The 57,671-nt window shown below is 71.9% G+C and carries 47 protein-coding genes (1 of these 47 cut by a window edge); 17 read left to right on the forward strand and 30 right to left on the reverse strand.

Annotated features, from left to right (window positions below):
• Positions 1-245: 245 nt before the first annotated feature.
• The 3 genes from ACO03V_RS10515 to ACO03V_RS10525 form a co-directional block, all read right to left on the reverse strand.
• The gene (locus ACO03V_RS10515) at positions 246-806 is read right to left on the reverse strand and encodes a YceI family protein (RefSeq protein ID WP_367730430.1); all 561 of its coding nucleotides are present in this window, start codon (positions 804-806) and stop codon (positions 246-248) included.
• A gap of 147 nt (positions 807-953) precedes the next feature.
• A complete protein-coding gene (locus ACO03V_RS10520; RefSeq protein WP_367730428.1) occupies positions 954-1,319 on the reverse strand; it encodes an FKBP-type peptidyl-prolyl cis-trans isomerase in 366 nt (121 codons plus the stop codon).
• Positions 1,320-1,486: 167 nt separating this feature from the next.
• Positions 1,487-2,647 (reverse strand): PrsW family intramembrane metalloprotease, encoded by a 1,161-nt coding sequence (locus ACO03V_RS10525; RefSeq protein ID WP_423137551.1) that lies wholly within the window; start codon positions 2,645-2,647, stop codon positions 1,487-1,489.
• Positions 2,648-2,731: 84 nt separating this feature from the next.
• On the opposite strand from ACO03V_RS10525, the gene ACO03V_RS10530 reads away from it, so the two are divergent.
• Positions 2,732-3,598 (forward strand): fumarylacetoacetate hydrolase family protein, encoded by an 867-nt coding sequence (locus ACO03V_RS10530; RefSeq protein ID WP_423137552.1) that lies wholly within the window; start codon positions 2,732-2,734, stop codon positions 3,596-3,598.
• A gap of 76 nt (positions 3,599-3,674) precedes the next feature.
• Here ACO03V_RS10530 and ACO03V_RS10535 read toward each other — a convergent pair whose 3' ends face one another.
• From ACO03V_RS10535 to ACO03V_RS10550, 4 genes are all read right to left on the reverse strand, one after another.
• Entirely contained in the window at positions 3,675-5,141 is a 1,467-nt protein-coding gene (locus ACO03V_RS10535) for an aspartate ammonia-lyase (protein ID WP_367730422.1), read from the reverse strand.
• A gap of 192 nt (positions 5,142-5,333) precedes the next feature.
• Positions 5,334-6,233 (reverse strand): phosphodiesterase, encoded by a 900-nt coding sequence (locus ACO03V_RS10540; RefSeq protein WP_423137553.1) that lies wholly within the window; start codon positions 6,231-6,233, stop codon positions 5,334-5,336.
• 31 nt (positions 6,234-6,264) lie between these two features.
• Complete coding sequence (locus ACO03V_RS10545) at positions 6,265-6,594, reverse strand: peptidase (RefSeq protein ID WP_423137554.1); 330 nt, start codon at positions 6,592-6,594, stop codon at positions 6,265-6,267.
• Positions 6,591-7,820: an inorganic phosphate transporter gene (locus ACO03V_RS10550; protein ID WP_367730416.1), complete on the reverse strand. Its 1,230-nt coding sequence runs from the start codon at positions 7,818-7,820 to the stop codon at positions 6,591-6,593. The genes ACO03V_RS10545 and ACO03V_RS10550 overlap by 4 nt, the downstream gene beginning before the upstream one ends.
• A gap of 232 nt (positions 7,821-8,052) precedes the next feature.
• Between ACO03V_RS10550 and ACO03V_RS10555 the strand changes: the two genes are divergently transcribed.
• Positions 8,053-10,167, forward strand: coding sequence for a S9 family peptidase (locus ACO03V_RS10555; protein ID WP_423137555.1), 2,115 nt, complete (start codon positions 8,053-8,055; stop codon positions 10,165-10,167).
• A gap of 278 nt (positions 10,168-10,445) precedes the next feature.
• On the forward strand, positions 10,446-11,339 hold the full coding sequence (locus ACO03V_RS10560) for a hypothetical protein (RefSeq protein ID WP_423137556.1): 894 nt from the start codon (positions 10,446-10,448) through the stop codon (positions 11,337-11,339).
• 250 nt (positions 11,340-11,589) lie between these two features.
• Here ACO03V_RS10560 and ACO03V_RS10565 read toward each other — a convergent pair whose 3' ends face one another.
• The 4 genes from ACO03V_RS10565 to ACO03V_RS10580 form a co-directional block, all read right to left on the reverse strand.
• Positions 11,590-12,618: a 6-phosphofructokinase gene (locus tag ACO03V_RS10565; protein WP_387055986.1), complete on the reverse strand. Its 1,029-nt coding sequence runs from the start codon at positions 12,616-12,618 to the stop codon at positions 11,590-11,592.
• 386 nt (positions 12,619-13,004) lie between these two features.
• Positions 13,005-15,167 carry a DEAD/DEAH box helicase gene (locus tag ACO03V_RS10570; RefSeq protein WP_423137557.1) on the reverse strand — a complete coding sequence of 721 codons (2,163 nt, stop codon included), beginning with the start codon at positions 15,165-15,167 and terminating at the stop codon, positions 13,005-13,007.
• A 162-nt stretch (positions 15,168-15,329) separates the two neighbouring features.
• Entirely contained in the window at positions 15,330-15,962 is a 633-nt protein-coding gene (locus ACO03V_RS10575; RefSeq protein WP_423137558.1) for a hypothetical protein, read from the reverse strand.
• Positions 15,963-16,016: 54 nt separating this feature from the next.
• A complete protein-coding gene (locus ACO03V_RS10580) occupies positions 16,017-18,485 on the reverse strand; it encodes a heavy metal translocating P-type ATPase (protein WP_423137559.1) in 2,469 nt (822 codons plus the stop codon).
• Between the two features lie 155 nt (positions 18,486-18,640).
• Here ACO03V_RS10580 and ACO03V_RS10585 point away from each other — a divergent pair, with 155 nt between their 5' ends.
• The gene (locus ACO03V_RS10585; RefSeq protein WP_423137740.1) at positions 18,641-20,002 is read left to right on the forward strand and encodes an MFS transporter; all 1,362 of its coding nucleotides are present in this window, start codon (positions 18,641-18,643) and stop codon (positions 20,000-20,002) included.
• A gap of 148 nt (positions 20,003-20,150) precedes the next feature.
• On the opposite strand, the gene ACO03V_RS10590 is transcribed toward ACO03V_RS10585, so the two are convergent.
• Genes ACO03V_RS10590 through ACO03V_RS10610 form a run of 5 tightly spaced genes read right to left on the reverse strand, consistent with a single transcriptional unit; the run spans position 20,151 to position 23,402 of the window.
• Entirely contained in the window at positions 20,151-21,095 is a 945-nt protein-coding gene (locus ACO03V_RS10590; RefSeq protein WP_423137560.1) for a bifunctional riboflavin kinase/FAD synthetase, read from the reverse strand.
• The gene (locus ACO03V_RS10595; RefSeq protein WP_367730400.1) at positions 21,092-21,505 is read right to left on the reverse strand and encodes a hypothetical protein; all 414 of its coding nucleotides are present in this window, start codon (positions 21,503-21,505) and stop codon (positions 21,092-21,094) included. The genes ACO03V_RS10590 and ACO03V_RS10595 overlap by 4 nt, the downstream gene beginning before the upstream one ends.
• A gap of 39 nt (positions 21,506-21,544) precedes the next feature.
• Entirely contained in the window at positions 21,545-21,913 is a 369-nt protein-coding gene (locus tag ACO03V_RS10600; protein ID WP_423137561.1) for a hypothetical protein, read from the reverse strand.
• Positions 21,910-22,803, reverse strand: a complete 894-nt coding sequence (gene truB / locus ACO03V_RS10605) for a tRNA pseudouridine(55) synthase TruB (protein WP_423137562.1) — start codon at positions 22,801-22,803, stop codon at positions 21,910-21,912. The genes ACO03V_RS10600 and truB overlap by 4 nt, the downstream gene beginning before the upstream one ends.
• Positions 22,803-23,402, reverse strand: coding sequence for a uridine kinase (locus ACO03V_RS10610; protein WP_423137563.1), 600 nt, complete (start codon positions 23,400-23,402; stop codon positions 22,803-22,805). The genes truB and ACO03V_RS10610 overlap by 1 nt, the downstream gene beginning before the upstream one ends.
• A gap of 116 nt (positions 23,403-23,518) precedes the next feature.
• Here ACO03V_RS10610 and ACO03V_RS10615 point away from each other — a divergent pair, with 116 nt between their 5' ends.
• The gene (locus ACO03V_RS10615; RefSeq protein ID WP_423137564.1) at positions 23,519-24,397 is read left to right on the forward strand and encodes an A/G-specific adenine glycosylase; all 879 of its coding nucleotides are present in this window, start codon (positions 23,519-23,521) and stop codon (positions 24,395-24,397) included.
• A 126-nt stretch (positions 24,398-24,523) separates the two neighbouring features.
• Here ACO03V_RS10615 and rbfA read toward each other — a convergent pair whose 3' ends face one another.
• From rbfA to ACO03V_RS10645, 6 genes are all read right to left on the reverse strand, one after another.
• Positions 24,524-25,006: a 30S ribosome-binding factor RbfA gene (gene rbfA, locus ACO03V_RS10620; RefSeq protein ID WP_423137565.1), complete on the reverse strand. Its 483-nt coding sequence runs from the start codon at positions 25,004-25,006 to the stop codon at positions 24,524-24,526.
• Between the two features lie 72 nt (positions 25,007-25,078).
• Positions 25,079-27,889: a translation initiation factor IF-2 gene (gene infB, locus ACO03V_RS10625; protein WP_367730385.1), complete on the reverse strand. Its 2,811-nt coding sequence runs from the start codon at positions 27,887-27,889 to the stop codon at positions 25,079-25,081.
• Positions 27,890-27,982: 93 nt separating this feature from the next.
• On the reverse strand, positions 27,983-28,234 hold the full coding sequence (locus ACO03V_RS10630; protein WP_367730383.1) for a YlxR family protein: 252 nt from the start codon (positions 28,232-28,234) through the stop codon (positions 27,983-27,985).
• 34 nt (positions 28,235-28,268) lie between these two features.
• Positions 28,269-29,258, reverse strand: coding sequence for a transcription termination factor NusA (nusA, locus tag ACO03V_RS10635; RefSeq protein ID WP_363392692.1), 990 nt, complete (start codon positions 29,256-29,258; stop codon positions 28,269-28,271).
• A gap of 164 nt (positions 29,259-29,422) precedes the next feature.
• Positions 29,423-31,927, reverse strand: coding sequence for a glycogen/starch/alpha-glucan phosphorylase (locus ACO03V_RS10640; protein ID WP_414685841.1), 2,505 nt, complete (start codon positions 31,925-31,927; stop codon positions 29,423-29,425).
• A 295-nt stretch (positions 31,928-32,222) separates the two neighbouring features.
• Entirely contained in the window at positions 32,223-34,061 is a 1,839-nt protein-coding gene (locus ACO03V_RS10645) for a lipase family protein (protein WP_423137566.1), read from the reverse strand.
• Between the two features lie 101 nt (positions 34,062-34,162).
• Between ACO03V_RS10645 and ACO03V_RS10650 the strand changes: the two genes are divergently transcribed.
• Positions 34,163-34,972, forward strand: a complete 810-nt coding sequence (locus ACO03V_RS10650) for a DUF1206 domain-containing protein (protein ID WP_423137567.1) — start codon at positions 34,163-34,165, stop codon at positions 34,970-34,972.
• 12 nt (positions 34,973-34,984) lie between these two features.
• Here the strand turns inward: ACO03V_RS10650 and ACO03V_RS10655 are convergent, their stop codons facing one another.
• Positions 34,985-35,806 carry an aldo/keto reductase gene (locus ACO03V_RS10655; RefSeq protein ID WP_423137568.1) on the reverse strand — a complete coding sequence of 274 codons (822 nt, stop codon included), beginning with the start codon at positions 35,804-35,806 and terminating at the stop codon, positions 34,985-34,987.
• A gap of 113 nt (positions 35,807-35,919) precedes the next feature.
• Entirely contained in the window at positions 35,920-37,716 is a 1,797-nt protein-coding gene (locus tag ACO03V_RS10660; protein ID WP_423137569.1) for a proline--tRNA ligase, read from the reverse strand.
• A 109-nt stretch (positions 37,717-37,825) separates the two neighbouring features.
• On the opposite strand from ACO03V_RS10660, the gene ACO03V_RS10665 reads away from it, so the two are divergent.
• Together ACO03V_RS10665 and pcp are read left to right on the forward strand one after the other, a co-directional pair.
• Positions 37,826-38,626, forward strand: coding sequence for an NADH:ubiquinone oxidoreductase subunit 4 (chain M) (locus ACO03V_RS10665; RefSeq protein ID WP_367730359.1), 801 nt, complete (start codon positions 37,826-37,828; stop codon positions 38,624-38,626).
• A 23-nt stretch (positions 38,627-38,649) separates the two neighbouring features.
• Entirely contained in the window at positions 38,650-39,285 is a 636-nt protein-coding gene (gene pcp, locus ACO03V_RS10670; protein WP_423137570.1) for a pyroglutamyl-peptidase I, read from the forward strand.
• A gap of 131 nt (positions 39,286-39,416) precedes the next feature.
• Here pcp and ACO03V_RS10675 read toward each other — a convergent pair whose 3' ends face one another.
• Both ACO03V_RS10675 and ispG read right to left on the reverse strand, forming a co-directional pair.
• Positions 39,417-40,595 (reverse strand): benzoate/H(+) symporter BenE family transporter, encoded by a 1,179-nt coding sequence (locus ACO03V_RS10675; protein WP_423137571.1) that lies wholly within the window; start codon positions 40,593-40,595, stop codon positions 39,417-39,419.
• Between the two features lie 243 nt (positions 40,596-40,838).
• Entirely contained in the window at positions 40,839-41,990 is a 1,152-nt protein-coding gene (gene ispG / locus ACO03V_RS10680; RefSeq protein ID WP_367730353.1) for a flavodoxin-dependent (E)-4-hydroxy-3-methylbut-2-enyl-diphosphate synthase, read from the reverse strand.
• Between the two features lie 206 nt (positions 41,991-42,196).
• Here ispG and ACO03V_RS10685 point away from each other — a divergent pair, with 206 nt between their 5' ends.
• Positions 42,197-44,107 carry an anthranilate synthase family protein gene (locus tag ACO03V_RS10685; RefSeq protein ID WP_423137572.1) on the forward strand — a complete coding sequence of 637 codons (1,911 nt, stop codon included), beginning with the start codon at positions 42,197-42,199 and terminating at the stop codon, positions 44,105-44,107.
• Between the two features lie 48 nt (positions 44,108-44,155).
• On the opposite strand, the gene ACO03V_RS10690 is transcribed toward ACO03V_RS10685, so the two are convergent.
• On the reverse strand, positions 44,156-45,472 hold the full coding sequence (locus ACO03V_RS10690; protein WP_423137573.1) for a M50 family metallopeptidase: 1,317 nt from the start codon (positions 45,470-45,472) through the stop codon (positions 44,156-44,158).
• 87 nt (positions 45,473-45,559) lie between these two features.
• On the opposite strand from ACO03V_RS10690, the gene ACO03V_RS10695 reads away from it, so the two are divergent.
• Entirely contained in the window at positions 45,560-47,218 is a 1,659-nt protein-coding gene (locus ACO03V_RS10695; protein ID WP_423137574.1) for a Mur ligase family protein, read from the forward strand.
• 474 nt (positions 47,219-47,692) lie between these two features.
• Here ACO03V_RS10695 and dxr read toward each other — a convergent pair whose 3' ends face one another.
• On the reverse strand, positions 47,693-48,775 hold the full coding sequence (gene dxr / locus ACO03V_RS10700) for a 1-deoxy-D-xylulose-5-phosphate reductoisomerase (protein WP_423137575.1): 1,083 nt from the start codon (positions 48,773-48,775) through the stop codon (positions 47,693-47,695).
• 29 nt (positions 48,776-48,804) lie between these two features.
• Entirely contained in the window at positions 48,805-49,758 is a 954-nt protein-coding gene (locus ACO03V_RS10705) for an FKBP-type peptidyl-prolyl cis-trans isomerase (RefSeq protein WP_367730341.1), read from the reverse strand.
• 160 nt (positions 49,759-49,918) lie between these two features.
• Here ACO03V_RS10705 and ACO03V_RS10710 point away from each other — a divergent pair, with 160 nt between their 5' ends.
• The 4 genes from ACO03V_RS10710 (at position 49,919) to dhaM (ending at position 53,048) form a co-directional block, all read left to right on the forward strand.
• Positions 49,919-50,620 (forward strand): lysophospholipid acyltransferase family protein, encoded by a 702-nt coding sequence (locus ACO03V_RS10710; protein ID WP_423137741.1) that lies wholly within the window; start codon positions 49,919-49,921, stop codon positions 50,618-50,620.
• A gap of 84 nt (positions 50,621-50,704) precedes the next feature.
• A complete protein-coding gene (gene dhaK, locus ACO03V_RS10715) occupies positions 50,705-51,700 on the forward strand; it encodes a dihydroxyacetone kinase subunit DhaK (protein WP_423137576.1) in 996 nt (331 codons plus the stop codon).
• Positions 51,697-52,323 (forward strand): dihydroxyacetone kinase subunit DhaL, encoded by a 627-nt coding sequence (gene dhaL, locus ACO03V_RS10720; protein ID WP_423137577.1) that lies wholly within the window; start codon positions 51,697-51,699, stop codon positions 52,321-52,323. The genes dhaK and dhaL overlap by 4 nt, the downstream gene beginning before the upstream one ends.
• The gene (gene dhaM / locus ACO03V_RS10725) at positions 52,320-53,048 is read left to right on the forward strand and encodes a dihydroxyacetone kinase phosphoryl donor subunit DhaM (RefSeq protein ID WP_423137578.1); all 729 of its coding nucleotides are present in this window, start codon (positions 52,320-52,322) and stop codon (positions 53,046-53,048) included. Before dhaL ends, dhaM begins: the two co-directional genes overlap by 4 nt.
• Before the next feature lie 33 nt (positions 53,049-53,081).
• Here the strand turns inward: dhaM and ACO03V_RS10730 are convergent, their stop codons facing one another.
• A complete protein-coding gene (locus ACO03V_RS10730) occupies positions 53,082-54,047 on the reverse strand; it encodes a sugar-binding transcriptional regulator (RefSeq protein WP_367730330.1) in 966 nt (321 codons plus the stop codon).
• 111 nt (positions 54,048-54,158) lie between these two features.
• Here ACO03V_RS10730 and ACO03V_RS10735 point away from each other — a divergent pair, with 111 nt between their 5' ends.
• From ACO03V_RS10735 to glpK, 3 genes are all read left to right on the forward strand, one after another.
• Entirely contained in the window at positions 54,159-55,877 is a 1,719-nt protein-coding gene (locus tag ACO03V_RS10735; RefSeq protein ID WP_423137579.1) for an FAD-dependent oxidoreductase, read from the forward strand.
• A 119-nt stretch (positions 55,878-55,996) separates the two neighbouring features.
• The gene (locus ACO03V_RS10740; RefSeq protein WP_423137580.1) at positions 55,997-56,752 is read left to right on the forward strand and encodes an MIP/aquaporin family protein; all 756 of its coding nucleotides are present in this window, start codon (positions 55,997-55,999) and stop codon (positions 56,750-56,752) included.
• Positions 56,753-56,828: 76 nt separating this feature from the next.
• On the forward strand, positions 56,829-57,671 hold the 5' portion of the coding sequence (gene glpK, locus ACO03V_RS10745; RefSeq protein ID WP_367730324.1) for a glycerol kinase GlpK. The gene runs 669 nt beyond the window's last position; the window shows 843 of its 1,512 coding nt (coding positions 1-843); its start codon is at positions 56,829-56,831; its stop codon lies beyond the right edge, outside the window.

The following is a 57,671-nucleotide window of genomic DNA, read 5'->3' on the forward strand; positions in this document are numbered from 1 at the left end:
AGGCGCCGTCCGCGGCGGGAGGACATGTCGCGGAGGGAGGACCCCCGACCGGCGAAAGCCCCTCCCTTCCCCGCATCTCCTCCCCCACCCGACACCAGGCGCCGTCCGCGGCGGGAGGACATGTCGCGGAGGGAGGACCCCCGACCGGCGAAAGCCCCTCCCTTCCCCGCATCCCCTCCCCCACCCGACACCGGATACGACGAAGGTCCCGGATGCCATGGCATCCGGGACCTTCGAGATCAGGCTCAGGCCTGGTGGGCGAGCTGCAGGTCGAGCTCGATGGTGACGTCCTTGCCGACGAGCACGCCGCCGGTCTCGAGCGCGGCGTTCCAGGTGAGGTCGAAGTCCTCGCGGTTCACGACCGTCTTGGCGGTGGCGCCGGCCTTGTAGTTGCCCCACGGGTCGGTGCCGAAGCCGCCGAAGTCGAGCGAGAAGGTCGCGGGCTTGGTGATGCCGCGGATGGTCAGGTCGCCGTCGACGAGGAAGTCGCCGTCCTCGACGCGGACACCGGTCGAGCGGAAGTCCATGGTCGGGTAGGTCTCGACGTCGAAGAACTCGGCGGAACGCAGGTGCTGGTCGCGACCCTCATCCTTGGTGTCGACCGAGGTGACGTCGACGGACGCCTCGACGGTGGCCTCGAGGGGGTTCTCGGGGGCGACGATCGTCGCGCTCTTCATGCCGAAGGTGCCGCGCACCTTCGAGATCATCATGTGGCGCACCGAGAAGGTGACCTCGCTGTGGGCCGGGTCGAGGACCCAGGTGCCGGCCTTGTAACCGGGGATGTCGAGGGTGGTGGTGTCGGTCATGTCACTCCTTGAGGTCTCGGGAGCCGTGTCGGCGTCCTGGGAGGATCAAACTCCCATTCACACGAATGTATTCCACGATCGAGGAAAAACACGAACCCGAGGGGGAACGGATCCTCCTCGGGTTCGTGAACGTCAGATGACGACGGGTCAGCCGACCTTGAGCAGGTCGATGATGAAGATGAGGGTCTTGCCGCCGAGGAAGTGGCCGCCGGCGGGACCGTAGGCCAGGTGCGGCGGGATGACGAGCTCGCGGCGCCCGCCGACCTTCATGCCCGGGATGCCGTCCTGCCAGCCCTGGATCAGGCCGCGCAGCGGGAACTGGATGCTCTCGCCGCGGCCCCACGAGGAGTCGAACTCCTCGCCGGACTCGTACTCGACACCGGCGTAGTGCACCTCGACGGTGTCGCCGGGCTTGGCCTCGTCGCCGTCGCCGACGATGATGTCGCGGACGACGAGGTCGGAGGGGGCGGGGCCGGTCGGAGCGTCGAACTCCGGCTTGGTGCGATCAGTCATGAGACCATCCAAGCACGCCCCGGCGAGGGCTCGAACCCCCCTGGACAAAGACTCAGCGCCCGGTGCCGCGGCGATGCCTGCGTGTCTCCCGGGCGCTGAGCTGGTCTTCTTCGATGGTGCTCCTGTCTCCGAGGAGTGTCAAGAGCCGGTCGGAGTGCGCCCGGGCCTCAGCGGGCGAGCAGCGTCGCCCGCGCGGCGCCGGTCCGCTCGAGCAGCCGGCGCTCCTCGGCGGGCGCCTGCGCATCCCGACCGGACAGCGAGCGCTGGCGCGCGGCCGCGAGAGCCGTGGCATCCACGATGAACTGCTTCATGGCCGCCGTCCGGTCCCCCGGCAGGGTGCGCGCCCACGCGAGCGCCGAGCGACGCCCCGCGCCGGTAGCGAGCATGTCGACCTCCTGCGGCGTGAACCACCCGGCCGCGGCGTACTCGCCCAGCCGTGCGCGGGTGAGTCGCGCCTCCTCTCGGCGGAGGACCAGGATGCCGAGGACGAAGAGCACGAAGAGCGGCACCTGCAGCGTGGCGTAGAGCTCGAAGAAGTCGAAGAGGACGGCGGAGCCGTTCCAGAGCCCGTGCAGCACGATGGCCCCGAGGAGGCCGACGAGGCCGTAGCGCAGCGCCGCGCCGGTGGAGAGCGACCGGCGCGCGGCGAGTCCGAACGCGAAGCCGATGAGGCTCGTGAACATGACGTGCGCGAAGGGCGACAGGATCGCGCGCAGGAAGAACGTCGTGCTCACCTGCACGGCGCCGCCCTCGATGAAGCTGATCGCGAAGTACTGGATGTTCTCGGTGAAGGCGAAGCCGGCCCCGATGAGCGCGCCGTAGACGATGCCGTCCACGGGCCCGTCGAACGAGCGGCGCGCGGCGGCGTACAGCAGCAGCAGCCCGAGGCCCTTGCCGACCTCCTCGACGATGGGGGCCTGGATGACCGAGCTGACCGGAGCGCCGAGCCCGCCGACCGTCAGCTGCAGGACCAGGTCGACGCCGAGGGCGAAGGCGACGGATGCCACGGCGCCCCACAGGGCGGCGAAGAGGAGGAGCCGACGCGGTTCGGGCTCCCATCGGTCGATCAGACGGACCGCGAACCACACGACGGCGAAGGGCACCGCCGCGAGCACGAGACCGAGGATCGAGGCGGCCGGCCCGAGGAAGCGCAGGAAGTACACGACGAGCACCCCGAGCACCGGCAGCAGAAGCGCGGCGACGATCCAGAGCGCGAGACCGGACCGGCGGGGGCGCGGCGGGGCCGCCGAAGCCGGGGGACGCGGCGCGTCCGAGATGCGGGCCGGTTCCCCCGCGCCGGGCTGCCACAGCGGAGAGGGGTAGCTCATGCGCTCAGCCTAGGGTCGTTCGACACCGGGGCTTCCGGGGCTTGCGCGCCCGGGGGCCCGGACCGTTCGCGATAGCGTGGAGGCATGCGTTTCGCCCACGTCCGTCCCCGGGAGGCGGCGAAAGCCCCTCGACTCGTCAGCGTCCACGGCGAGGAGCTCACCTTCGTCGACGAGCTCTTCGACGGCGCGCCGGCCACCCTCGAGGCCCTGATCGCCGGCGGCGACGAGCTGCTGGACCGGGTCCGGGATGCCGCGGCCACGAGCGAGCGGCATCCCCTGTCCGGCGTGGAGTTCGCCTCGGCCGTGCTCGCTCCCCCGTCGATCCTCGCGGTGGGGCTGAACTACGCCGCCCACTCCGGCGAGCTGGGGCTGAAGACCGACGCGGGCCCGACGGTGTTCGTGCTCTGGCCCAACTCGCTCACCGCCCACGGCGCGACGACGTCGTGGCCGCGCTCGCTCAGCCAGGCGGTGGACTACGAGGCCGAGCTCGGCGTGATCATCGGGCGCCCCGGCCGCGACGTGTCCGAGGAGGACGCGCTGGACCACGTGTGGGGCTACACCGTGGTCAACGACATCACGGCGCGCAACATCCAGTTCTCGGAGGCGCAGTGGTCCCGCTGCAAGTCCTTCGACGGGTTCACCCCCACCGGCCCCTTCGTGGTGACCGCGGACGAGATCCCGGACCCGCAGGACCTCCACATCTGGACCGTCGTCGACGGGCACACCGTGCAGGACGCCTCGACCGGTCAGATGGTCCGCTCGGTGCGGACCCTCATCGCACGGTTGTCCGAGTCGGCGACGCTGCTGCCCGGCACGCTCATCTCGACCGGCAGCCCCGGGGGCGCCGGCTACTCGCGCGACCCGCAGATCTTCCTGCGCGACCGCTCGACCGTCACGGTCGGCATCGACGGCATCGGCGAGCTCACGACGCACTGCCGCATCCTCGACTGAGGGCGGCGCGAGCCGGTCGCCCGCACCGGCTCCGGCCGGAGCGGGGTGCCGACACCGCGGGCGGTGCCGATGCGGCTCAGTCCTCCTCGACGACGCTGTCGGCGGCGCGGACGATCGGGATCGCCTCGGTGATCGCCTGCAGGCCCGACAGCCTCATCGGCGACAGCTGCTTCGTCACCTCGTCGCGCGACATCAGTCCGGCCTCGACCACCAGGTCGGCGACGTTGCGGTGCGTCAGCAGCGCGGTCTTGGCGAGGGCCGCGGACGCCGCGTAGCCGATGAACGGCGTCAGGGCGGTCACGACGCCGACCGATGAGCCCACCATCGCGCCGAGCCGCTCGCGGTTGGCGGTGATGCCGTCGACGCAGTTGACCCGCAGGGTCCACATCGCCTGCCGCATCCAGGTGATCGACTGGAAGATCGAGTGCGCGATGACGGGCTCGAAGGCGTTCAGCTGCAGCTGCCCGCCCTCGACGGCCATCGTCACGGTGGTGTCCGCGCCGGCCACGGCGAAGGCGACCTGGTTCACCACCTCGGGGATCACGGGGTTCACCTTGCCCGGCATGATGCTGGAGCCGGCCTGACGCGGCGGCAGGTTGATCTCGCCGAGACCGGCCTGCGGGCCGCTGGAGAGCAGGCGGAGGTCGTTGCAGATCTTCGACAGCTTGATCGCGTTGCGCTTGAGCGTCGACGAGAACGACATGAAGGACCCGGTGTCGCTCGTGGACTCGACGAGGTCCGTCGCCGTCTCGAGGTCGAGCCCGGTGATCTCCCGCAGGTGGCGGAGCACCGCCTTGCTGTAGCCGGCGTGCGCGGTGATGCCCGTGCCGATGGCCGTCGCGCCCATGTTGATCTCGTAGAGGAGATAGGCGTTCTCGGTGAGGCGGTTGTAGTCCTCGCCGAGGGTCGTGGCGAACCCGTGGAACTCCTGTCCGAGGGTCATCGGCACGGCATCCTGGAGCTGGGTCCGGCCCACCTTGAGCACGTCGTGGAACTCGCCGGCCTTGTCGAGGAAGGACTGGCGCAGCAGGCGCAGCTCCTCGAGCAGGCTGACCAGGGTCAGCGAGAGCCCCACCTTGATCGCCGTCGGGTACACGTCGTTCGTGGACTGGCTGCGGTTGGTGTCGTCGATCGGCGAGAGGAACGCGTAGTCGCCCTTCTCCCGCCCGGCCATCTCGAGGGCGATGTTCGTGATGACCTCGTTGGCGTTCATGTTGGTCGAGGTGCCCGCCCCGCCCTGGATGACGCCGACGGTGAACTCGTCGTGGAACTCCCCGTCGATGACGCGCTGCGCGGCGCGGTCGATGAGGACGGCCTTGTCGTGGTCGAGCACGCCGATCTCCGCGTTGGCCCGAGCGGACGCCTGCTTCACCATGGCCAGCGCGCGCACGAGGTCGGGATAGACCGAGATCGGCCGCTTCGCGATCGGGAAGTTCTCCTGCGCCCGCGCGGTGTGGATCCCCCAGTACGCGTCGGCCGGGATCTCGAGGGATCCCAGGGAGTCGGTCTCGGTGCGGGTGCGCGTCATCGCGTCCAGTGCCATTCGGTGTCCTCGTGGGGTGTCGTCACGGCGGTCAGGGTCGTCCCGAGCCTAACGACAGCGGCATCCGGGGTCGCTGGCCGCTGCGGCCGGTCCCCCGATCGGCACCGTCCACGCCGTACATCCTCGGATGCCGTCGGGCGGGCACCAGGAGCGGCGGTGCGGAGCCGGACAGCGTCACCGCGCCGGGCCGCGTCAGCGCTTGCGCGAGAACGCCTCGAGCCGCTCCGCCGGCGACATCGCCGCCATGCGCGCGACCCACTCCGGCGAGAAGTAGTCCGACCCCTCCGCGTCGACGACCGGGACGACGGCGTGCGTCACCGTGTCCTCCCACACGTGCACGAGATGGAACGACCGTCCGGCATCCATCCCGTTCACCTCGTCCGCCGGGCGCGCGAGGTCCATCGTGTAGCAGGACGCGGCGGCGACGCTCACCGGGATGCCGGCGAACGTGCCCGACGTGGAGTAGTGCAGGTGCCCCGCCAGGATGCCGCGGACGTCGCTGCCCGCGATGGCGGCCGCCAGCCCCGGCTGATCGCGGAGCTCCAGGATGTCGAAGAAGGGGATGTGCGTCGGAAGGGGCGGGTGGTGCAGCGCGAGGAGGGTCCCGAGGGGCGCCGGCTCGGCCAGGACGTCGCGCAGCCACGCGAGCTGGGACGCGTCCAGGTCCCCGTGGTGCCAGCCGGGAACCGTGGAGTCGAGCGCGATGAGGCGCAGCCCCCCGAGGTCCCAGACGCCGGTCACCGGCTCCTCGTTGGGCTCGGCGTCGAGCAGCCCCTGCCGCAGCGCCGGCCGCTCGTCGTGGTTGCCCGCGACCCAGACCACGGGAGCGCCCAGGCGCGCGGCCCACGGCTCCACGGCGTCGCGCAGCGCGCGGTAGGCCTCGGGCTCGCCGAGGTCGGTCAGATCGCCGGTGAAGACCACGGCATCCGGTCGCACCCCCGTCGCCTCGGCGGCGTCGAGCGTCCGCTGCAGGTGCCGCGCCGTGTCGTACCGGTCGCCGAGGAGACGGTCGCCGCCGAGCAGGTGCGTGTCGCTGAGGTGGAGGATCACGCGCGCGGCGGGCGCGTGCTGACCGAACTGCACGGATGCCATGGCCACAGCCTAGGCCGGAGGGTCCGAGGGGTCAGTGGTTGAACAGGATGAGCAGCAGCGCGCCGAGCACCGCCGCCGCGCAAACGCCGAAGCACGCGAACGCCCCGATCAGCGACAGGCGCTTCTGCTCCTCGCTCAGCGGGTTCTTCGCCGCGGCCTTGGCCGCCGCCTTCGTCGCGCGGCGCCGTTGCTTGTCGGTGAGCACCGTGATGGCATCCGTGAACTCCGCCGGGGCGACGACGGGCGGGCGTCCGCCGCGGACCAGCAGCCGCAGCCCCAGCGCGTAGAACCCGACGACGACCACGGCGCCGACGAGCGCCGCGACGAAGACGTGCAGGAAGGCCTCCCAGTCGATGATCATGCGTCGCCCTCTCCCCCGCGTCCGGCCGCCTGGCGCTCGACGCGGCGTTGCCGCCACGTCGGTCCGGGCTTGCGCGGCACCTTCACCGCGGCGCCCGAGTCGGCCACCTCGCTCATCGCGTTGGCCGAGGTGACCTCGTCGCGCCGCGAGCGCAGGAAGAGGCCGAGGATCACGGCGACGGCGATGACGGCGTCGACGGCGACGCCCCAGCCGCCGAGCCAGACGACGATGAGCGCGGCGGCGGCACCGACCGCGCCCGCGGCGGGCAGGGTCAGCACCCAGCCGATCATGATGCGGCCGACGGTGTTCCAGCGGACGGTCGAGCCACGGCGCCCGAGCCCGGAGCCGATGACGGAACCGGATGCCACCTGGGTCGTCGACAGCGCGAAGCCGAGGGCGCTCGAGGCGAGGATCGTCGCGGCGGTCGAGGTCTCGGCCGAGAACCCCTGCGCCGGCTTGACGTCGGTCAGACCCTTGCCGAGCGTGCGGATGATGCGCCACCCGCCCATGTACGTGCCGAGCGCGATGGTGATCGCGCAGGCGAAGATCACCCACAGCTGCGGGTCCGGGTTCGACGACGACTGCCAGCCGACCGTGATGAGCGCGAGGGTGATGACGCCCATCGTCTTCTGGGCGTCGTTCGTGCCGTGCGCGAGGGCCACGAGCGACGAGGTGAAGATCTGCCCCCACCGGAAGCCGTCGCGTCCGTCGGCCTTCATGTCGTAGCGACGCGTCACGCCGTAGGCGATCTTCGTCACCGTGAAGGCGATGATGCCGGCCGTCAGCGGGGCGATGAGCGCGGGGAGGATGACCTTGCTGAGCACGACGCCCGCGTCGATCGCCATCGCGCCGACGCCGACGAGCGTCGCCCCGATCAGACCGCCGAACAGGGCGTGCGAGGAGCTGGACGGCAGGCCCAGCAGCCACGTCAGCATGTTCCACGTGATCGCGCCGATGAGCCCGGCGAAGATGATCGACGGGAAGATGTCCGCCGAGATCTGGTCTTCGCGGATCATGCCGCCGGAGATGGTCTTGGCCACCTCCGTCGACAGGAACGCGCCCACAAGGTTCAGGCACGCCGCCAGCAGGACCGCGACCTTCGGCTTCAACGCGCCCGTGGCGATGGGCGTGGCCATCGCGTTCGCGGTGTCGTGGAATCCGTTGGTGAAATCGAAGAAGAGTGCCAGCGCGATGACCAGCACGATGACGAGGGCTGCGCTCTCCACCGTTCGCTTTCCGTGAGGGAGGGGGAAGGGATGCCGACGGGATCGGCGCGACGAACGAAGAGTTCACCTGACGTTCGACCCTCGTTCACCGACGGTCGCGCAGTCATCCTCGCACCGTGCCCCACCGCGGTCAAACCGGACGCGGACGCGGCACCGGACCGGCGGAGGACCGAGCCGGCGGCATCCATCATCCGCACCGCCCCGGCGCGCGACGGAGCGTTAGCGTGGAGGGGTGACCGACACCGACGCACGTCCCGTCCCGCCCGTCGCCGACCGCCGCCCCGTCGCGCGCACGCATCACGGGGACACCTTCCACGACCCGTACGAGTGGTTCCGGGCGAAGGACGACGCGGACGTCACGTCCCACCTCGAGGCCGAGAACGCGTACACGCGCGAACGCACCGCCCACCTGGCGGGGCTGCGCGAGACGATCTTCACCGAGATCAAGGGCCGGACCCTCGAGACGGACCTGTCGGTGCCCACGCGCCGCGGCGACTGGTGGTACTACGGCCGGACCGTCGCGGGGGCGCAGTACGGGATCCAGTGCCGTGCGCCCTTGGCATCCCCCGAGGACTGGACGCCCCCGGAGCTCGTCCCCGACGAGCCCGTCCCCGGCGAGCAGGTCCTCCTCGACGCCAACGTCGAGGCCGAGGGCCAGGAGTTCTTCTCGCTCGGCAGCTACAACGTCAGCGACGACGGCACCCTGCTGCTCTACGGCGTGGACGTCGCCGGCGACGAGCGATACACCCTGCGCGTGCGCGACCTGCGCACGGGCGAGAACCTCCCCGACGTCATCCCCGGCACGTTCTCGGGCGCGAGCTTCTCCCCCGACGCCCGTTTCATCGTCTACACGACCGTCGACGACGCCTGGCGCCCCGACACCGTCTGGCTGCACGAGCTCGGCACGCCCGTGACGGACGACACGAAGCTGTTCCACGAGCCGGACGAGCGCTACTGGGTGGGGGCCGGCTTCACCCGCAGCGACAAGTACCTCGTCATCGAGGTCGGCTCGTCCATCACGTCGGAGGAGCTCCTCGTGGATGCCGCCGACCTCCGGCAGCCGCCCCGTCCCGTGTGGCCGCGGCGCGAAGGCGTGGAGTACTCGGCCTCCCACGCCGTCGTGGACGGCGAGGACGTGCTCTACGTGCTGCACAACGACGGTGCGCTCGACTTCGAGCTGGTGAAGGTGTCCGCCGCGGATCCGCAGGGCGCCCGCGAGGTCGTCATCCCCCACCGCGGCGGCGAGCGCCTGCTGGGCGTCGACACGTTCCGCGACTGGGGGGTCGTCGGCTACCGCAGCGGAGGGCTCGAGCGTCTCGGTCTGCTGTCGTACGAGGACGGCTCCGTCACCGAGATCACCTTCGACGAGCCGCTCTACACCGTCGGGGAGTCCTCGAACAGCGAGTGGGCGCCGCCGCTGCTGCGGCTCGGCTACGGCTCGTTCGTGACGCCCGGGACGGTGTTCGACTACGAGATCGCCACGGGCGAGCTGCTGCTGCGCAAGCGCCAGCCGGTGCTCGGCGGCTATGACCCGGAGGACTACGGCCAAGCCCGCGTCTGGGCGACCGCCGACGACGGCACGCAGGTGCCGGTGTCGCTCGTGTGGAAGCGCTCGTTCGGCGAGCCCGGCGACGCGCCACGGCCCGTCCACCTCTACGGCTACGGCTCCTACGAGCACTCCATCGACCCGGGCTTCTCGGTCGCACGCCTGTCGATGCTGGACCGCGGCGTCGTCTTCGCGGTGGCCCACGTCCGCGGCGGCGGCGAGATGGGGCGCCAGTGGTACGAGGACGGCAAGATCCTCGCCAAGCGGAACAGCTTCACCGACTTCGTCGCCGTCGCGCGGCACCTCGTCACCGCGGGTTACACGACGCCGGACCGCCTCGTCGCCGAGGGCGGCAGCGCGGGCGGCCTGCTCATGGGCGCCGTCGCGAACCTCGCGCCGGAGCTGTTCGCGGGGGTGCTGGCGAGCGTGCCGTTCGTGGACGCCCTGACCACGATCCTCGACCCGTCGCTGCCCCTCACGGTCATCGAGTGGGACGAGTGGGGCGACCCGCTCCACGACGCCGAGGTGTACGCGTACATGAAGTCGTACACGCCGTACGAGAACGTCCGCTCCGACGCGGCCTACCCGCGGATCCTCGCCGTCACCTCGCTGAACGACACCCGCGTGATGTACGTCGAGCCGGCGAAGTGGGTCGCGCGCCTGCGCGAGGTCGGCGCGGACGCGCTGCTGAAGTGCGAGATGGTGGCCGGGCACGGCGGCGTCAGCGGCCGCTACAACTCCTGGCACGAGCGGGCGTTCGAACTGGCCTGGCTGCTCGACGTGCTCGGCCTGGCGGACTAGCCCTCCCTCCCCTCTCCCGGCATGTCCCACTTTGTGCAGGTTTCAGCCTCCTGAGCCGCACAAAGTGGGACACGCCCCGCGGGCGTCCGCCCCACCACCGTCCCCTCTCCCGGCATGTCCCACTTTGTGCAGGTTTCAGCCTCCTGAGCCGCACAAAGTGGGACACGCCCCGCGGGCGTCCGCCCCATCTCTTCTCCCCGGCGGGCGGGACGGCGTCACCGTCCACAATCGAGGGTTCCGCCCGCGGTCCGTCGTCTCCCGGCCGTCAGACTCGACCGATGTCCGATGTGCCGCAGATCTTCTCCGTTCGGGATGCCATGGCTCACGGCCGCTCACGTTTCGCGCTGCGCCATGTCGGACTGCGGTCCCCCCACAGCGGAATCCGTTCGTCCGCACCGCCGCCCGGGCGCAGGGACCTTCGAGCTCGAGCCGCCGAGTACGCACCCCGGCTCCGCAAGGGACAGTTCTTCAGCCACGAGACCGCGCTGGCTCTGCTCGGAGCGCCGGTCCCGCGACCTCCACATGTCGTGGGTCTGCACGTCTCGGCTCACCGCCCCCGACGCGAGCCGCGCGTTCCCGGCATCCACGGGCATCGGCTGCAGACCCGCGAGCCGACTCTGTGGCATACCCCGGAAGGCTGGCCGGTGGAAGATCCCGTGCGTGCATGGCGGCAAAGTGCGTCGCTGTGGGAGATCGATGACCTGGTCGCTGCGGCGGATTTCCTCCTGACGGAGATGCGCCCTGTCATCGATGCGGACGATCTCCGTGCAGAGATCGAGATGATGGGCGACACCCGTCGGCACGCACTTCGGCGCGCTCTCTCGCTGAGCCGTCACGGGCCTCGCTCGGCTTCCGAGACGTATCTGCGACTGCTGCTCGTTCGCAACGGTCTGCCCGAGCCGGAGATCTCCTGGATCCTGCGCGATGTCGCGGGGAGGTTCGTCGCCGAGCTCGACCTGGCGTATCCGCCTTGGAAGGTCGCCACCGAGTACGACGGACGCGTCCACGCGGAGGACCTGCGGCAGTTCGCACGCGACGCCGACCGGTGGGATGCCATCCGCGCATGCGGATGGGATCACGTGCGCATCCTGTCCCATCACATGCGGGGCGGGGGGCGGCGGGCCGTCCAGAAGGTCCGCGACGCCCTCCGGCGTGCGGGGTGGTCCGGCTGACCGTGTCCCACGATGTGCGAACTCCAGTGCCTCGCGCTGCACAAAGTGGGACACGGTAGCGACGGAAGCGCTGACCTCTCCTTCAGCCCAGCGAGCGTGTCCCACTTTGTGCAGGTTCTGGCTCCCAGAACTGCACAAAGTGGGACATGCGCATGACGGAGGGACCGACCTGGGACGCGCCCGCGATCTGAGCGCCGACCTGCGACACGCCCCGCCCACGCGAGGCGGACGGGGCGTGTCGAGACGGGGGTCAGCCGAAGAGCGCGGCGGCCTCCTCGTAGCGGTACAGCGGCACGGTGTTCAGCTCGCCGAGGGCGTCGGCGAAGGGCACGCGCACGATGTCGGTGCCGCGCATCGCGACCATCTGGCCCCACGCCCCCTCGTGCAGGGCGTCGGCGGCGTGCAGTCCGAGACGCGTCGCCAGGACGCGGTCGAAGCCCGACGGCGAGCCTCCGCGCTGGATGTGACCGAGCACGGTGGCGCGGGTCTCGATGCCGGTCAGACGCTCGATCTCGGGCGCGAGCATCTCGCCGATGCCGCCGAGGCGGGGGCGGTTGAAGGCGTCGAGGCCCTTGTCGCTGAACGCCTCGTCCATGCCCGTGAGCTTGAAGCCCTCGGACACAACGACGAGGGGCGCGCGGCCGCGGTCGTGCGCGCGGGTGACCTGCTCGACGATCTCCTCGATCGACATGGGCACCTCGGGGATGCAGATGACGTGCGCGCCCGCGGCGATGCCGGCGTGCAGGGCGATCCAGCCGACGTGACGGCCCATGACCTCGGCGACCATGCAGCGCTGGTGCGAGTCGCCGGTGGTGCGCAGACGGTCCATGGCATCCGTCGCGATGTTGACGGCGGTGTCGAAGCCGAACGAGTAGTCGGTCGCGCGCAGGTCGTTGTCGATCGTCTTCGGGACGCCGAGGACGTTGATGCCGTCCTTGGACAGGCGGTCGGCCGCGGCCAGCGTGCCCTCTCCGCCGATGGCGAGGATGCCGTCGATGCGGTGGCCGTACATGGTCTTCGAGATGTTCTCGGCGCCGCCGCGCGCTCCCTCGTAGGGGTTGGTGCGGCTGGTGCCGAGGATGGTGCCGCCGACCTTGGACAGGCCCTTCACCTCGTGGCGGGTGAGCGGGAAGAAGTCGCCGTCCACGACGCCGCGCCACCCGTCGCGGATGCCGACGAACTCGATGTCGTAGTTCGTGGTCCCCTTGAGCACGACACCGCGGATGACCGCGTTGAGCCCGGGGCAGTCGCCGCCGCTGGTAAGGATGCCGATCTTCATTGGCTGGATTCCTCGCTGTGGTTCGGGTGAGGGGGCGGCGCCGTTGCCGTTTATGACCCTATCGCCGCAGGCGAGTCCGGTGCGACACGGCGGGGAGGGGAGGGATGCCACCGGCTCGCGTCCCCGGTCCTCCCCCGCCACCGCCGTCCTGCGGGGTCCGCACCCGACACGCCGTCGGACCGAGCCGCCGCCCCGGCGCGCCGCCGTTCGAGTCCGCAGGACGGCACAGGGCGGCCCGCCGCAGGACGGCGCCGGAGCACGGCCGGCCGCAGGACGGCGCCGGAGCACGGCCGGCCGCAGGGCGCCGCCCGCAGAACGGTTCCCGGCCGCGACCGAACGACGAACGCCCCGGGGCGGTGACCCCGGGGCGTTCGATGCGGTGCGCGTCAGGCGGCGCCGAGCGCCTGGCGCAGCAGGTGCATGAGCGCGGACAGCTGCACCGAGTCGCTGGAACCGGGCTCGACCGCCTGGCCGTCGAGGGCACGCTGGGCGAGCCCCTCCTTGGAGTCGATGAGCTCCGCGATCTTCGTGTCGATCGTGTGCGCGGCGATGATGCGCCACGCGGTGACCGGCTCCTCCTGACCGATGCGGTGCACGCGGTCGATGGCCTGCGTCTGCTCGGCCGCCGTCCACGACAGCTCGGCGAGCACGACGTTCGAGGCGGCCTGCATGTTCAATCCCACGCCGGCGGCGGTGAGCGAGCACACCGCGATGCCGACGCCGGGGTCGGTGTTGAACGCGTCGATGGCGGCCTGGCGGGCGGTCGAGGTCTGCTCGCCGCGCACCGAGACCGCACGGAGACCGGATGCCTTGAAGTGGGCCTCGGCGGCATCCATGACGTCGATGTGCTTGGCGAAGAACACGACCTTGCCGACCGACCGCTGCAGCTGCACGGCGTAGTCCGCGGCCAGCTGCGCCTTGGCCTGACCGATGCGGCGGACCATCGTGAAGACGTTCTCGGACCCGGTGCCGGCGGCCTTGGACTCCTCGAGCTCGCCGTGCGCGACCAGGCGCACGATGTCGTCGTCCACCTCGCCGGGGGCCAGGCCCCGGTCGCCGCGCGCCTCGATGATGCGCCGGTACTTCGCGGCCAGACGCGCACCGAGCTCGCGCTCGGCCTGCCGGATGGACCGGCCGAACTCGTCGTCCAGCTCGACGGGGAGGTCGGCGACGAGCTTGTCGGGCAGGTCGGCGGCGACGTCCTTCTTCTTACGGCGGACGATGCCCATCGAGATGACGGCCTCGCGCGCCTCGGGGTAGAAGGCCTTGTCCGCGGGGGTCAGGCCGGTGGCATCCAGCTTCTCCATCAGCTCGGGGCCGGGCTTCTCGCCGTTCGTCCACCCGAGGAAGCGCCAGATCGCGTCGAAGTCCTCGACGTCGTTGATCAGCGGCGTCCCCGTGAGGGCGAGCATGAGCGGATCGCGCGTCTGCTGACGGACCCGGGATGCCAGGGCGAGCACGTTCTGCGACCGCTGCGACGTGAGGTTCTTGATGAAGTGCGCCTCGTCGACGACCACGCCCTTGAGACCGATGGACGACAGCCAGGAGAGGTGCCGGTCGAGGATCTCGTAGTTAACGATGAACACGTCGGCGAATGCGTCGATGTCGGCTCCGCCGCCGGAGATGACGGTGGCCCGGCGGTGCGGCGTCCAGCGCTGCACCTCGCGCGCCCAGTTCATCTTCACGACGTTGGGGACCACGACGAGCAGCGGGTACGCGTCGGCGACGGATGCCGCGAGCACCGACTCGGCGGTCTTGCCGAGTCCCGGCTCGTCGGCCAGCAGGAACGAGCGGTGGCCCTGGCGGACGGCCTCGAGGAAGCGCGACTGGTGCGGCATGACCTCGAGCCCGCGCGGCGAGAGCCGGTCGAACTCGGGGACGGGAGGCAGCTCCATGCTGGCCGCCGACCCGCCGGCGCCGGTCTCGAACGCCTTGTACAGCGGCCCCATCAGCTCCCAGCCGTCGAGGCGACGACGCGGGGCGTCCCCGGTCGCGCGCGGCGTGAGGTCGGGCGGCAGGAAGGGGTTGGCCATCTGCCGCGACTCGATCGACGGCGGCACGACCTGGCGCTCGGCGAGCGCGGCCGGCACGACGGTCGTCGCCGCGGCGGGCGCGGTGTCGGTGATGATGAGCTCGTCCGGCGGCAGCTCGGCCCCCGCCTCGAGGAGCCAGTCGCGGCGCATGCGCCGAGCCACCGGCGACGTGGCCTGGTCCACCTCGAGCAGCTGGATGAGCGAGGTGTCGCGGGCGGCGGTCTTGGCGAGGATCGTCGCGACGCCGTCGAGCCGCTTGAGCAGCTCGGCGCGCGCGGCGTCGGTGAGCTCGCCGTCCGCCTTGACGCGGGCGCGCTCCTCGCGGACGAGGAAGGCGATCACCTGGAACTTGACGCGGTTGGTCGGCCCGAGCTTTCCGCGCTGGGCCTTGGCTTCGACCTCGCGCACCTTGCGCGCGAGGATGGGGATGACGGGGGCCTCGTCATCACGACGGGATGACGAGGACTTCCTGCGCCGCTGGGTCGAACCTCGAGCGGCGGTCGCCGTGGTCGGCATGCTCCTCCTGAGCGTGTCCTTGCGGACAGGGTCCGGGACGTCCGGCCGAAGCCGGTGAATGCGTGACCCCGAGGAACTGCCGCGGGCTGATGGCGCCGGAAGGGCGGCTCACGCGGGAACGATGACGGGATCGCCACCCATTCTAGCGGTTTCGCGCGGTGGTCACTCCGCCACGGTGGCGAGAATGTCCTCGGTGTACCCCTCGGGGTCGAAGTTGATCCACGACGTGGACACCCACACGTCCCCACGGAGCGCCTGCACCTCGCCGCGCTCGTAGGGGACGTCGTCCAGCGAGACCCCGCGCTGCTCGATCCGGCAGACGGTGGCGTCGCCGCTGTCCTCGCACCCGAACCCCGTGGACGTCAGGGTGTCGCGGATGGTCGTCGCCTGAGCGGCATCCACGATCGACACGTTCGTCGCGAGACCCCGCTCGCTCGGCGTGCCCCAGGAGCACCGCAGGGTGGGCACGGCGTCCAGCAGCTCCAGGAGCGGCGCCTGCTCGGTCGAGAGCAGGGTCACCCCGGGGTCGTTCAGCGGCGGGTTCTGCTCCTCCAGCGTCGCGCGCATCGCGTCCGAGTAGATCTCGTCGCACGACGCCGGTGCCGCGGTCGTCGGGGTGGTGGACGGCGTCGGGCTGGCCGCCGGGGTCTCGGCGGGCGCCGCCGAGGAGGACGAAGTGGATGCCGTCGGGGTAGGCTCCGCGCCCGGCTCCGGCTCGGGGACGCAGGCGGACAGGGTGAGGGTCAGCGTCGCGGCGGCGGAAGCGGCGACGAGGACACGGCTGAGGGGGGACATAACACCTCCGGGGTCGTCTCGACCCTAACGCCCGGCCGCGGCGACCCCCGGGTGTCAGCGGGCGCGTCGCAGGCGCAGGCTGTTCAGGACGACGAACACGCTCGAGAAGGCCATCGCGGCGCCCGCCAGCATCGGGTTGAGGAACCCGAGCGCGGCCAGCGGGAGGGCGGCGACGTTGTAGGCGAAGGCCCAGAACAGGTTGCCGCGGATGACGCGCATCGTGCGGCGGCTAAGGGCCACGGCGGTGACGACGCCACGGGGGTCGTCCCGCATGAGCGCGATGTCGCTGGCGTGCAGCGCCGCGTCCGTCCCGCCGCCCATCGCGATGCCGAGGTCCGCCGTGGCGAGGGCCGCGGCGTCGTTGACGCCGTCGCCGACCATGGCGACGGTCCGCCCCTCGGCCCGGAGCCGCGCGATCTCGTCCACCTTGCCCTCGGGCAGCACGCCCGCGCGGACGGCGGTGATCCCCAGCTCGGCGGCGACGACGCCCGCGATGCGGGGGTTGTCGCCGGTGAGGAGCACGGGCTCGAGCCCCATCTCGCGGAGGCGGGCGACGGTCTCCGCGCTCTCCGGCCGGACGGTGTCGGCGATCTCGATCACCGCGCGCGCCCGGTCGACACCGTCGGCGTCGGCCCACCCGGCGACGACCACGGTCCCCCGCTCCTCCCCCGCGGCGACGGCGGCGGCCAGCTCGGCGGGCAGCGACGCGCCCCGCTCCGCGGCGAGCGCGGGGCGCCCGGCGAACACGCGGACGCCGTCCACGGTCCCGACGACGCCGCGTCCGGGCAGGGCCTCCAGGTCGCGGGCGACGGGGCCCGCGCCCGCGGCCGCGACGATCGCGTGCGCGACGGGGTGCTCGGACCCGCGCTCCACCGCCGCGACGCGGTGCAGGACGGTGGTGGCATCCATCCCCTCGACGGGGACGACGGCGGTGACGCTCATGCGGCCGGAGGTGAGGGTGCCGGTCTTGTCGAGGACGATCGTGTCGATGCGCTCGGCGGACTCCAGCGCCTCGGGCCCGGTGACGAGCACGCCGAGCTGCGCGCCGCGCCCGGTGCCGACGAGGATCGCGATCGGGGTGGCCAGTCCGAGGGCGCAGGGGCAGGCGATGATCAGCACGGCGACGGCCGCGGTGAAGCCGGCGGCGACGGGCTGCCCGGCCAGCAACCAGGCGCCGAGGGTGAGCACGGCGAGGAGGATGACGATCGGGACGAAGATCGCCGAGACGCGGTCGGCGAGCCGCTGCACACGGCTCTTGCCGAGCTGCGCGTCCTCGACGAGGCGCGCGATGCGGGCGAGGCGCGTGTCCTCGCCGACACCCGTCGCGCGGACCACCAGACGGCCCCCGGCGGCGATGGTGCCGCCGGTGACGGTGGACCCGACGGTCACCTCGACCGGGAGGGACTCCCCCGTCAGCATGCTCTCGTCGACGCTGGCCGCGCCCTCCACGACGACGCCGTCCGTCGCCACGATCGCCCCCGGGCGTACGACGAACACATCCCCGACCGCGAGCTCGTCGACGTCGATGCGCCGGCCGTCCGCGAGCTCCACGTCGCGCACCCCGAGGTCGAGCAGGGCCCGCAAGGCGGCGCCGGCGGTGCGGGTGGAGCGCTGCTCGATGACGCGGCCGAGCAGAAGGAAGGTCGTCACCGCCGTGGCGACCTCGAAGTAGACGACCGCGGTCGCGTCGTGCACCGGCCCGAAGAGCATGACCTCGTGCTGCAGGCCGATTCGGCCGGCCGTGCCGAAGACGAGCGCCCAGACGCTCCAGAGGTACGCGGCGAAGGTGCCGAGGGTGATGAGGGTGTCCATCGTGGCGGCGCCGTGTCGCGCGTTGCGCAGGGTCGCCCGGTGGAAGGGCCAGCCGCCCCACAGCACCACCGGGGTCGCGAGCGCGAGCGACACCCACTGCCACCCGGGGAACTGCCACGGCGGGACCATGCCCAGCAGCACGACCGGCAGCGACAGCGCGGCCGAGACGAGCAGGCGCGTCCGCAGCGTCGTGGCACCGGGCGCATCGGCGACGTCGTGCACGTGACCGGCGGAGGCCTCGTGGCCGGTGTCGTGCGCGGGGCGAGGCGCCCCGGCGTCGGCGGGGGTGGCAGGGGTCTCGTCGTGCGCGGCGGGAGCGACCGCGGGGGCGGCGGGGGTGGCAGGGGTCTCGTCGTGCGCGGCGGGAGCGACCGCGGGGGCGGCGGTACCGAGCGGGCCGGCGGGGACGAGCGAGACGGATGCCGCGGACACCTCGCCCGCATCGGAGGCGTTCCGGGAGGTCGTGCGGACTCCACGCGTACGGACCCGCGCGTCGTACCCTGCCGCGCGCACGGCGTCGACGAGCCGCGCCGTGTCGAGGTCGGAGGGGTACCGCACACGGGCCGTCTCGGTCGCGAGGTTCACGGCCGCGTCGACGCCGTCCACACGGCGGAGCTTCTTCTCCACCCGGGCGACGCAGCTCGCGCAGGTCATCCCCTCGATGTCGAGCACCGCCTCGGCGGTCCGTGCGGCGTCGGTGTGATCGCTCATCTCTCCTCCTCCGGTCACGCGTGCAAGAACAGGATACCCCCTGGGGGTATTCCGAGGGCGGTGTCGACCGATCCACCGACGACCCGGACGGGCCGGGTGTCCACCCCCGTCCGCACCCCGCGGACCGCCCGTACAGTGAACGGGTGGCCGAGACGATGACACGCGAGCAGCGCATCGTCCTCGCGGTCGCGGTGCTGGCCTCGTTCGTGTCGTTCCTCGACGGCACGGTCGTGACCGTCGCCCTCCCCGCCATCGCGGAGGATCTCGGCGGCGGCCTGTCGACGCAGCAGTGGGTCGTCGACGCCTACCTCGTGACCCTCGGCGCGTTCATCCTCGTGGCCGGGTCGCTGAGCGATGTCCTCGGCCGCGTGCTCGTGCTCCGCATCGGACTCCTGGGCTTCGCGGCGACGTCGATCGCGATCGCCGCGGCACCGGGCCCGGAGTTCCTCATCGTGGCGCGCGCCCTGCAGGGCGTGGCCGGGGCCCTGCTCGTCCCGAGCTCGCTCGCGCTCATCACCTCCACCTTCCGCGGCGCGGCGCAGGCGCGGGCCATCGGCATCTGGACCGGGGCCACGACCGTGGCCATGATCGCGGGTCCGCTCATCGGCGGCGTGTTCGTGGACCTGCTGTCGTGGCGGCTCGTGTTCCTCGTCAACGTCGTCCCGGTCGCCGTCACGATGTGGCTCCTGACCCGCGTGCCCCCGGCCGACCACCGCCGTCCGGACGCGCGGGTGGACGTCCTCGGCGCGGTGCTCTGCGCGGTGGGCCTCGGCGGGATCGTGTTCGCGCTCATCGAGCAGTCCGTGCTGGGCTGGTCGTCCCCGGCCATCTGGTTGCCGCTCGCGATCGGCATCCTGTCGTTCACCGGGTTCCTCGTCCGCCAGCACCGTGGACGCGACCCCCTCATGCCGCTGGACCTCTTCCGCGCGCGCAACTTCTGGGCCGGCAATCTCGCCACCGTGTTCGTCTACGCGGCGCTGTCGCTGAACGGGTTCGTCGTCAGCGTGTACCTGCAGCAAGGCGCGGGCCTGTCCGCCACGCTCGCGGGACTCGCCTCGGTGCCGAGCACGCTCCTCATGATCGCGCTGAGCTCGCGGATGGGCGCGCTGGCCGGACGCTTCGGACCGCGCCTGTTCATGACGGTCGGCCCCCTCGTCATGGCGGTCGGCGCGCTGCTGCTGCTGAGCGTGCGCGAGGACTTCGACTACTGGACGCAGGTGCTCCCCGGCGTCGTCGTCTCCGGCCTCGGCCTCACCATGACCGTCTCTCCCCTCACCGCCGCGGTCCTCGGTGCCATCGAGTCCGAACGGTCGGGCATCGCCTCGGCCGTCAACAACGCCGTCTCGCGGGTGGCGGGGCTGCTGGCGATCGCGGCCGTGTCCACCGTGGTGGGCGGCTCCCTCGATCTTGAGGGTTTCCACCGCGCCGCCGTCGTCACCGCCGTGCTCCTCGCGCTTGGCGGGGTCGCCGCCTTCGTCGGCATCCGGAACCGGCGCGAGGAACGCGCCCTGCGTTGAGCCCGCGCCTGCCCCCGGCGCAGCGGACCCGGGATGCCACCGCCCGCACCCGCAACAGGCAACGCACCCGCGACAGGCACAACCCCGCCGAACCGCCCTGCCCCCGGCACACCGCCTGCCCCCGACGCATCCCCGCCGGCGGCGCGGGTCAGCGCAGGACGGCGCGCACCCGGTCGACGTCGAGCGCCATCTGCGTCAGCAGCGCATCGATGCCGTCGAACGCGGTCATCTCCCGCACACGCTCGACGAACCTCACCTCGACGTGGTGCCCGTAGAGGTCCAGCCCCGTCTCGTCCAGCACGAAGGCCTCGACCTGCCGGGCGTGCACGTCGTCGAAGGTCGGATTGGTGCCGACGCTGATCGCGGCGGGGTAGCTGATGCGGCGGCCGCCGTCGGCATCCACCAGCCAGCCCGCGTAGACGCCGTCGGCGGGCACGAAGCCCTCCAGCTCGGACGACAGGTTCGCGGTCGGGTAGCCGAGCTCGCGGCCGCGCTTCAGGCCGTGCACGACCTCGCCCCACACCGACGGAGAGCGACCGAGCAGCTTGGTGGCCGTGGCGATGTCGCCGGCAGCGAGCGCCTCGCGGATCCACGTGGACGACACGCGGCGGTCGGCGTGCACGGCGCGGATGTCGTCGACGACGTCGACGCGGAAGCCGTGCGCGGCGCCGAGGCGCTCCAGCAGGTCCGGGTCCCCCGCTCCGCCGGCGCCGAAGCGGAAGTCCCGCCCCACCAGCACCGTCCGCGCCCCGAGGGCGTCGACGAGGACCCGGCGGACGAACACCTCGGCCGGCTCGGCCGCGAGGACCTCGTCGAAGGTGAGGAGGAGGGTGGCATCCACTCCCGCCCGCTCGAGGAGGTCGAGCTTCTGGTGGGGGCCGATGACGTCGGGGGGACAGCGGTCGGGGCGCAGCACGCTGAGCGGGTTGCGGTCGAACGTGACGGCGACGACGCGCGCGCCGTCGGAGGCGTCCACGCGGGCCCGGTCGATGACGGCGCGGTGGCCGGTGTGCACGCCGTCGAACTTGCCGATGGCCACGACGGACGGGCCGAAGTCCGCGGGCACCTCGGACGGGTCGCGGAAGACGATCATGACGCGAGGTTCCGGTGGCGCACGAGCCACCACAGGCCGAGGAACGGCAGGACCAGCGGGATGAAGACGTAGCCGATGCCGTAGAGCGACCAGACGGTCGGGTGCTGGAACAGCGACGGCAGCACGATGCTGAGCGTGCCGACGACGAGCACGCCCACCAGCTCGAACCCGATCGCGATCCAGGCGACGCGGTACCACCCCGGGCGTCCCGAGAACACCAGCGCGAGGGTGGCCAGGATGTAGACGACCGCGGCCAGCGCCGACAGGCTGTAGGCCAACGGCGCGTCCGAGAACTCGCGGACGATCTGCACGAACGACCGGCCGGTGGCGGCGAGCGCCATGATCGCGTAGACGACGACGAGGACGCGGCCGATGCCGGTCATCCTGCGGTTTCGGGAGGTGGATGCCATGACCGTACGAGTCTAGTTCGCGACGGCGGCGCGGCGAGGTCAGGCCACCTGCACGGCCCAGATGACGTGCATGCGCCAGACCATGACGGCCACGGCGAGGGCGGCGACGCCCATGATGACGGTGCTCCACCGGCTGCGCTCGAGGAGCGCCCACGCGGCCGCCGCGGGCGGCAGGAGCGCGGCGGAGACGAGGTAGACCCAGAACTCCAGCAGGCTGCCCGTCGGCGGGTTGCCGGCGAGCGGCGCGATGATCGCCGTGACGATCTGCGCCAGCAGCAGCACCTCGATGAGGGCGAGCGAGCCGACGGTGACGTCGCCCGGACGGCGCCCGGCGAGACCCGCGATCATCGCGACGACTCCGGCGAGGGTGGCGATGCCGACCTGGACCAGGGTGAACCACAGGATCATCGGGCGACCTCCTCGGGCATGTTCATGACGCTCTTCAGCTGCGCGCCGCGCCGTTCGACGACGCCGACCAGGCGTCCCTCCGGGTCGATGGCCGCCCCGAGCGGGCCGCGAAGGCGGTCGCCGCCATCGATGCGCTTGCCGTGGCGGAGGTCACGGGCCTCGTCGGCGCTCACGGGGAGCGGACCGACGACGTCCCCGGCGGCGGTCGCCGGATCCACCAGCGCCTGCTCGGCGATGGCGTCCGCGCTCACCGCGTCCTCGACGGCGAACCCCCCGATGCGCGTCCGGCGCAGCGCCGTGAGGTGCCCGCCGACGCCCAGTCCGGCACCGAGGTCGCGCGCGAGCGCGCGGATGTACGTGCCGCTGGTGCAGTCCACCACGACGTCCAGCGCGATCGTCCCGGGTGAGCGCCGGATCGCGCGGACCTCGAAGCGCGAGACAGTGATGCGACGCGCGGCGAGCTCGACCTCCTCGCCCGCGCGGGCGAGCTCGTACGCGCGTCTGCCCTGCACCTTGATCGCCGACACGCGGCTCGGCACCTGGTCGATCTCGCCGGTCAGCTGCGCGATGCCGGCCGCAATCGCCTCGTCGGTCACGGCCGCCACCGTGGCGGCATCCGTCCGGTCCGTCTCCGTGCCGTCGGCGTCGTCGCTGTCGGTCGCGACCCCCAGCAGGATGGTCGCCTCGTACGTCTTGTCGGCGCCGACGATGAAGGTGAGCAGGCGCGTGGCCCCCTCCACGCCGAGGACGAGCAGACCCGTCGCCATCGGGTCGAGCGTGCCCGCGTGGCCGATCTTGCGGGTGCCCAGGGCGCGACGGGCGCGCGAGACGACGTCGTGGCTGGTGACGCCCCCGGGCTTGTCGACCAGGAGGATGCCGGGACGGACCATCAGCAGAAGTCCCCGAAGATCTGCACGGGGTGGGCGGCATCCGAGTTCTCCACGATCGCGGAGGCGGCCTGCCGGGGACGCGCCTCGCGGACGTACCGCTGGAAGCCGTCGCGCGCGGCGCGGTTGCTCTCGGCCGCCGGATCGGGGTCGGTGCCGTCGCGCTCGGCCACCCGTGCCGCCGCGACCGCGGGCGCGACCTCGAGCCAGAGGGACCAGTTCCATAGTCCCCGGACGTCGGCGGCGTGCAGGCGCGTCCCGTCGACGACGAGGACGGCGTCCGGGCCGTCGTGCGGTGACTCCTCGCCGTCCTCCGCGACGGTCACGGGGCGGCCGACGGCCTCGCCGGCACGGAAGGGTGCGACGAGGTCGCGGCGGAGCGTGTCGACGCGGGCGCCGTCGGGACCGTCGCACACGGCCGCGGGGGCGCGGAACGCGGTCGTGCCGGACGCGGCGAAGGCGGCGGCGAGTCCGTCGGCGAGCACGGCCTGTCCCCCGCCGTCGGGACCGTCGACGGCGAGGACGACCCGTCCGGAGCGGTAGTGCTGGCGGGCCTCGTCGCGGAGGCTGCGCGCGAGGGACGAGACGGTGGTCGAGGGCATGGGACCAGCCTACGGTCGCGGCCCGCCGCTCCTCCCCTCTCGAGCGATCGCTCGGACGACGGACCGCTCGCCGCCGGGAGCGACGCCCCGCCCCGCAGGGCTCGTAGGGTGGAGGGATGCCGCAGATCGCCGCGCCCCTGCTCGCGTGGTACCGCGACAACGCCCGCGACCTCCCCTGGCGCCGCGCCGGGTTCGACGCCTGGGGCACTCTCGTCAGCGAGTTCATGCTGCAGCAGACCCCCGTGGCCCGCGTCATCCCGCACCTCGAGGCGTGGCTGACCCGCTGGCCCACCCCCGCGGACCTCGCCGCGGATCCGCCGGGCGAGGCCGTGACCCAGTGGGCGAACCTGGGCTACCCGCGGCGGGCGCTGTGGCTGCACCGGGCGGCGGTGGAGATCCGCGACCGGCACGCCAACGTCGTCCCCCGCGACGTGGAGTCCCTCCTGGCGCTGACGGGCATCGGCGACTACACCGCCCGGGCCGTGGCCGTGTTCGCCTACGGCGACCGGCATCCGGTGGTCGACACGAACACGCGCCGCGTCCTCGCACGGGTGGTCGACGGCGTCGCTCAGCCGGGCCCTCCGGGCCGGGCGGACCTCGCCGCGATGGAGGCGCAGCTGCCCGCCGACGTCGCCGCGGCCGCCGTGGTCAACGCCGCAGCCATGGAGCTGGGGGCGATCGTCTGCACCGCCCGTTCGCCGAAGTGCGAGGCCTGTCCGCTCGCGGACCTCTGCGCATGGCGGGCCGCCGGCTACCCCGCTTCCGAGGACCGCCGACGCCGTCAGGCGACGTACGAGGGCAGCGACCGGCAGGCACGCGGCGCGGTGCTGAAGGCGCTTCGGGATGCCGCCCCCTCCCCCGTCGTCCTCGCCGAGGTCCTGCCGTCCTGGCCCGACCCGGTCCAGCGCGACCGCGCGATCGACTCGCTCATCTCGGACGGCCTCGCCGAGGCGTCGGCCGGTCTCCTGCGTCTGCCCGGCCACGCGGCATCCTGATCCCGTCCGCCGCCCGAGAGCCCTCTCCTCGCCGGCTGTCCTGCCCTCACCCCGGCCGCCGTCCTCGCACATGACGAACGGCCGGACGTCCCGTGAGGGGGCGCCCGGCCGTCCGGTCGTGCGGGCTCAGGCCCGGTCGTCGTCCTCGTCGAGGTCGTCGTCCTCGTCGAGGTCGCCGTCCTCGCCGTCCTGCTCGCGCGGCTTCACGTACGGGTCGGCGTCGCCGGCGTAGGCCGCGGCGGCCGCGAGGCCGGCGACCGACTCGTCGCGCTCCCGCGCCTCGCGCAGCAGGGCCGAGATGTGGTCGGCGTTCTCGGGGATGCCGTCGAGGATGAACTCCAACGACGGGGTGAGGCGCGTGTTGAGGTGCTTGCCGACCTCGCTGCGCAGCATGCCGGTCGCCGACTTCAGCGCGGCGGCCGTGTCGGCGCGGTGCGCCTCGTCGCCCATGACGGTGTAGAACACCGAGGCGCGCTGGAGGTCACCCGTGACCCGCACGTCGGTGATGGTCACGAATCCGAGCCGCGGGTCGCGCAGCCCCTTCTCGAGCCGCTCGGCCAGCACCACACGGATGCGGTCGGCCACGCGGGCCTGTCGTTCCCCTGCCACGTCCTTCTCCTTCTTCTCTGCGGAAGCCCGAACGGGGGCCGCGTCCGAAGACGCGACCCCCGCTCGATGCGATCAGCTTCGCGGCTTCTCGACCATCTCCGTGGTCTCGATCTCGTCGCCGATCTGGATGTCGTTGTACTTGCCCAGGCCGATACCCGCCTCGAAGTCCGTGCGGACCTCGGTGACGTCGTCCTTGAAGCGGCGCAGCGACTCGATGGCCAGACCGTCGGCCAGCACGACACCGTCGCGGATGACGCGGGCCTTGGCGTTGCGCGTGATCGTTCCCGACCGCACGATGACACCGGCGATGTTGCCGAACTTCGAGGAGCGGAACACCTCGCGGATCTCGGCGACACCCGACTGCACCTCTTCGAACTCCGGCTTGAGCAGGCCCTTGAGCGACTGCTCGACGTCGTCGATCGCGTTGTAGATGACCGAGTAGAACCGGACGTCGACGCCTTCACGGGCGGCACGCTCGCGGGCCTTCGTGTCGGGACGGACGTTGAAGCCGATCACGATCGCGTTGTCGATCGTGGCCAGGTTGATGTCCGACTCGGTGATCGCACCCACACCGCGGTGGATGATGCGCAGCTGGACGCTGTCGTCGACCTCGATCTTGAGCAGCGACTCCTCGAGCGCCTCGACGGCACCCGACACGTCACCCTTGATGATGAGGTTGAGCGACTCGACCTTGCCCTCTTCGAGAGCGCGGGTGAAGTCCTCGAGCGAGATGCGCTTGCGGGCCTTGGCCAGCTGGGCGTTGCGCTCGGCGGCTTCGCGCTTCTCGGCGATCTGGCGGGCGGTGCGGTCCTCCTCGGTGACGATGAACACGTCACCGGCGCGGGGGACCGAGTTCAGACCCTGCACCTGGACCGGACGCGACGGGTAGGCCTCTTCGACCGCTTCGCCGTTCTCGTCCATCATCGCGCGGACGCGGCCGTATGCCGTTCCGGCGACGATCGCGTCGCCGACGCGGAGGGTTCCGGACTGGATGAGCACCGTGGCGACCGAACCGCGGCCCTTGTCGAGCTTCGCCTCGATCGCGACACCGCGGGCCGCCTTGTTCGGGTTGGCCGTCAGGTCGAGACCGGCGTCGGCGGTGAGCAGGACCGCATCCAGGAGGGCCTGGATGTTGAGGTTCTGTCGGGCCGAGACGTCGACGAACATGACGTCGCCGCCGTACTCCTCGGCGACCAGACCGTACTCGGTGAGCTGCTGGCGCACCTTGGCCGGGTTGGCGTCGGGCTTGTCGACCTTGTTGACCGCGACCACGATCGGCACGTTCGCCGCCTGGGCGTGGTTCAGCGCCTCGACCGTCTGGGGCATGATGCCGTCGTCGGCCGCGACCACGAGGATCGCGATGTCGGTCACCTGCGCACCACGGGCACGCATGGCGGTGAACGCCTCGTGACCCGGGGTGTCGATGAAGGTGATCGCGCGCTCGATGCCCTCGTGCTCGGTCCAGATCTGGTACGCACCGATGTGCTGCGTGATGCCGCCGGCCTCGCCCGCGACCACGTTGGTCTGGCGGATGGCGTCGAGCAGTCGCGTCTTACCGTGGTCGACGTGGCCCATGACGGTGACCACGGGAGGACGGATCTCGAGATCGTCCTCGCTCTCGGCCTCGAGCTCGGCGTCGAGGTCGAGACCGAAGCCCTCGAGGAGCTCCTTGTCCTCGTCCTCGGGCGAGACCATCTGGATCTTGTAGCCGAGCTCCGCGCCGAGCACCTCGAAGGTGGCCTCGTCGAGCGACTCGGTCGCGGTGGCCATCTCACCCAGGTTGAACAGGATGGTCACGAGCGTGCCGGGCTGCACGGTGTAGCCGCGCAGCGCCTCGAGCTTGTCCGCGAAGTCGGCGATGGAGGCGCCGCGGCGCAGACGGATGATCTCGCCGTTGCCCTTCGAGACATTGACGCCGCCGACGACCGGCGCCGACCGCATCTCGAACTCCTGCCGCTTCGCCCGACGCGACTTGCGCTGCTTGGACTTGCCGCCGCCCTTGCCGAAGGCACCCGCGGTACCACCGCCGGGACCACGGCCACGACCGCCGCCGCCACCGGGACGACCGGCGAAACCGCCGCCCGCCGGGGCGCCGCCACCGGGGCGCTGGAAGCCGCCGCCGGCACCGCCGGGACGACCGGGACCGCCGGGACGCTGCTGGAACGGAGCGCCGGGACGACCGCCGCCGCCGGGACGACCCGCACCGCCGGGGCGCGGGGCTCCGGGACGGGGGGCGCCGGGACGCGGGGCCTGGGGACGCGGGATGTTGCCGGGGGTGGGACGCTGGCCCATGCCCTGCGCCGAGGCGAAGGGGTTGTTGCCCGGACGCGGTCCGGAGGGGCGCTGGCCCATGCCCTGCGCGGAGGCGAAGGGGTTGTTGCCCGGACGCGCGCCACCGGGACGCGGGGGCTGCGGCGTCGCGCCGGCGGGACCGGGCTTGGGCGCCGCCGAACCCGGGTTCGGACCCTTGGGGGCCGGAGCCGAGGGGGTCGACGGCGCGGCCGGAGCCGAGGGCGCGGCCGCGGCCGGAGCGGCGGGCGCGGCCGGAGCCGGGGTCGAGGGGGCGGATGCCGCGGGGGCCGCAGCCGGAGCGGCCGGAGCGGCCGGCTTCGCGGGACCGGGGGTCGGACGGCTGCCCGGGGTCGCCGCGGGGCGCACCGGACCGGGGCGGACGCCGGGGCGCACCGCCGAGGCGGCGGGCTTGGCGTCCGAGGAGCCGGAGCTCTCGGCCGCGAGCGCGGCGCGGAGCTTACGAGCCACGGGGGGCTCGATGGTGGACGAAGGGCTCTTGACGAACTCGCCGAGCTCCTTCAGCTTCGCAAGCGCGACCTTGCTGTCGACGCCGAGCTCGGAAGCGATCTCGTGCACGCGTGGTTTTGCCACAATTCTCCTGTCTGAGGGCCTACCCCGGACAGGGCAGACCGTTAGTTGCGGACGGGTCTCATTTCGAGCCGTTCACTTCGTGTCCATAGCCGTTCAGCCGTTTCGCTGGAGGGTTGATTCGAAGGTCTGCGTGTCAAGCGGGCCTGACACACGCAATGCTCGTACGAAAGCGCGGCGCGCGAGCGCTTTGCTCACGCACGCATCCGTCTCGTGCACCCACGCTCCCCTGCCCGGGAGGATCGCCCGCTCGTCTCTGACGAGGACCGGTCCTTCCGCGACCACTCGCAGCAGCGAGGATCGGGGGGCGCGTGCGCGGCATCCGACGCACGTTCGTACGGGTTCCATCCTACACCTCGCGATCGTGGGGACGATCGGCTCCTCAGTTGTCTTCGAGGATGCTGTCGGGCTGGATGTCGATCTTGGCGCCGGTGAGCTTGGCGGCCAGACGCGCGTTCTGGCCCTCCTTGCCGATGGCGAGCGACAGCTGGTAGTCGGGCACCAGGGCGCGGACCGCCTTCGTCGAGGCGTCCAGGACGAACGACGACGTGACCTTCGCCGGCGACAGGGCGTTGGCGACGAAGCGGGGCAGCTCGGCGTCGTAGTCGATGATGTCGATCTTCTCGCCGGCGAGCTCCTCGGTGACCGCGCGGACGCGTCGTCCGAGCTCGCCGATGCAGGCGCCCTTGGCGTTCACGGTCGGGTCGTTGGCCTTGACGGCGATCTTCGACCGGTGGCCGGCCTCGCGCGCCAGCGAGACGATCTCGACCAGGCCCGCGGCGATCTCGGGGACCTCGAGCGCGAACAGCTTGCGGACCAGGCCCGGGTGCGTCCGCGAGACCGTGATCTGCGGGCCCTTGTTGCCCTTCGCGACGCTCGTCACGTAGACGCGCAGACGGGAGCCGTGAGGGTAGGTCTCGCCGGGCACCTGCTCCTCCGGGGGCAGGATCGCCTCGACCGTGCCGAGGTCCACGTGCACCATGCGCGGGTTCGGGCCCTGCTGCACGACGCCGGCGACGATGTCGCCCTCCTTGCCGCGGAACTCCCCCAGCACCGCGTCGTCCGCGATGTCGCGCAGACGCTGGCTGATGACCTGCTTGGCGGCGAACGCGGCGATACGGCCGAAGTCGTCCGGAGCCTGCTCCTCCTCGCCGATGACGGCGCCCTCGTCATCGGTCACGGGCGTGAAGATGCCCACGTGACCCGTCTTGCGGTCGAGCGACGCGCGTGCGCCGGCGGGGATCTCGCCGCTCGGGGAGATGTGCTTGGCGTAGGCGGTCAAGATCGCCTGCTCGATGATCCGCGCGAGTTCGTCGAAGGGGATCTCCTTCTCGCGTTCGATCGTCTTCAGAAGTGCGAGATCGATGTCCACAAGGCCCTCCGTTATTCAGCTCTCGTCGACGCGACCGGCGCCGACAACCCCCCTACGATACCCGGGATGCCACGAGCCTGCGACCCGGGACCGCCTCCACGGCCGGAGCGCGCACCGGAGGGACCCGGATGCCATGGCAGCGGGGCCGTGGCATCCGGAAACGCTCACCGGACCGGTGTCGCGTGCCAGATGCGGTCGAGGTAGTCGCGCATCGCACGGTCGGAGGAGAAGTAGCCGCTGCGGGCGACGTTGAGGATGGCCGAGCGCACCCACGCGTCCTGGTCGGCGTACGCCGCGTCGACCCGCTCCTGCGCGTCGAGGTACGAGGCGAAGTCGGCGAGCGCCATGAACCGGTCCTCGTACAGCAGGTTCGACACGAGCGGCTCGAAGACCGTGCGGTCGCCGTCCGAGAACGCGCCGCCGGCGATGAGGTCGATCGCGCTGCGCAGCCTCTCGTCGCGCTGGTAGAAGTCCGCGGGCCGGTAGCCCTCGGTCCACAGGGCCTCGACCTCGGGCTCGCTCATGCCGAAGAGGAAGAAGTTGTCGTCGCCGACGAGCTGGCGGATCTCGACGTTCGCGCCGTCGTCCGTGCCGATCGTGAGCGCGCCGTTGAGGGCGAGCTTCATGTTGCCCGTGCCGGACGCCTCCTTGCCGGCGAGCGAGATCTGCTCGGACAGGTCCGCCGCCGGGATGATGCTCTCGGCGAGGGTGACGTTGTAGTTGGCCGGGTAGAGCACCTTGAGCTTGCCCTGCACGCGCGGGTCGGCGCTGACGACCTCGCCGACCGCGTTGATGAGGTGGATGATGCGCTTGGCCATGCCGTAGCCGGGCGCCGCCTTCGCGCCGAACAGGAACGTGCGCGCCTGCACGGCGTCCACGTCGAGACGGCCCGAGACGATCCCCTCGTAGGTGCTGACGATGTGCAGGACCTTCAGCGTCTGGCGCTTGTACTCGTGCAGACGCTTGATCATGACGTCGAGCATGTGGCTGTCGTCGAGGGCGTCCTCACCGCGCGCCTCCAGCACCCGGCTGAGGCGGCGCTTGTTCGACAGCTTCACCGCGGCGAACCGCTCGCGGAAGTCGGCGTCGTCGGCGAGCGCCTCGAGGCCCCGCAGGCGCTCGAGGTCGACCGTCCAGCCGGCGCCGAGCGCCTCGGTGATGAGCGAGGACAGGTCCGGGTTCGCCAGGCGGAGGAATCGGCGGGGCGTGACGCCGTTGGTGACGTTGGTGAACTTGTCCGGCCACATCTCGGCGAAGTCCTTCAGCACGTTGTCGCGCAGCAGCTGCGAGTGCAGCTCCGCGACGCCGTTGACCTTCGACCCCGCGACGGTGGCGAGGTAGGCCATGCGCACCGAGCGGTACGGGTGCTCGCCGATGATCGACATGTTGCGGATGAGCATCTCGTCGTCGCCGAACCGCTCCCGCACCTCGAGAAGGAACTCGTCGTTGATGCGGTAGATGATCTCGAGGTGGCGGGGCAGCAGGCGCCCGAGCAGGTCGACCGACCAGACCTCGAGGGCCTCCGGCAGCAGGGTGTGGCACGTGTAGGCGAAGCACTTCTGCGTGATGGCCCAGGCGGCATCCCAGTCCATCTTCTTCTCGTCGACGAGCACCCGCATGAGCTCGGGCACGCCGATGACGGGGTGGGTGTCGTTGAGCTGGAAGATGACCCGCTCGGGCAGCCCCTCGAGGTCGAAGTCGTCGGGGAGGACGTTCTCGATGAAGTCGGCGATGGATGCCGCGACGAAGAAGTACTGCTGCTGCAGACGCAGCTCCTTGCCCTGCGGGGTGGAGTCCTCGGGGTAGAGCACCTTCGAGATGTTCTCGGCGAACGTCTGCGCGCGGACCGACTGGACGTAGTCGCCCGAGTTGAAGGTGTGCAGGTCGAAGGCGTTCGTGGCCACCGCGCGCCACAGGCGCAGGGTGTTGACGCGGCCGTTGTGGTAGCCGGGCACCATCATGTTGTACGGCACGGCGAGCACGTTCCACTCCGGCACCCAGCGGGTCCGCTCGACGCCGTCGTCGTCGTACGTCTCGGTGGTCCCCGCGAACGAGATGGTCTGGGCGTGCTCGGGGTGCGGGAAGTCCCACGGCGATCCCATGCGCAGCCACGCGTCCGGCTGCTCGACCTGCTGGCCGTCGGCGAACGCCTGACGGAAGATGCCGTACTCGTAGCGGATGCCGTACCCGATCGTGGGCACGCTCATCGTCGCGAGGGAGTCGATGAAGCACGCGGCCAGGCGCCCGAGGCCGCCGTTGCCGAGGCCCGGCTCGATCTCGACAGCGCGGAGGTCGTCGATGTCGATGCCGCACTGGGCGAGCGCCTCGGTGGCGATGTCGGTGAGACGGGCGGCGAGAAGGTTGTTGTCGAGCTGACGGCCCAGCAGGTACTCCGCCGAGAGGTAGCAGACCGTCTTGGCCTGCAGCTTCTTCTGCTGCGCGCGGTCGTCGAACCAGCGCGCCATCAGGTAGTCGCGGACCGTGCTGGCCAGCGCCAGGTAGCGGTCGTTGACATGGGATGCCGAGAGCGCGACGCCCTGGTCGAAGTTGAGGTTCTGCAGGAACTGCTTGACGAACCCGTCGACGGAGGCGGCGGGGGCGATCACCGGCGAGACGGCCAGCGAGTGCGTCGGACGCGGGGCGGGGGCGGCAGAGGTGTTCTCGGTCACAGCACGAAGGTAGTGAGTGCGGACAGCGACCGCCAACGTCGACGCGGAGTGAAACACGATGTTCACGGCATCGCCCCAGAATCGGTCCGTCGTCCGGCGCCCCCGGGCCGTGCCGGCCCGACGTTCGCGACGCGCTCCTTGGTCGTTGCACGCCGTGACTTGTCGCAGATGTACGCGCCGCGCCCCGGCGCGCGTACATCTGCGACAAGTCAGCGCGCCCGGGCTGCTCTGTCCAGGCGCTGCGGCGCCCGAGGGTAGGGCGGGGCGGGTCAGGGCAGAGCAGGGCGCGGCGGGGTCAGCGCAGGCCGCAGCCGTCCACGACCTGGTCGGTGCGGGCGAACAGCCCCTTGGTCCAGTCGTACAGCACGGGCAGGAACCGCGACTTCGGCAGCAGCGGCCGCAGGTGGTCGTAGCCGGCGTAGGTGGCCCATCGCACCGGCTGCCCCTCCGCGCAGAGCTTCGCGATGTAGTCCTCCTGCAGACGTGGCGGGATCACCTCGTCCTCCGAGCCCCACGCGATGAGCATCGGCGTCCCCAGGGCGGCGGTCATCGCGTTCTCCTCCAGGCGACGGCCGAGCGCGCCCTCGGTCAGGTCCGCGGTGTAGAGCGGCCGTTCCTCCCCCACTCCCAGCGCCGTCAGCACCGACACGACGACGCCCGGCTCGGTCGGGCACCGCTGCGTCATCTCCAGCACGATCGAACGCGAGCCCTCGGCGATGTAGTCGTCGAGGTGGACGTCGGCGTACGTCTCCGAGTACGGCACGAGCACCCACGACGTCAGCACGGACAGGAGGGCGTTGGGCGGTCCCGACAGCAGCTCCGTCGCGAGCGCCTTCGGATCCGCGACGGGCGCGATCGCCGCGGTGCCGAGCACGTCGATCCCCGGGGCGTACTCTTCCGAGATGGCCGTCGTCCACAGCGCGGCGTGACCGCCCTGCGAGTGGCCCCACACGACGGTATCCGGCGAGAGCACCAGGTCGGTGCTCAGTTCGGCCGTCGCCAGCACGGCATCCAGGGACGACCTCGCCTCGCCCTTGCCGATGAGGTACGGATACGTGCCCGGGGCGCCCTGCCCCGAGAAGTCGGACGCCACGACGACCCACCCGGCCTTCAACGCCTGCTCGAGGGCGGGGATCGCCCACCGCGTCGCCGTGGCATCCCGCAGGCTCGGCGCGCAGCCCTGCGCGACGCCCGTGGTCCCGTGGTTCCAGATCACGACGGGACGCGGGCCCGGCGGAGGGTCCTTCGGAACGATGACGAGCGCGCTCGCGACGGCCGGACGGCTCACCGCGTCGCGGGTCGTGTACAGGATGCGGGTGACGTCGCCGTTCTGCGGGGCACGGCCGTTGTAGGAGTCCGACCGGATGAGACGTCCGTGCCCGCCGGGCACCTCGGCCGGCGGGTCGTAGAACGCGTCGACCACCGGAGCGCCGTCCTGCAGCCAGTCGTTCACCCACCATCCGCCCGCGGCCGTGAGCACGAGCAGCACGGAGAGCGCGTACCTCCCGCCGGCGGTCCAGCGCCGGCGCACACGTCGACGACGCACCGCGGCGGCCGAGTCGAAAGGCGTCCGGCGCACCCGGGGACGACGGATGCCGCGGACCCCCTGGGCCACCATCCCGATGCCGAAGACGATGGTGCGCACACCGAAGACCAAGGCGAGCACGAGCACCGTCACGTCCGGCCAGGTGAACGACAGGACGCCGAACGCGACCTGCGTCGCCCCCCACGCGGCGGCGAGGACGCGGGAGCTCGGGACGCCGCGGGTGAGCGCGTCGCCGATCGTGGCGAGCCCACCGATGATCAGCAGCACCGCCAGGACGGATGGCAGCAGCTCCAGGCTCCGCCCCAGCCAGACCAGCACGGCGACCCCGGCGAGGATCCAGGCGACGGCGACTCCGCGCGCCCACCACCCGCTCGGTCGCCCGGTGAGCTCGACGACGCCCATCACGACCGCGCTCGCCCCGACGTACACGCCGAGGAGGACGAGCGAGGTCAGGGGGCGGCTGACGATGAGGCCGCCGAGCACGACGACCACGACCCCCAGGATGAGCAGCACCCGGGGCGGCGCGTTCCGGACCAGGGCGGGCAGGGCGCTCCACCGTCGCGAGAGGCGGCGGCGAGCGTCGGACATCCGGCCATCCTAGACAGGGGACCGGGATGCCACGGCGCCTTGCGTCCGACGCGCCGGAGCGCGTGTTCGACAGCGGGCGCGCACCGGACTACGGTTCCCGAGTGCCTTCCTCCGCCCGCTCGGCGGCCCGCACGGCCGAGTCCAGCACCGCCTTCCGCGTGGCCGCGCGCGCGGGATATGCCGCCAACGGCATCCTTCACCTGCTCGTGGGCGTGCTCGTCCTGGCCGTGACCTTCGGCGGGCGGGAGGAGAGCGACCAGACCGGCGCCTTCCGCGCTCTCGCGGCCGCACCGCTGGGCGCCGTGGCGCTGTGGGCGCTCGCGTTCGGACTCGTCGCCCTCGGCGGCTGGCACGTGCTGCAGGCCGTCGTCCCGCGCGGGCTGTCCGGCTGGAAGCGGCTCGGGCGAGTGCTGTCCGAGGCGCCCCAGGGCATCGTGTTCCTCGTGATCGGGTGCCTGTCGGCATCCGTCGCCCTCGGCGCGCGTCCGCACGCGGAGGAGACGACGCAGGACATCAGCCGGTCGGTGCTGACCTTCCCCCTCGGCGGGCTCGTGCTCGGCGCCGCGGGGATCACCGTCGCCGCTGTCGGGGTGGGCTTCTTCGTCATGGGGGTCCGCCGCTCGTTCCACGACAAGGTGCGGGAGCCGGACGGGCCGTGGGGAACCGTGCTCACCGCGCTGGGCGTGTTCGGCTTCCTCGCCAAAGGCGTCGCGCTCGGCGTCGTCGGCGTGCTGCTCGTCGTCGCGGCCGTCACGGTGGAGGCGGAGACCGCGGGCGGGCTCGACGGCGCCGTCAGCGCCCTCCTCGCCCTTCCGGCCGGCCCGGTCCTCGGCGTCCTCGTGGGCGTGGGGTTCCTCGCCTACGGCGTCTTCACCGTATTCCGCGCCCGGTACGCCCGACTGGACGTGTGAGCGCGGACGACCTCAGTCGAGGTCCGGGTTGCGACCGGTGCGCTCGCCCGTGTCGAGGGTCGCGATGGCCTCGTGGTCGGCGGCATCCAGGGTGAAGTCGAAGACGTCGCCGTTCTCGATCAACCGCGCCGGCGAGACCGACTTGGGGAAGACGACCAGACCGCGGTCGAGGTGCCACCGGATCACGACCTGCGCGGGCGTCTTGCCGTAGCGGGCGGCGATGCGCTCCAGCACCGGCTCGTCGAGGAGACCGCCGCGGGCCAGGGGCGCCCACGACTCCGTGACGATCCCCCGCGCGGCGTTCGCCGTGACGAGCTCGTTCTGCGGGAACCGCGGATGCAGCTCGACCTGGTCGATCACGGGCAGCACGCCGGTCTCGTCGCGCAGACGGTCGATATGCACCGTCGAGAAGTTGCTCACGCCGATCGACGTGACCCGCCCCTCCTCGCGCAGCCGGATGAGCGCCTTCCAGGTGTCGACGTAGCGGTCGGCGCTGGGGATGGGCCAGTGGATGAGGTACAGGTCGACGCGGTCGAGGCCGAGGCGGGAGGAGCTGGCGTCGAACGCGCGGAGCGTCTCGTCGAAGCCCTGGTCGTCGTTCCACACCTTGGTCGTGACGAAGACGTCCTCGCGGTCCAGACCGGACGCGCGCAGCCCCTCGCCGACCTCCGTCTCGTTGCCGTAGAGGGCCGCGGTGTCGACGTGCCGGTACCCGGCCGCGAGCGCGCCGGCGACGAGGTCGGCGGTGACATCCGCCGGCACCTTGTAGGTGCCGATCCCGAGCTGGGGGATGGTGTTGCCGTCGGACAGCGTGAGACGGGGAGCGGCGATCATGTCACTCACGCTACCGGCCCCCGGCGGGGCCGGACGGCGGGGACGGATGCCGCGAGGGCGGGGCCACGCCCCCGACCCGCCCGCATCGGGGCCGGGCGGGGACGGTCGACCCGTCAGGCGGTCAGACGGGCCAGGGCCTCGTCGGTGGTGAGCGCTTCGCGCTCACCGGTGCGACGGTCCCACAGCTCGACCTGGCCGTCGGCGGCGCCGCGGCCGACGATGAGGATCCGCGGGATGCCGACGAGCTCGGCATCCCCGAACTTCACGCCGGGCGAGACCTTGGGACGGTCGTCGTAGAGGACGTCGAGACCGGATGCCTCGAGCTTCTCGGCCACCGACGCGGCGAGGTCGAAGGCGACCGCGTCCTTGCCCGTGGCGACGACGTGCACGTCGAACGGCGCGACCGTCGTCGGCCAGACGAGGCCCTTGTCGTCGTTGTTGAGCTCGGCGATGATCGCGAGGATGCGCGTGACGCCGATGCCGTAGGAGCCCATGGTGACGGTGGCGAGCTTGCCGTTCTCGTCGAGCACCTTCAGCCCGAGCGCCTCCGCGTACTTGCGACCGAGCTGGAAGACGTGGCCGATCTCCATGCCGCGGGCCAGCTCCACCGGACCGGAGCCGTCGGGCGCCGGGTCGCCCGGCCGAACGGTGGCGACCTCGACGAACCCGTCGCCGACGAAGTCGCGGCCGGCGACGAGCGAGTGGACGTGCTTCTGGTCGATGTTCGCGCCGGTGATCCAGGCGGTGCCGTCGACGACGCGCGGGTCCAGCAGGTAGCGGATCTTCGTCGCCGACTCCGCGCCGAGCACGGGACCGGTCGGCGACCACGGGCCGATGTAGCCCTTGACCAGCAGCGGGTTGTTCTCGAAGTCGTCGGCGGTGGCGGCCTCCACCTCCGCGGGGCCGAAGGCGACCTCCACGCGCTTGTCGTCCACGTCGCGGTCGCCCGGCAGACCGACGACGACCAGCTCGCGCTCGCCGTCGAGGTGGGTGAGGGCGAGCACGACGTTCTTCAGCGTGTGGGCCGCGGTCCATTCCGCCGCGTCGGCGGTGGCCGGACCGGCGATCCCGGCCGCCGGGGCGTCGAGGTGCGCGTTCGCGTGGTCGACGAGCGTCGCGATGGTCGGCGTGTTCGGCGAGTCGAAGATGACGGGCTCGGGCTGACCGTCGATCGGCAGGGCCTCGGGCGCGACCGTCGTGAACGCCTCGACGTTCGCGGCGTAGCCGCCGGCCGAACGGACGAAGGTGTCCTCGCCGATCGGGGTCGGGTGCAGGAACTCCTCCGACTTGGAGCCGCCCATCGCGCCGGCGTCGGCCGCGACGATGACGTACTCGAGGCCGAGGCGCTGGAAGATGCGCTCGTAGGCGTCGCGCTGCGCCTGGTAGGAGGCGTCCAGCCCCGCGTCCGACGCGTCGAACGAGTAGGCGTCCTTCATCGTGAACTCGCGCCCGCGCAGGAGGCCGGCGCGGGGGCGCGCCTCGTCGCGGTACTTGTCCTGGATCTGGAACAGCGTGAGGGGAAGGTCCTTATAGGACGAGTAAAGGTCTTTCACCAGGAGGGTGAACATCTCCTCGTGCGTGGGCGCGAGGAGGTAGTCGGCGCCCTTGCGGTCCTGCAGACGGAACAGCGCGTCGCCGTACTCCTCCCAGCGGCCGGTCTGCTCGTACGGCTCGCGCGGCAGCAGCGCCGGGAAGTGCACCTCGAACGCACCGGCGTTCGCCATCTCCTCGCGGACGATCGTCTCGATCTTGGCCTTGACCCTCAGACCGAGCGGCAGCCACGCGAAGATGCCGGGGGCGTTGCGACGGATGTACCCGGCGCGCACGAGCAGGCGGTGGCTCGTGACCTCGGCATCCGAGGGGTCTTCGCGGAGCGTGCGGAGGAAGAAGTTCGACAGACGGGTGACCACGATCATCGAGTCTAGGGCGGTGGATGCCGCCCCCTGACCCGGTCGCGTCGGTCGACTCGGTCGATGCCGTCCGTTCCGTCGCCGGCGGAGCGGGCCGTAGGGTGAACGCGTGCGCGTCCGCTGGATCGTCCTCCTCACCGCGTCGATCGCGGTGCTCGCGGGGACGATGGTGTGGGCGTTCGCCGGGTCCGCCGTCACCTCCGTCCTCGGGTTCGGCGGGGCTCCGCGCGACGAGGACGAGGACTTCGGCGCCGTCGTGGTCCACGACGTCGACGCCGACGGCATCCTGTCCCCCGAGCCGGACCGGCGCGCCCGCGAGGTGTGGGACGAGTTCACCCGCGTGGTGACCCCCGACTTCGCCGCCGCGACCATCCGGCAGTACCGCGTCGGCGACAACCCGGACAGCGACACCCTCGCCTACGTCTACCGCGACGCGGACCCACGACTGTGGGTGTTCGCCGCGAACCTCGCGTACGCCGACGACCCGGATCTGCTGCTGTCGACGCTCGTCCACGAGTACGCGCACATCCTCAGCCTCGGCGCCGACGACACCGATCACGGGACCGACTCCTGCGAGACGGTGCAGACGAACGAGGGATGCCTCCGTCCCGATGCCGCGCTCACGTCCTTCCAGCAGCGGTTCTGGAGCGGATACGAGGACGCCCCCGACCCGGACAACGACGACCCCGACCGGGCGTGGGAGTTCTACCAGGATCACGAGGACGACTTCGTCAGCGACTACGCCGCGACCAACGTGGCGGAGGACTTCGCCGAGAGCTTCATGACCTACGTCCTGGAGGAGAGATCCGACGCCGACACCGTGATCGGCGAGAAGCTGCGGTTCTTCGACGGTCAGCCGGAGTACGCCGAGGCCCGGGATCGCATCCGCACGGAGTTCGCCTTCGGCTGACCGGCCCGACGTAGCCTGGGGCGATGACCACCGTGCTGCTGACCGGGTTCGTCCCCTTCGCCGGAGACGCGTCCAACCCGTCCGGGGACGCCGTCCGTCTCGTCGCGGAGCGGTGGACCGGCCCGGAGGAGCTCGTCGCCGAGGTGCTCCCCGTGACGTTCGACGGAGCACCCGCCCGCCTGCGAGACCTCATCGCCGCCCACCGTCCGTCGGTCGTCCTGGCCGTCGGACTGGCCGGCGGTCGCACCGCCGTCACCCCGGAGCGCGTGGCCGTCAACCTCGCCGACGCCCGCATCCCGGACAACGACGGCGCCCAGCCGGTCGACGCGCCGGTCGTGCCGGACGGACCCGCGGCCTACTTCGCCACGCTCCCGGTCAAGGCGATCACCGCGGCCGTGGACGCCGGTGGCATCCCGGCCGCCCTCTCGCACACCGCGGGGACCTTCGTCTGCAACCAGGTGATGTACGCAGCGCTGCACGCCACGGCGGGATCGGACGTCCGCGCGGGCTTCGTGCACGTCCCCTACGCGACCGAGACCGCCCACGCCGGTGCTCCGTCGCTCCCGCTCGCGGACATCGCCCGCGCGCTCGAGATCGCGGTGCGGACCGCCGTCGACACCCCCGCCGACGCGGCCCTCGTGGGCGGCGCGCTGCACTGACGCGCGTCGGGCGGCGCACTGCACTGACGCGTGCGGCCTCCGCTCGCAGAATCGCGTCGATCTCGCAGCATTCCGCCCGGATTCTGCGAGCTTCGCGGCATTCTGCGAGTTCCGCGACGCCCCGCGGCGCCTCAGGCCCGGCGTCGCCCGACGTGCAGCACGGTTCGCACGAGCAGGCCGGCCGCCAGCGCCCAGAACGCGGCGCTCACGCCGGCGATGGCGATCCCGGATGCCGCGACGAGGAAGGTCACGACGGCGGGCACCCGCTCCCCCGGGTCGTCGATCGCCTGCTGCACCGCCGAGCCGAAGGCGCCGAACAGCGCCACGCCCGCCACCGCCGGGATGACCCCGGGCGGGGCGAGCAGCACGATCGCGGCGAAGGCGGCCGACAATGCGCCGAGCACGAGGTACATGCCGCCGGCGGAGACCCCGGCGACCCACCGCTTCTTCGGGTCCGGGTGGGAGTCCGGCCCGGCCGCGATGGCGGCGCTGATCGCCCCGAGGTTGGCCGCGTGCCCGCCCGCGGTCGCGGCCAGCGCCGAGCCGAGCCCGGTGACGAGCATCGCCGGCCGCCACGGGATCGTGTAGCCGAGGCTCTTCATGACGGCGACGCCGGGGACGTTCTGCGACGCCATCGTCACGACGAACAGCGGCAGGGCGATGCCCACCACCGACCCGACCGTGAGCGTCGGGACGGTGAGCTCCAGACGGGGCAGGAGGGAGGCGGCATCCATGTCCGCGCCCGACCGGGCCAGCTCGACCGACACGACGGCGATCGCGGCGACGAACGCGAGCGGGACCGCCCACCGGGGCAGGAGTCGGGATGCCACCAGCCACACGACCAGCACCGGGGCCACTCCCCACGGGTCGTCCACCAGGCCGACGAACGGCGCGACGCACAGCGGAAGCAGGACGCCCGCGAGCATGGCCTGCGCGATGGACGGCGGGATCCGCGCGATGAGCGCCCCCAGCGGGGGGAAGAGCGCGGTGCAGAGGATGAAGGCCGCCGAGACGAGGAAGCCGCCGACGACCGCGGGCCAGCCGCCGTCCACCGCGCCGGTGGCGGCGAGGAGGGCGACGCCCGGGGTGGACCACGCGATCGTGATCGGGATCCGGTAGCGCGTGGCGAGCACGATGCAGCCGACGCCGACGACGAGGGTGATCGCCAGCAGGCCGCTGGCGGCCTGGGCCGGCGTCGCACCGACCGCCTCGAGACCGGTGAGGACGACGGCGAAGGTGCTCGTGAAGCCGACGAGGGCCGTGACGACGCCCGCGATGAGCGGACGGGCGAGCGAGGAGGAGTCGGTCATGAGACTTTCGACGCTATCGGACCGAAAGCCGGAGGCCGGCAGGCCGACCCTCGACCCGTGGCCCCCCGCGCGTCCATCTGCGCCACCTCACGGCCCGGAGCCCAGCGCTGACTTGCTGCAAATGCACGCGCCAGAACCCCGCGCGCGTACATTTGCGCCACCTCACGGCCCGGCATGCACGGCACGCACGGCACGGAGCAGCACGGCGGGGCGCACGACGGCCACGGCCGCCGGGGAGGCGCGTCAGACGGTGACGACCTGCGCAGTGCCGGGCGCGGCGTCGGGGCCCATCTCGTCCGCGATGCGGTTGGCCTCCTCGATGAGCGTCCGCACGATGTCCGCCTCGGGGACGGTCTTGATGACCTGGCCCTTGACGAAGATCTGGCCCTTGCCGTTGCCGGAGGCGACGCCCAGATCGGCCTCGCGCGCCTCGCCCGGACCGTTGACGACGCAGCCCATGACGGCCACGCGCAGCGGCACCGTCATGTCCTTAAGGCCTTCGGTCACGTCGTCGGCGAGCGTGTAGACGTCGACCTGCGCGCGACCGCACGAGGGGCACGAGACGATCTCGAGCTTGCGCTCGCGCAGGTTCAGCGACTGCAGGATCTGGTGGCCGACCTTGACCTCCTCGGCCGGGGGCGCCGACAGCGACACGCGGATGGTGTCGCCGATGCCCTCGGACAGCAGGATGCCGAACGCCGTGGCGCTCTTGATCGTGCCCTGGAACGCAGGTCCGGCCTCGGTCACACCGAGGTGCAGCGGCCAGTCGCCCCGCTCGGCGAGGAGACGGTACGCCTTGACCATGACGATCGGGTCGTTGTGCTTGACCGAGATCTTGAAGTCGTGGAAGTCGTGCTCCTCGAACAGCGACGCCTCCCACACGGCGCTCTCGACGAGCGCCTCCGGGGTGGCCTTGCCGTACTTCTCGAGCAGGCGGCGGTCCAGCGACCCGGCATTGACCCCGATGCGCAGCGAGACGCCGGCGTCCTTGGCGGCCTTGGCGATCGCGCCGACCTGGTCGTCGAACTTGCGGATGTTGCCCGGGTTCACGCGCACGGCGCCGCAGCCGGCGTCGATCGCCTGGAACACGTACTTCGGCTGGAAGTGGATGTCGGCGATGACGGGGATCTGGCTCTTCTTCGCGATGATGTGCAGCACGTCCGCGTCGTCCTGCGACGGCACGGCGACGCGCACGATCTCGCAGCCGGATGCCGTGAGCTCGGCGATCTGCTGGAGGGTGGCGTTGATGTTGGTCGTGGGCGTCGTCGTCATCGACTGGACGCTCACGGGGGCGTCACCGCCGACGAGCACCTTGCCGACCTTGATCTGACGGGTCTTGCGACGCGGAGAGAGGACCTCCGGCACGCGGGGCATACCGATGTTCACTGCGGGCACGGGCCCAGCCTACGCCGATGCGGCTGGACGAAGGCGGAGGAGGGCCCTGTGATAGGTTCGGCGCCATGCGCGCGTATCCGACCTGGTGGCCCACCGTCTAGGCGGTGTGCACGCGCACGAACAGACCGCCCCTCCCTGAGAACCGGGCGGTCTTCGTGTTTTCCGGCGGCCGCTGCGGACCCTCGTTCACAGATGGAAGTACTCCGATGACCGCGCCCGATCCCTCCTCCGCCCTCCTCGACCTCGCCGCGGGCGATGCGCCCTTCGCCCTCATCGCGCGTGACGGCGAGACGATCGAGGTGCTGACCGGCGACGTCGTCGACGTCGAGCTGCTCGCGGACATCCCCTTGATGGATGCCGCCGGCGTCGCGCGCGAGGTCCTCGCCCTCGTCCCGTTCCGACAGGTGCGGGAGCGCGGATTCGTCTGCCACGACGACGGCGCCCCGCTGCGCTGCCTCGTCATCGCGGACCGCCGTGTCGTGCCGCGCGCGGAGGCCCTGGCATCCCTCCCCTCCTCCCCCGTCAAGCTCGCGGACGCCGGCTTCGACATCGCCGACGAGGAGTACGCCGACATCGTCCGGCGCGTGATCGCCGACGAGATCGGCCGCGGCGAGGGGGCGAACTTCGTCATCCGCCGCGACTTCGTCGCGGGGGTCGACGTCGACCCGCGCGTGGCCGCGCTCACGTGGTTCCGCGCGCTGCTCGAGCACGAGAAGGGCGCCTACTGGACCTTCGCCGTCGTGACCGACGGGCACGTCGCCGTCGGTGCCAGCCCGGAGGCGCACGTGAGCGCCAAGGACGGCATCGTCACGATGAACCCGATCTCGGGCACGTTCCGGCACCCCGCCGGCGGGGCGACGGCCGAGACGCTCGCGGAGTTCCTGCGCTCGACCAAGGAGACCGAGGAGCTCTTCATGGTCGTCGACGAGGAGCTCAAGATGATGAGCGCCGTGTGCAGCGACGGTGGCCGCATCACCGGCCCGCATCTCAAGGAGATGTCCCGGCTGACGCACACCGAGTACATGCTGCGCGGGCGCAGCGACCTCGACCCCCGCGACATCCTCCGCGAGACCATGTTCGCCCCGACCGTGACGGGCTCGCCGATGCAGAACGCCTGCACCGTCATCGCGCGGCACGAGACGATCCCCCGCGGCTACTACTCCGGCGTCGCGGCGCTGTTCACCCCGAATGGCGCGACCGAGGGTCCCACGCACGACCTCGACGCGCCGATCCTCATCCGCACGGCGTACCTCGTCGACGGACGCCTGCGCGTGCCGGTCGGGGCGACGCTCGTGCGCCACTCCGACCCGTACGGCGAGGTCGGCGAGACGCACGGCAAGGCGGCGGGCGTGCTCGGAGCCATCGGCGCGATCCCCCGCGACACCGCCCCGGCGGCCGTCCCCGCCGCCCCGGCCGACGCCGACCCGGACGCCCCGACGGCTCCTCGCCGGCCGCTGGCGGAGGACGCGGCGATCGCCGAGCTGCTCGCCTCGCGCAACGACCGCCTCGCCCCGTTCTGGATGAACCCGCAGGACCCCGACGGCTCCGGGCCCTTCGCCGGGCGCACCGCGCTCGTCGTCGACGCGGAGGACCGGTTCACCACGATGCTCGCGCACCAGCTGCGCCACCTCGGCCTCGACACCCGCATCGTGCACTGGTCGGAGGCGGACGACGCGACGCTCGACGCGGCCGACCTCGTCGTCTCGGGCCCCGGTCCCGGAGACCCCCGCGACGACAGCGCGCGGATGGCCGCGATGCGCCGCGTGGTGGCGCGGCGACGTTCCGCGGAGACGCCGTTGCTGGCCGTCTGCCTCAGCCACCAGATCCTCGCCGACGGCCTCGGCTTCGACCTCGCCCCGCTGCCGCGCCCCCACCAGGGCCTGCAGAAGAGCGTTGACGTCTTCGGCGAGCCGGCCTCGATCGGGTTCTACAACACCTTCACGGCGCGGATGCCGGATGCCGCCCCCTCCGGCGTCGACGTCGCGGCCGAGCCGTCGTCGGGTGACGTCTACGCGCTGCGGGGTCCCGGCTTCGCCTCGGTGCAGGGCCACCTCGAGTCGATCCTGTCCCGCGACGGGATGCGGACGCTGGAGCGGCTCATCGCGCACGTGCTCTGACCCGCGGGTCACGGCCCGGGTGCCGCGGCCGGCCGGCGGCGGCCCGGGTCAGAACAGGCGGACGGGGTTGAAGACGTCGGCGGCGATGAGGATGCCGCCCATGGCCACGAGCAGCACGACCACGACGAAGGTCGCGGGCACGAGCCGGGTGGCATCCACCGGGGCCGCCACGCGTCCGCGGATCCGGGCGATCGTCCGCTTCAGGCCGTCCCAGAGGGCCACGACCACGTGCCCGCCGTCCAGCGGCAGCAGCGGGATGAGGTTGAAGACGAAGAGCGCGATGTTGAGCGAGCCGAGCAGACCGAGGATCGTGCCGGCGCGGGCGGCGATCGGCGCGTCGACGGCAGCCACCTCGCCGGCGAGCCGCCCGGCGCCGACGACGCTCAGCGGGCCGTTCGGGTCGCGCTCCTGGCCGGTGAACAGGTCGACCGCGGTGTCGTAGACCCGCACGGGCAGCTGCGTCATGATCTGCGCGACGGAGCCGATCTGCTGGACGGTGGCCTGCGGACCCGCCCACAGCGGCTGGGGCTCGAGGCTCTCCTGGGCGAGCAACCCGGCGAAGCCGACCGTCTCGTACTCGGGGTTCCCGTTGGCGTCGGTCACCGCGCGGCCCCGGTCGTCGGTCACCGCACGGTCGGTGCTCTGCGGGGTGATCGAGACCATCTGCTCGACGCCGTCGCGGGAGATCACCACGGGCAGGGCCTGGCCGGCGGAGCGCTGGATGATGTCGGCCGCCTCCGCGAAGGTCGAGACGGGGGTGCCGTCGACGGAGACGATGACGTCGCCGGGCTGGACGCCGGCCGCGGCGGCGGGCGCGAGCGGGTCGGACGGGCCGCAGTCGGTCCGCTCGGCGCTGGCCGGGATGACGCACTGCGAGACCGCGGCGACCGTGGTCGTGGCCGTCTGCACGCCGATGGCGCTCAGTGCGATCGAGATGAAGACGAAGGCCAGCACGAGGTTCATGAACGGCCCGCCGAGCATGATGACGATGCGCTTCCAGACCGGCAGCTTGTAGAACACGCGGTCGTCGCCCGCGATCATCGTCTCGGCGTTGGCGTCGCGCGCGTCCTGCACCATGGTCGCGAACAGTCGGGAGCGCCGGGGGGACGCCTCCTGCTTCTCGGGTGCGGGCGGGTACATGCCCGCCATCGAGATGTAGCCGCCGATCGGGAGGGCCTTGATGCCGTACTCCGTCTCACCGCGGCGGCGAGACCACAGGGTCGGGCCCATGCCGATCATGTACTGGCCGACGCGGACGCCGAAGAGCTTGGCGGGCACGAGATGCCCGACCTCGTGCAGGGCGATCGAGAGCGCGAGGCCGATCACGAGCACGAGGACGCCGATGAGGAAGGCGATCGCGGTCACCCGCTGACGATACCGCCGCCCGGCTTTGAAGCGCCCGTGCGGCCGCGATGCGAGGGCTGTGCGACGGCGGATGAGAGAATGTCGGGGATGCCGAAAGACGCCGCCCCCCACCTCCCGCCCGTCCTCCGGCCGGAACGTCCGCCGCACCGCGATCTCGCGGAGCTGGCCCGCCTCTTCGCCGGCCGGACGATCGGCGACGTCGAGGGCACGACCCTCACGGGGATCACCCTGGCCACCGCGGACCTGCGGGCCGGTGAGGCGTTCGTCGCCATCCGGGGCGTCAACCGTCACGGCGCGGAGTTCGCCCCCATCGCCGCCGAGCGTGGCGCGGTCGCCGTCGTCACGGACGCCGCGGGCGCCGACATCGCCGCTCCCACCGGCCTGCCCATCGTGGTCGTCGACGACCCGCGGGCGCTGCTCGGGGACCTGTCCGCGTGGGTCTACGGCACCGGCCCCGACGACGACCTGCCGACCCTCCTGGCCACCACGGGGACCAACGGCAAGACCAGCGTCTCCCACCTCCTCGAGGGTATCCTCGGCCAGCTCGGCGTGGTCACCGGCCTGTCCTCGACGGCCGAGCGTCACATCGCGGGCGAGGTCATCGTCTCGCGGCTGACGACGCCCGAGGCATCCGAGTTCCACGCCCTCCTCGCCCTCATGCGCGAGCGGGGCGTGCAGGCCGTCGCGGTCGAGGTCAGCGCCCAGGCCCTCACCCGCCACCGCGTCGACGGACTCGTCTTCGACGTCGCGGGCTTCACCAACCTCAGCCACGACCACCTCGACGACTACGCCGACATGCGCGAGTACTTCGAGGCGAAGCTGCCGCTGTTCCGTCCCGACCGCGCGCGACGCGGGGTCGTCTGCCTCGACACGACATCGGGCGCGGAGATCGCCCGACGCGCGGAGATCCCCGTCGTGACGATCGTGACGCCCGCCATCGCGGAGGACGCCGCGCCCGACGCCGATTGGACCGTCGACGTCGTCGACGAGCGTCCGGACGGCACCGAGTTCGTGCTCCGCGCCCGCGACGGCCGGACCCTCACCACGGTGGTCCCGGTGATCGGACGCCACATGGCGGCCAACGCGGGCCTGGCGATCGTGATGCTCCTCGAGGCCGGGTACGCGTGGGACGCGCTCGTGGCCGCTCTCGACGCCGGGAGGATCGACGCCTCCCTCCCGGGTCGCACGCAGCTCGTGTCGGGGCCGCAGGGGCCGGCGGTGTACGTCGACTTCGGCCACTCCCCCGACGCCTTCGAGAAGACCCTCGCCGCCGTGCGTCGCGTGACGCCCGGCAAGGTGCTCATGCTCTTCGGCGCCGACGGCGACCGCGACGCGACCAAGCGCCACGACATGGGCCGGACCGCCGTGGAGGGCAGCGACATCCTCGTCGTGACCGACCACCATCCGCGTCATGAGGATCCGGATGCCATCCGCACGGTGCTCATCGAGGGGGCGCGCCGTGCCCGGCCCGACGCCGAGATCCACGAGTTCTCCCCGCCCGAGCGCGCCATCGCCGAGGCCGTGAAGCTCGTCGGCGAGGGCGACGCGATCCTCTGGGCGGGACCCGGCCACCAGGACTACCGCGACATCCGCGGCGTGCGGACGCCGTACTCGGCCCGCGAGCTGTCGCGCCGGGCCCTGGCCGCGGCGGGCTGGCCGGTGGCCGATCCGCAGTGGCCGGTGCCCTACCCCGCCGACGAGACGCCCTCGTCGGACCCCGACCGCCCGTTCGCCTTCCCCGCCTGACGCTCCCCCGCCGCCCGGGTCCCCTCCCGGGCCCCTCCGGCCGTGACTTGTCACACATGCACGCCGCACCCCCCGCAGCGCGTACATTTGCGCCAAGTCAGCGCCCTGGCATCCCGAGCCCCCGGGGGCCGTGACTTGTCACACATGCACGCCGCACCGCACGCAGCGCGTACATCTGCGCCAAGTGAACGCCCTGGCATCCCGAGCCCCCGGGAGCCGTGACTTGTCACACATGCACGCCGCACACCCCGCAGCGCGTACATCTGCGCCCAGTCAGCGCCCTGGCATCCCGAGCCCCCGGGAGCCGTGACTTGTCACACATGCACGCCGCACACCCGCAGCGCGTACATCTGCGCCAAGTCAGCGCCCTGGCATCCCGAGCCCCCGGGAGCCGTGACTTGTCACACATGCACGCGGGACACCCCCCAGCGCGTACATCTGCGCCAAGTCAGCGTCCCCGGCGAACGGGGGGGGTCAGCGGGCGGCGATGACCTCGTCCGCCGTGCGGCGGGCCCAGGCCTCCGCCTCGGCGAGGGATTCGCGCGTCAGCGACGACGGCGCGTCGTGCCGATCGACGACGGCCTCGATGACCTCGAGGATGCCGAGGAACGTCAGACGTCCCTCGTGGAACGCGTCGACGGCCTGTTCATTGGCGGCGTTGAACACGGCCGGGTAGGTCGCGCCCGCCGCACCGACGCGCTTTGCGAGGGTGACGGAGCCGAAGGCCTCCTCGTCCAGCGGCTCGAACGTCCACTGCGAGGCGCGGGTCCAGTCCAGCGGCGCGCCCACGCCGGCGACCCGTCGGGGCCAGTCCAGCCCCAGCGAGATCGGCAGCCGCATGTCCGGCGGCGACGCCTGCGCGATCGTCGACCCGTCGACGAACTCGACCATCGAGTGCACGATCGACTGCGGATGCACGACGACGTCGATGCGCTCGTAGGGGACGTCGAAGAGGAGGTGCGCCTCGATGACCTCGAGGCCCTTGTTGACCAGGGTGGCCGAATTCGTCGTCACGACGCGGCCCATGTCCCACGTGGGGTGCGCCAGCGCCTGCGCCGGGGTGACCTCGCCCAGCTCGTCGCGGGATCGACCGCGGAACGGCCCGCCCGAGGCGGTGAGCACGAGCCGACCGACCTCCTCCGCGTCCCCGGAGCGCAACGCCTGCGCGATGGCCGAGTGCTCGGAGTCGACGGGGACGATCTGCCCGGGCGCGGCGAGCGCGGTCACCAGCTCACCGCCGACGATGAGCGACTCCTTGTTGGCCAGAGCGAGGGTCCGGCCCGACTCGAGGGCGGCGATCGTCGGGCCGAGGCCCACCGACCCGGTGATGCCGTTCAGCACGACGTCGGCGTCGACGTCGCGGACGAGCTGCTCCGCCTCGACGGCGCCGAGCGCGACGTGCGGGACGCCGAACTCCGCGGCCTGCGCCTCGACGCCCGCGCGGTCCGACCCCGCGGCGAGACCGACGACCTCGAAACGCCCGGCGTTGGCACGGATGACGTCGAGCGCCTGCGTGCCGATGGAGCCGGTGGAGCCGAGGATGAGGACGCGACGCATGGGCTCAGCCTAACGACGCGTCCTCCCGGTCAGGACTGCGGCGCGTGCTGCACGCCGAGGATGTCGATGACGAACACGAGGGTCGCGTTCGCCGGGATCTCGCCCTGGCCCGCCTCGCCGTAGCCGTCGGCCGGCGGGATGACGGCGACGACCTGCGAGCCCACGGTCTGCCCCTCGAGGGCCTGACGGAAGCCGGGGACGACGCCCGTGGTCGGGAACTCGGCGGGCATGCCCCGCTCCCAGCTGGAGTCGAAGACGGTGCCGCCGTCGTACAGGACGCCGGTGTACTGGACGATCACCTGGTCGCCCGAGCGGATCTCCTCGCCGTCGCCCTGACGCAGGTTCTCGATCCGCGTCTCGGTCGGCGCCGGGGCGTCGGGCACGGTGATCGTCGGGGCGCCGTCGTCGGCGAACTCGACCGTGGGCATGCCCTCGACGGGGGCGACCTCGGTGCCGGTGGCGCGGGTCGGGAGCTCCTCGATCGCGTCGGCGACGAGGACGTAGGCGGGAGCGCCCTCGCCGAGCACGCCGGCGGGGAAGGTCGAGACGGTGCGCGAGCCGACGGGGACGCACGAGACGGCCGCCCCGAAGATCTGCTGGGCGTTGACGACCATGTCCATGCCGGCCGGGTCGGTGTCGAGCGAGTTGAGGAGCACCTCGCCAGTGGACGCGTCGACGACCGTGTAGTTCGCCTTCACGACGTCGCCGGCCTGGATCTCGTCGCCCGATCCCTCGATGAGCACGCTGCGCTGGATGTCGGCGGGCGCGAAGTCGTCGGGACGCTCGATCGTCACCGGGCCCTCGAAGTCGCCCGACACGTCGAGCCCTTCGGGCACCTCGCCCGTGAACGGGGTAGTGCAGTCCCCCGACGCGGAGGCGGTGGCATCCGGCGTCGAATCGGCGTCCGGGGAGCCGGAGCATCCCGCGAGCAGCAGCACCGCGGCGGCGGCGACGGACAGGGTGGCGATCGGACGGATGCGCACGGCGGACCTCTCGATGGGTACGGGGGACGCCCCCATCCTCCCCCATGCCGGCTTAGCCGCGCCTGTGTACCCCATGCACGGGCGGGCATGCGCCGCGGGATACCCTCGACGAGTGACTTCCGACGTGCCCGGCGACCCCACCGCCGTCCCGCCGAAGCAGATGGGCGCCGCGTACGGCCTGGGCCGTTCGGTCATCACCCCCCTGGCCCGGGCCGTCTACCGCCCGCGGGTCGAGGGGCGGGAGAACGTCCCGCGTACCGGCCCGGTGATCTTCGCCAGCAATCACCTGTCGTTCATCGACTCCATCGCCATCCCGGTGGCCGCGCCGCGTCCAGTGCACTTCCTGGCCAAGTCGGCGTACTTCGAGAAGTGGGCGTCCCGGCAGTTCTTCACCGCCATCGGCGCCATCCCCGTCGAGCGCGGTGCCGGACAGAAGGCCCTCGATGCCCTCGACCAGCAGCGCGCCCTCCTCGAGGACGGTCGCGCGGTGGCGCTGTACCCGGAGGGCACGCGCTCGCTCGACGGACGCCTGTACAAGGGCCGCACCGGCGTCGCGTTCCTCGCGCTGCAGACGGGGGCGCCGGTCGTCCCCGTCGGATTGATCGGCACCGACAAGGTCATGCCGGTGGGGGCCCGCATGCCCACGCTCAGCGAGCGCATCACGGTGCGCTTCGGCACGCCGCTCGACCTCTCCCCCCACGGCCCGGCGTCCTCGGGCCGCGCGCGCCGCGGCGCGACCGACGAGATCATGGCCGCGATCCACGCCCTCAGCGAGCAGGAGCTCGCCAACGCGTACAACGAGGCCCCCGCGCAGAACCCCATCGACCGGATCAAGCAGGTTCTCCCGCACGAGCGTCTCTGACGATTCGTCCTTGACGTGGCTGCCTTCGGCGAGCATCGTCGGGGTGACGGGCCCGTACCCGTCACGCCACGACGAGGAGGCACCGTGAAGAAGTTCGTCAACGACCCGGCCGACGTGCTGGCCGAAGCCCTGATCGGCATCCAGGCCATCCACCCCGAGCTTCGGATCGACACCGAGAACCGCGTGATCCTGCGGGCCGAGCCGACGCGTCCGGGCAAGGTGGCCCTGGTCTCCGGCGGCGGTTCCGGGCACGAACCGATGCACGGCGGCTTCGTCGGGCGGGGCATGCTGGACGCCGCAGCGGCCGGCGAGGTGTTCACCTCCCCCACCCCGGACCAGGTGCTGGCCGCGACGCAGGCGGCCGACTCCGGCGCCGGCGTGCTGCACATCGTGAAGAACTACACCGGCGACGTCCTGAACTTCGAGATGGCCGCCGAGCTCGCCGAGGCGGAGGGCGTCCGCGTGGCCTCGGTGGTGGTCGCCGACGACGTCGCCGTGCAGGACTCCACCTACACCGCGGGCCGTCGCGGCGTGGGCACGACGGTCGTGCTCGAGAAGATCGTCGGCGCCCTCGCCGAGGAGGGGGCGGACCTGGATGCCGTCGCCGCCCTCGCCCGCCGGGTGGCCGACTCCGGCCGGTCGATGGGTGTCGCGCTGACCAGCTGCACCGTGCCGGCCGCCGGCCGGCCGACGTTCGAGCTGCCCGAGAACGAGATGGAGGTCGGTGTCGGCATCCACGGCGAGCCCGGCCGGTCCCGCGTGCCGCTGGCGTCCGCGCGGGAGATCGCCCGCATGCTCGTCGACCCGATCGTCCACGACTTCGGCGACCCCGTCGGTCCGGCGATCGTCCTGCTGTCCGGCCTGGGCGCCACGCCGCTCATCGAGCAGTACCTCCTGTACGGCGAGATCGCTCCGCTGCTGGCCGACGCGGGCGTCGACGTGCAGCGCGTCCTCGTCGGCGACCACATCACGAGCCTGGACATGGCGGGGGCGTCGTTGACAGTGGTGAAGGCGGACGACGAGATGCTGCGCCTCTGGGACGCCCCCGTCGTCACCCCGGGTCTCCGGTGGGGCGCATGACCGGCGCCGTCTCGACCGCCGACCTCGTCACCTGGATCCAGGCCTTCCGCGATGCGGTGCAGCAGCACAAGGAGGAGCTCACCGCTCTGGACTCCGCCATCGGCGACGCCGACCACGGATCGAACCTCGCCCGCGGCATGGATGCCGTCGTCGCGAAGCTCGACACCGTCCCGGCGAGCCCGGCGGAACTGTTCAAGCTCGTCGGCATGACCCTGGTCTCCTCGGTCGGCGGCGCGAGCGGTCCGCTCTACGGCACGCTCTTCCTGCGGATGGGACCTGCCCTCGCGACGGGAGGGACGGTGGATGCCGCCGCCCTCGGCGCCGCGCTCCGCGCCGGTGTCGAGGGGGTCGTCGCCCGCGGCAAGGCCGAGCCCGGCGACAAGACGATGATCGACGCCCTGCTCCCGGCCCTGGACGCCTGGGACGCCGCCGGCGACGACCTCGCCGCCGCGGCTCGGGCGGCCGCCGACGCCGCCGCGGCGGGCCGCGACGCGACGGAGCCGCTCGTCGCCCGCAAGGGCCGCGCGAGCTATCTCGGCGACCGCAGCGCCGGACACGTCGATCCCGGTGCGGCCTCCTCGACCCTCCTGCTCGAGGCGCTGGCCGCGACGGTGGCCGCGTGATCGGGCTGGTGGTCGTGTCCCACAGCCGCGCGCTGGCCGAGGCCGCCGTGGAGCTCGCCCTGCAGATGGGCGGCGACCACCCGCCCGTGATCCGGGTGGCGGCAGGCGGTCCGGACGGCGACCTGGGGACGGATGCCACGGCCATCGCGACCGCGATCGACGAGGCCGACACCGGCGAGGGCGTGCTGGTGCTGATGGACCTGGGCTCGGCGCTGCTGAGCGCCGAGATGGCGCGGGAGTTCGTGGCGGTCCCCGAGCGCGTGCGCTTGAGCGCGGCGCCGTTCGTCGAGGGGCTCGTCAGCGCCGTGGTGACGGCGGCCGGCGGTGCCGACCTCGACGCGGTGGCCACCGAGGCGGAGACCGCCGGGGAGGCCAAACAGCGTCAGCTCGGCGCGGACGCCCCGTCGTCCGGCCGTGAGCCCGCGGCATCCGCTCCCCCGGTCGAGGACGCGCTGTCGTTCGAGGCGACCGTGGTGAACCCTTCGGGTCTCCACGCCCGACCCGCGGCGACGTTCGTCAAGACCGCGTCGCGCTACGACGCCGACGTCCGCATCGCCGACCTCGACGCCGGCGGTGAGGAGGTCTCGGCGCGCAGCCTGCTGGCGCTCATGTCGCTCGGCGTGCACCGGGGTGCGCGGGTGCGCGTGCGGGCGACCGGTCCGCAGGCCCGCGCGGCGCTGGACGACCTGCGCGGACTCATCGAGGACGGCTTCGGCGAGCGCTGAGCCGCGCGCCCGCCGGACGTGCCGGGGACGCCGTCAGCGCGGAAGGCTCAGCAGGCGCCGCGCGAGGGACTCCTCGACGACGAGCTCGGTGATCAGTCCGGCGGCTAGCGCTCCGCGCAGCCCGTCCAGCTTGGACAGACTCGACACGACGCAGAAGCGGCGCGGGATGCGGCGGACGGTGTCCAGGTCGGGGCCGCTGGAGCGGTTGTTCAGCTCGGGGATGTCGGATGAGCCGTCGACGCGGTAGAAGACCGTCGCGCAGTCGCCGACGACGCCCTCCCGCTCGATGATCGACCGGTCGCGTTCGTCGAAGTAGTCGCCGCTGTAGACGTGGGACGGCACGTCGGCGTGCGGCGAGCCCAGGCCGAACACGAAGAGCCCCACCCGCTGCTGGATCTCCAGCACCGACCGCACCGAGCGCTCCCGCCACATCGCCTGCTTCGTGCGGGGGTCGTCGAAGAGCGCGGGCACGGGGAACTGGTGCACCGACGAGGACCACGCGGCACCGAAGCGCGACAGGATCTCCCCCGCGTACGGGATGCCGGAGGTCCGGGGGTTGGCCGCGCCGTTCATCTGGACGATGTGGGTGTCGTGCACGTCCTTCGCCGCCATGTGGCGGGCGACGGCGGACAGCGTCGACCCCCAGGCGATGCCGACGGTCATCGACGACTCGACGCGTTCGGCGAGGATGCGCGCCGCGGTGAGCGCGGTGCGCTCGAGGCGGTCGGCCTCGGTGGTGCGGGTGGGCGTGGGCACCACGTGCGCCATGATCCCGTAACGGTCGGCCACCCGCTGGGCCATCTGACCGCGCGCATCGTCGGGCGGGCTGATGGAGATGGTCACGAGCCCGACGTCCCGGGCGTGCTGGAGCAGACGCGACACGGAAGACCGCGAGACGCGCATCTCGTGCGCGATGGCATCCATCGTCAGGTCCTGCATGTAGTAAAGCTGTGCCGCGCGCAGGGCGTCGCGAGAGCGCTCCTCGGCCTGTGTCGTCATGGTCCCCCACCCTTCCGATACGCCATTCTGCACGTTTTTTCAGGGGGCTTGCAACAACGTGCACGTAGGCGCATCCTGCTGGGGTACCGATAACGAAAGGTCGCAGTCGACATGTCGTCCCCCACCTCCCAGCTTCGCGCCGATGTGCAGGCGCTCCGCGACGCCGAAGACCTCGACGTCCTCATCATCGGCGGGGGCATCAACGGCCTCGCCACCCTTCGGGACCTGGCGCTGCAGGGCGTCAAGGTGGCCCTCGTCGAACGCGGCGACTTCGTCTCCGGCGCCTCGTCGGCGTCGAGCCACATGGTGCACGGCGGCATCCGCTACCTCGAGAACGGCGAGTTCCGTCTCGTGAAGGAGGCGGTCACCGAGCGCAACGACCTGCTCAAGACCGCCCCGCACTACGTCAAGCCGCTGGAGACGACGATCCCGATCTACAAGACGTTCTCCGGCATCCTCTCCGCCCCGTTCCGCCTCCTGGTGACGCACGGCCGCGGCAAGCCGAACGAGCGCGGCGCCCTGCTGATCAAGGTCGGGCTCATCATGTACGACACCTTCTCCCGCGACGGCGGCACCGTGCCCCGCCACAAGTTCCTCGGCAAGAAGAAGTCGCTCGCCGAGCTGCCGAAGCTCAACTCGGACCTCGCCTACACGGCGACGTACTTCGACGCGTCGATGCACGACCCCGAGCGCATCGCCCTGGACGTGCTGCGCGACGGCATCGAGGCCGGCGGCGGACGCACGCAGGCCGTCAACTACGTCTCCGCCGTCGGCGCAGACGAGAACGGCGTGCGCGTGCGCGACGAGGTCTCCGGCGAGGAGTTCAGCGTCCGGGCCAAGGTCGTGCTGAACACGGCCGGGCCGTGGACCGACCTCGCCAACAGCGCGATGGGGCAGCCGACGCAGTTCATGGGCGGCACCAAGGGATCGCACATCGTCCTCGACAACCCCGAGCTGCTGGCCGCGACCGGCGGTCGCGAGATCTTCTTCGAGCACTCCGACGGTCGCATCGTGCTGATCTACCCGCTGAAGGACCGCGTCCTCGTCGGGACCACCGACATCGACGCCGACCCGTCGCAGCCGGTCGTGTGCACCGACGACGAGATCGCGTACTTCTTCGACCTCATCGGGCACGTGTTCCCCACCGTCGGCGTCGACCGCTCACAGATCGTCTACACGTTCTCCGGCATCCGCCCGCTCCCACGCCACGACGACACCGCGCCCGGCTTCGTCTCGCGCGACTACCGCATCGTCGACGGCGAGGTCGCCGGCATCCCGTCGATGAGCCTCGTGGGCGGCAAGTGGACGACGTTCCGCGCCCTCGCCGAGCACCTCAGCATGAAGACGCTGCAGAAGCTGCGCCGCCCGCACCGCGTCAGCACGCAGGGCCTCGCGATCGGCGGCGGCAAGGGCTACCCGACCAGCCCCGAGGAGCGTCGTCGGTGGATCGCCGCACGCACGAACTCCCACGGCGCCGCTCTCGTCGAGACGATGCTCGATCGCTACGGCACGCGGGCGGACGTCGTCCTCGACGCCCTCCCGGCCGAGCCCACTCCGCTCGCCGACGCCCACGGCTACTACCGCGAGGAGCTGGCCTGGATCGCCGCGCACGAGCAGGTGGTGCACCTCATCGACGTGCTCCTGCGTCGCACGCACCTGGCGTTCGTCGGCGGCATGACCGAGCGCACGCTGCGCGAGGTCGCCGAGGCCGTGGCCGGCCCGCTGGGCTGGGACGCCGACCGCATCGACGCCGAGATCGCGGCGACGACGGAGACGCTCCGCCGCGCTCACCGCGTCGATCTCACCGAGGCCGGGGTCGCTCGAATCTGAGAGAACGTGCGGGCGCGCCGCCTGTTGCGCGCCCGCACGGCGGTCATAAGTTCGGGGGAAGAGCCGCATAACTACCGAGACGTCGACGTCCGGGTGCGCAAAGAAAGGTCAATGACGACATGCAAGAAGTCAATCTGGGGCTGTACTTCCTCTCGGAGGTCGTCGGAACCGCGATGCTGATCCTCCTCGGCTGCGGTGTGGTCGCGAACGTCGCGCTCGCCAAGACCAAGGGCAACGCAGGCGGCACCCTGATGGTGAACTGGGGCTGGGGTCTCGCCGTCTTCGCCGGTGTCATCGTCTCGGCGTACTCCGGGGCGCAGCTGAACCCGGCCGTCTCCATCGGCCTGCTCGTCAGCGGCGGCATCACGATCGGGCAGTTCTTCGTCGCCGTCGCCGCGCAGCTGGTCGGCGCGATCATCGGTGCCGTGCTCGCCTGGGCGTCGTACAAGCAGCACTTCGACGACGAGCCCGACCCCGCCGCGAAGCTCGGCGTGTTCTCCACGGGCCCGGCGATCCGCTCGTACGGCTTCAACTTCCTCACCGAGGTCATCGCCACCTTCGTCCTCGTCTTCGTCATCTTCGGATTCGCCGACTACGGCATCGCCGACGTGGGCGTGCCCGCGGGCATCGGCGGCCTCTCGGCCGTTCCCGTCGCCCTCCTCGTGGTCGGCATCGGCGCCTCCCTCGGCGGTCCGACCGGATACGCCATCAACCCGGCCCGCGACCTCGGCCCCCGCATCGCCCACGCGATCCTCCCCATCAAGGGCAAGGGCAGCAGCGACTGGGGCTACGCCTGGGTGCCCGTCGCCGGCCCCCTCGTGGGCGGCGCGCTCGCCGGCCTGCTCGCGCCGGTGCTGCTCGGCCTCGGCTCCTGACCCCCGCGGGGGCGGATCCCGCCCCCGCATCCCTCTCCGCAACCCGACACACCACACCTGACAAAGGAGTCCACACATGGCCGACTACGTCCTCGCGATCGACCAGGGCACGACCTCGACCCGCGCGATGATCTTCGACAAGTCCGGGAGCGTCGTCTCCGTCGGACAGAAGGAGCACGAGCAGATCTTCCCGAAGGCGGGATGGGTCGAGCACGACCCGCTCGAGATCTGGCGCAACACCCAGGAGGTCATCGGACTGGCCCTCAGCCGCGCCGACGTCACCCGCCACGACATCGCCGCCGTGGGCATCACCAACCAGCGCGAGACCGCGGTGGTCTGGGACAAGAACACCGGCAAGCCCGTCTACAACGCGATCGTCTGGCAGGACACCCGCACCCAGTCGATCGTCGACCGTCTCGCCGAGGGCGACCCCGAGCGCTACAAGAGCATCGTCGGCCTGCCGCTGGCGACCTACTTCTCGGGCACGAAGATCGTCTGGATCCTCGAGAACGTCGACGGCGCCCGAGAGAAGGCGGAGGCCGGCGACCTGCTCTTCGGCACCACCGACACCTGGGTGCTGTGGAACCTCACCGGCGGCATCGACGGCGGCGTGCACGCGACCGACGTCACCAACGCCAGCCGCACGCTGTTCATGGACCTCGAGACGCTCTCCTGGCGCGAGGACATCCTCGCCGACTTCGGCGTGCCCGCCTCGATGCTCCCCGAGATCCGCTCCTCCTCCGAGGTCTACGGCTCGGTCGAGTCGTCGTCGCTGCTGCGCGAGACCCCGATCGCCGGCATCCTCGGCGACCAGCAGGCGGCGACGTTCGGTCAGGCGGCGTTCGACCCGGGCGAGAGCAAGAACACCTACGGCACGGGCAACTTCCTCATCTTCCAGACGGGCGAGGAGATCGTCCAC

This window comes from Microbacterium sp. HMH0099 (assembly GCF_049384025.1).
Taxonomy (GTDB): Bacteria; Actinomycetota; Actinomycetes; order Actinomycetales; family Microbacteriaceae; genus Microbacterium.

Coding starts and splice junctions, on each gene's coding strand:
- ACO03V_RS10515 (WP_367730430.1), bottom strand. CDS start 806: ATGACCGACACCACCACCCTCGACATCCCCGGTTACAAGGCCGGCACC.
- ACO03V_RS10520 (WP_367730428.1), bottom strand. CDS start 1,319: ATGACTGATCGCACCAAGCCGGAGTTCGACGCTCCGACCGGCCCCGCC.
- ACO03V_RS10525 (WP_423137551.1), bottom strand. CDS start 2,647: ATGAGCTACCCCTCTCCGCTGTGGCAGCCCGGCGCGGGGGAACCGGCC.
- ACO03V_RS10530 (WP_423137552.1), top strand. CDS start 2,732: ATGCGTTTCGCCCACGTCCGTCCCCGGGAGGCGGCGAAAGCCCCTCGA.
- ACO03V_RS10535 (WP_367730422.1), bottom strand. CDS start 5,141: ATGGCACTGGACGCGATGACGCGCACCCGCACCGAGACCGACTCCCTG.
- ACO03V_RS10540 (WP_423137553.1), bottom strand. CDS start 6,233: ATGGCATCCGTGCAGTTCGGTCAGCACGCGCCCGCCGCGCGCGTGATC.
- ACO03V_RS10545 (WP_423137554.1), bottom strand. CDS start 6,594: ATGATCATCGACTGGGAGGCCTTCCTGCACGTCTTCGTCGCGGCGCTC.
- ACO03V_RS10560 (WP_423137556.1), top strand. CDS start 10,446: ATGTCCGATGTGCCGCAGATCTTCTCCGTTCGGGATGCCATGGCTCAC.
- ACO03V_RS10565 (WP_387055986.1), bottom strand. CDS start 12,618: ATGAAGATCGGCATCCTTACCAGCGGCGGCGACTGCCCCGGGCTCAAC.
- ACO03V_RS10570 (WP_423137557.1), bottom strand. CDS start 15,167: ATGCCGACCACGGCGACCGCCGCTCGAGGTTCGACCCAGCGGCGCAGG.
- ACO03V_RS10575 (WP_423137558.1), bottom strand. CDS start 15,962: ATGTCCCCCCTCAGCCGTGTCCTCGTCGCCGCTTCCGCCGCCGCGACG.
- ACO03V_RS10580 (WP_423137559.1), bottom strand. CDS start 18,485: ATGAGCGATCACACCGACGCCGCACGGACCGCCGAGGCGGTGCTCGAC.
- ACO03V_RS10585 (WP_423137740.1), top strand. CDS start 18,641: ATGACACGCGAGCAGCGCATCGTCCTCGCGGTCGCGGTGCTGGCCTCG.
- ACO03V_RS10590 (WP_423137560.1), bottom strand. CDS start 21,095: ATGATCGTCTTCCGCGACCCGTCCGAGGTGCCCGCGGACTTCGGCCCG.
- ACO03V_RS10595 (WP_367730400.1), bottom strand. CDS start 21,505: ATGGCATCCACCTCCCGAAACCGCAGGATGACCGGCATCGGCCGCGTC.
- ACO03V_RS10600 (WP_423137561.1), bottom strand. CDS start 21,913: ATGATCCTGTGGTTCACCCTGGTCCAGGTCGGCATCGCCACCCTCGCC.
- truB (WP_423137562.1), bottom strand. CDS start 22,803: ATGGTCCGTCCCGGCATCCTCCTGGTCGACAAGCCCGGGGGCGTCACC.
- ACO03V_RS10610 (WP_423137563.1), bottom strand. CDS start 23,402: ATGCCCTCGACCACCGTCTCGTCCCTCGCGCGCAGCCTCCGCGACGAG.
- ACO03V_RS10615 (WP_423137564.1), top strand. CDS start 23,519: ATGCCGCAGATCGCCGCGCCCCTGCTCGCGTGGTACCGCGACAACGCC.
- ACO03V_RS10630 (WP_367730383.1), bottom strand. CDS start 28,234: ATGGAACCCGTACGAACGTGCGTCGGATGCCGCGCACGCGCCCCCCGA.
- ACO03V_RS10645 (WP_423137566.1), bottom strand. CDS start 34,061: ATGTCCGACGCTCGCCGCCGCCTCTCGCGACGGTGGAGCGCCCTGCCC.
- ACO03V_RS10655 (WP_423137568.1), bottom strand. CDS start 35,806: ATGATCGCCGCTCCCCGTCTCACGCTGTCCGACGGCAACACCATCCCC.
- pcp (WP_423137570.1), top strand. CDS start 38,650: ATGACCACCGTGCTGCTGACCGGGTTCGTCCCCTTCGCCGGAGACGCG.
- ACO03V_RS10675 (WP_423137571.1), bottom strand. CDS start 40,595: ATGACCGACTCCTCCTCGCTCGCCCGTCCGCTCATCGCGGGCGTCGTC.
- ACO03V_RS10685 (WP_423137572.1), top strand. CDS start 42,197: ATGACCGCGCCCGATCCCTCCTCCGCCCTCCTCGACCTCGCCGCGGGC.
- ACO03V_RS10695 (WP_423137574.1), top strand. CDS start 45,560: ATGCCGAAAGACGCCGCCCCCCACCTCCCGCCCGTCCTCCGGCCGGAA.
- dxr (WP_423137575.1), bottom strand. CDS start 48,775: ATGCGTCGCGTCCTCATCCTCGGCTCCACCGGCTCCATCGGCACGCAG.
- ACO03V_RS10710 (WP_423137741.1), top strand. CDS start 49,919: ATGGGCGCCGCGTACGGCCTGGGCCGTTCGGTCATCACCCCCCTGGCC.
- dhaL (WP_423137577.1), top strand. CDS start 51,697: ATGACCGGCGCCGTCTCGACCGCCGACCTCGTCACCTGGATCCAGGCC.
- ACO03V_RS10730 (WP_367730330.1), bottom strand. CDS start 54,047: ATGACGACACAGGCCGAGGAGCGCTCTCGCGACGCCCTGCGCGCGGCA.
- ACO03V_RS10735 (WP_423137579.1), top strand. CDS start 54,159: ATGTCGTCCCCCACCTCCCAGCTTCGCGCCGATGTGCAGGCGCTCCGC.
- ACO03V_RS10740 (WP_423137580.1), top strand. CDS start 55,997: ATGCAAGAAGTCAATCTGGGGCTGTACTTCCTCTCGGAGGTCGTCGGA.